Source organism: Methylobacterium sp. Leaf104 (assembly GCF_001422885.1).
GTDB lineage: Bacteria > Pseudomonadota > Alphaproteobacteria > Rhizobiales > Beijerinckiaceae > Methylobacterium.
The window spans coordinates 1-49,393 of sequence record NZ_LMMZ01000010.1 but is presented as its reverse complement, the minus strand read 5'-3'; the positions used below and the strand labels follow the sequence as shown (position 1 = coordinate 49,393).

Annotated in this window: 52 protein-coding genes and 1 tRNA gene; 30 read left to right on the top strand and 23 right to left on the bottom strand. The window is 71.9% G+C overall.

Annotated elements, in window-relative coordinates; all coding sequences use genetic code 11:
• Nucleotides 1–8: 8 nt before the first annotated feature.
• Nucleotides 9–85, top strand: a tRNA-Met gene (locus ASF49_RS09215).
• A gap of 58 nt (nt 86–143) precedes the next feature.
• Here ASF49_RS09215 and ASF49_RS09210 read toward each other — a convergent pair.
• Nucleotides 144–923 (bottom strand): SCO family protein, encoded by a 780-nt coding sequence (locus ASF49_RS09210; protein WP_056471122.1) that lies wholly within the window; start codon nt 921–923, stop codon nt 144–146.
• A 373-nt stretch (nt 924–1,296) separates the two neighbouring features.
• Between ASF49_RS09210 and ASF49_RS09205 the strand changes: the two genes are divergently transcribed.
• The 10 genes from ASF49_RS09205 (at nt 1,297) to ASF49_RS09160 (ending at nt 12,701) form a co-directional block, all read left to right on the top strand.
• A complete protein-coding gene (locus ASF49_RS09205; protein ID WP_056471099.1) occupies nt 1,297–1,956 on the top strand; it encodes a cytochrome c3 family protein in 660 nt (219 codons plus the stop codon).
• Nucleotides 1,956–4,955: a TAT-variant-translocated molybdopterin oxidoreductase gene (locus tag ASF49_RS09200; protein WP_056471096.1), complete on the top strand. Its 3,000-nt coding sequence runs from the start codon at nt 1,956–1,958 to the stop codon at nt 4,953–4,955. Before ASF49_RS09205 ends, ASF49_RS09200 begins: the two co-directional genes overlap by 1 nt.
• Before the next feature lie 6 nt (nt 4,956–4,961).
• Entirely contained in the window at nt 4,962–6,980 is a 2,019-nt protein-coding gene (locus ASF49_RS09195; protein WP_056471093.1) for a quinol:electron acceptor oxidoreductase subunit ActD, read from the top strand.
• Entirely contained in the window at nt 6,977–7,546 is a 570-nt protein-coding gene (locus tag ASF49_RS09190; RefSeq protein ID WP_056471089.1) for a c-type cytochrome, read from the top strand. The genes ASF49_RS09195 and ASF49_RS09190 overlap by 4 nt, the downstream gene beginning before the upstream one ends.
• A complete protein-coding gene (locus ASF49_RS09185; RefSeq protein ID WP_056471086.1) occupies nt 7,543–8,547 on the top strand; it encodes a hypothetical protein in 1,005 nt (334 codons plus the stop codon). Before ASF49_RS09190 ends, ASF49_RS09185 begins: the two co-directional genes overlap by 4 nt.
• An 11-nt stretch (nt 8,548–8,558) precedes the next feature.
• Complete coding sequence (locus ASF49_RS09180) at nt 8,559–9,074, top strand: hypothetical protein (protein ID WP_056471120.1); 516 nt, start codon at nt 8,559–8,561, stop codon at nt 9,072–9,074.
• Nucleotides 9,071–10,033 carry a cytochrome c oxidase subunit II gene (gene coxB / locus ASF49_RS09175; RefSeq protein WP_056471083.1) on the top strand — a complete coding sequence of 321 codons (963 nt, stop codon included), beginning with the start codon at nt 9,071–9,073 and terminating at the stop codon, nt 10,031–10,033. The genes ASF49_RS09180 and coxB overlap by 4 nt, the downstream gene beginning before the upstream one ends.
• A complete protein-coding gene (locus tag ASF49_RS09170; protein ID WP_056471080.1) occupies nt 10,030–11,709 on the top strand; it encodes a cytochrome c oxidase subunit I in 1,680 nt (559 codons plus the stop codon). Before coxB ends, ASF49_RS09170 begins: the two co-directional genes overlap by 4 nt.
• A complete protein-coding gene (locus ASF49_RS09165; protein ID WP_243214895.1) occupies nt 11,706–12,380 on the top strand; it encodes a cytochrome c oxidase subunit 3 in 675 nt (224 codons plus the stop codon). Before ASF49_RS09170 ends, ASF49_RS09165 begins: the two co-directional genes overlap by 4 nt.
• 78 nt (nt 12,381–12,458) lie before the next feature.
• Complete coding sequence (locus ASF49_RS09160; protein WP_243214893.1) at nt 12,459–12,701, top strand: oxidase; 243 nt, start codon at nt 12,459–12,461, stop codon at nt 12,699–12,701.
• 87 nt (nt 12,702–12,788) lie between these two features.
• Here the strand turns inward: ASF49_RS09160 and ASF49_RS09155 are convergent, their stop codons facing one another.
• The 4 genes from ASF49_RS09155 to madL form a co-directional block, all read right to left on the bottom strand.
• Entirely contained in the window at nt 12,789–13,055 is a 267-nt protein-coding gene (locus tag ASF49_RS09155) for a hypothetical protein (protein ID WP_056471075.1), read from the bottom strand.
• 198 nt (nt 13,056–13,253) lie between these two features.
• Nucleotides 13,254–13,937, bottom strand: coding sequence for a GntR family transcriptional regulator (locus ASF49_RS09150; protein ID WP_056471073.1), 684 nt, complete (start codon nt 13,935–13,937; stop codon nt 13,254–13,256).
• A gap of 38 nt (nt 13,938–13,975) precedes the next feature.
• Nucleotides 13,976–14,740, bottom strand: coding sequence for a malonate transporter subunit MadM (gene madM, locus ASF49_RS09145; protein ID WP_056471069.1), 765 nt, complete (start codon nt 14,738–14,740; stop codon nt 13,976–13,978).
• A gap of 4 nt (nt 14,741–14,744) precedes the next feature.
• The gene (gene madL / locus ASF49_RS09140) at nt 14,745–15,206 is read right to left on the bottom strand and encodes a malonate transporter subunit MadL (RefSeq protein ID WP_056471066.1); all 462 of its coding nucleotides are present in this window, start codon (nt 15,204–15,206) and stop codon (nt 14,745–14,747) included.
• A gap of 224 nt (nt 15,207–15,430) precedes the next feature.
• Here madL and mdcA point away from each other — a divergent pair, with 224 nt between their 5' ends.
• From mdcA to ASF49_RS09100, 8 genes are read left to right on the top strand one after another with little or no spacing between them, the layout of a single operon-like run.
• Nucleotides 15,431–17,077: a malonate decarboxylase subunit alpha gene (gene mdcA / locus ASF49_RS09135; protein ID WP_056471064.1), complete on the top strand. Its 1,647-nt coding sequence runs from the start codon at nt 15,431–15,433 to the stop codon at nt 17,075–17,077.
• A 14-nt stretch (nt 17,078–17,091) separates the two neighbouring features.
• A complete protein-coding gene (gene mdcC, locus ASF49_RS09130) occupies nt 17,092–17,403 on the top strand; it encodes a malonate decarboxylase acyl carrier protein (protein ID WP_056471061.1) in 312 nt (103 codons plus the stop codon).
• Nucleotides 17,403–18,335 (top strand): biotin-independent malonate decarboxylase subunit beta, encoded by a 933-nt coding sequence (locus ASF49_RS09125; protein ID WP_056471059.1) that lies wholly within the window; start codon nt 17,403–17,405, stop codon nt 18,333–18,335. Before mdcC ends, ASF49_RS09125 begins: the two co-directional genes overlap by 1 nt.
• A gap of 1 nt (nt 18,336) precedes the next feature.
• Nucleotides 18,337–19,053: a biotin-independent malonate decarboxylase subunit gamma gene (mdcE, locus tag ASF49_RS09120; protein ID WP_056471055.1), complete on the top strand. Its 717-nt coding sequence runs from the start codon at nt 18,337–18,339 to the stop codon at nt 19,051–19,053.
• Nucleotides 19,046–19,702, top strand: coding sequence for a malonate decarboxylase holo-[acyl-carrier-protein] synthase (gene mdcG / locus ASF49_RS09115; RefSeq protein ID WP_056471052.1), 657 nt, complete (start codon nt 19,046–19,048; stop codon nt 19,700–19,702). The genes mdcE and mdcG overlap by 8 nt, the downstream gene beginning before the upstream one ends.
• A 9-nt stretch (nt 19,703–19,711) precedes the next feature.
• A complete protein-coding gene (gene mdcB / locus ASF49_RS09110; RefSeq protein ID WP_082511052.1) occupies nt 19,712–20,584 on the top strand; it encodes a triphosphoribosyl-dephospho-CoA synthase MdcB in 873 nt (290 codons plus the stop codon).
• A complete protein-coding gene (locus ASF49_RS09105) occupies nt 20,581–21,504 on the top strand; it encodes an acyltransferase domain-containing protein (RefSeq protein ID WP_056471049.1) in 924 nt (307 codons plus the stop codon). The genes mdcB and ASF49_RS09105 overlap by 4 nt, the downstream gene beginning before the upstream one ends.
• 25 nt (nt 21,505–21,529) lie before the next feature.
• Entirely contained in the window at nt 21,530–22,534 is a 1,005-nt protein-coding gene (locus ASF49_RS09100; RefSeq protein WP_056471046.1) for an aldo/keto reductase, read from the top strand.
• A 146-nt stretch (nt 22,535–22,680) separates the two neighbouring features.
• Here ASF49_RS09100 and denD read toward each other — a convergent pair whose 3' ends face one another.
• The 5 genes from denD to ASF49_RS09075 form a co-directional block, all read right to left on the bottom strand.
• Nucleotides 22,681–23,640, bottom strand: a complete 960-nt coding sequence (gene denD / locus ASF49_RS09095) for a D-erythronate dehydrogenase (RefSeq protein ID WP_056471042.1) — start codon at nt 23,638–23,640, stop codon at nt 22,681–22,683.
• Nucleotides 23,641–23,665: 25 nt separating this feature from the next.
• On the bottom strand, nt 23,666–24,952 hold the full coding sequence (gene otnK, locus ASF49_RS09090) for a 3-oxo-tetronate kinase (RefSeq protein WP_056471039.1): 1,287 nt from the start codon (nt 24,950–24,952) through the stop codon (nt 23,666–23,668).
• Nucleotides 24,949–25,746: a 2-oxo-tetronate isomerase gene (gene otnI / locus ASF49_RS09085; protein ID WP_056471036.1), complete on the bottom strand. Its 798-nt coding sequence runs from the start codon at nt 25,744–25,746 to the stop codon at nt 24,949–24,951. Before otnI ends, otnK begins: the two co-directional genes overlap by 4 nt.
• 11 nt (nt 25,747–25,757) lie before the next feature.
• Nucleotides 25,758–26,675 (bottom strand): L-threonate dehydrogenase, encoded by a 918-nt coding sequence (gene ltnD, locus ASF49_RS09080; RefSeq protein ID WP_056471033.1) that lies wholly within the window; start codon nt 26,673–26,675, stop codon nt 25,758–25,760.
• A gap of 144 nt (nt 26,676–26,819) precedes the next feature.
• Nucleotides 26,820–28,136: an MFS transporter gene (locus ASF49_RS09075; protein ID WP_056471030.1), complete on the bottom strand. Its 1,317-nt coding sequence runs from the start codon at nt 28,134–28,136 to the stop codon at nt 26,820–26,822.
• Between the two features lie 204 nt (nt 28,137–28,340).
• Between ASF49_RS09075 and ASF49_RS09070 the strand changes: the two genes are divergently transcribed.
• On the top strand, nt 28,341–29,369 hold the full coding sequence (locus ASF49_RS09070) for a LacI family DNA-binding transcriptional regulator (protein WP_056471025.1): 1,029 nt from the start codon (nt 28,341–28,343) through the stop codon (nt 29,367–29,369).
• Between the two features lie 50 nt (nt 29,370–29,419).
• Nucleotides 29,420–30,091 (top strand): 3-oxo-tetronate 4-phosphate decarboxylase, encoded by a 672-nt coding sequence (gene otnC / locus ASF49_RS09065; RefSeq protein ID WP_056471109.1) that lies wholly within the window; start codon nt 29,420–29,422, stop codon nt 30,089–30,091.
• A gap of 37 nt (nt 30,092–30,128) precedes the next feature.
• On the opposite strand, the gene ASF49_RS09060 is transcribed toward otnC, so the two are convergent.
• Nucleotides 30,129–31,223 carry a UV damage endonuclease UvsE gene (locus ASF49_RS09060; RefSeq protein WP_056471022.1) on the bottom strand — a complete coding sequence of 365 codons (1,095 nt, stop codon included), beginning with the start codon at nt 31,221–31,223 and terminating at the stop codon, nt 30,129–30,131.
• A gap of 104 nt (nt 31,224–31,327) precedes the next feature.
• Here ASF49_RS09060 and ASF49_RS09055 point away from each other — a divergent pair, with 104 nt between their 5' ends.
• The 4 genes from ASF49_RS09055 (at nt 31,328) to ASF49_RS09045 (ending at nt 33,419) form a co-directional block, all read left to right on the top strand.
• A complete protein-coding gene (locus ASF49_RS09055; protein WP_056471020.1) occupies nt 31,328–31,702 on the top strand; it encodes a hypothetical protein in 375 nt (124 codons plus the stop codon).
• Nucleotides 31,703–31,829: 127 nt separating this feature from the next.
• Nucleotides 31,830–31,961, top strand: a complete 132-nt coding sequence (locus ASF49_RS24715; RefSeq protein ID WP_272481499.1) for a hypothetical protein — start codon at nt 31,830–31,832, stop codon at nt 31,959–31,961.
• The gene (locus tag ASF49_RS09050) at nt 31,961–32,173 is read left to right on the top strand and encodes a hypothetical protein (RefSeq protein WP_056471017.1); all 213 of its coding nucleotides are present in this window, start codon (nt 31,961–31,963) and stop codon (nt 32,171–32,173) included. Before ASF49_RS24715 ends, ASF49_RS09050 begins: the two co-directional genes overlap by 1 nt.
• Nucleotides 32,174–32,225: 52 nt before the next feature.
• Nucleotides 32,226–33,419, top strand: a complete 1,194-nt coding sequence (locus tag ASF49_RS09045; protein ID WP_056471014.1) for an MFS transporter — start codon at nt 32,226–32,228, stop codon at nt 33,417–33,419.
• Nucleotides 33,420–33,426: 7 nt separating this feature from the next.
• Here the strand turns inward: ASF49_RS09045 and ASF49_RS09040 are convergent, their stop codons facing one another.
• On the bottom strand, nt 33,427–34,080 hold the full coding sequence (locus ASF49_RS09040) for a TetR/AcrR family transcriptional regulator (protein ID WP_156652948.1): 654 nt from the start codon (nt 34,078–34,080) through the stop codon (nt 33,427–33,429).
• Between the two features lie 122 nt (nt 34,081–34,202).
• Complete coding sequence (locus ASF49_RS09035; RefSeq protein WP_056471008.1) at nt 34,203–35,432, bottom strand: acyl-CoA dehydrogenase; 1,230 nt, start codon at nt 35,430–35,432, stop codon at nt 34,203–34,205.
• A 185-nt stretch (nt 35,433–35,617) separates the two neighbouring features.
• Between ASF49_RS09035 and ASF49_RS09030 the strand changes: the two genes are divergently transcribed.
• Nucleotides 35,618–36,868, top strand: a complete 1,251-nt coding sequence (locus ASF49_RS09030) for a CaiB/BaiF CoA transferase family protein (RefSeq protein ID WP_056471005.1) — start codon at nt 35,618–35,620, stop codon at nt 36,866–36,868.
• Here ASF49_RS09030 and ASF49_RS09025 read toward each other — a convergent pair.
• Nucleotides 36,849–37,649 carry a fumarylacetoacetate hydrolase family protein gene (locus tag ASF49_RS09025; RefSeq protein ID WP_243214890.1) on the bottom strand — a complete coding sequence of 267 codons (801 nt, stop codon included), beginning with the start codon at nt 37,647–37,649 and terminating at the stop codon, nt 36,849–36,851. The genes ASF49_RS09030 and ASF49_RS09025 overlap by 20 nt on opposite strands.
• A 228-nt stretch (nt 37,650–37,877) precedes the next feature.
• On the opposite strand from ASF49_RS09025, the gene ASF49_RS09020 reads away from it, so the two are divergent.
• The gene (locus ASF49_RS09020) at nt 37,878–38,726 is read left to right on the top strand and encodes a GDSL-type esterase/lipase family protein (RefSeq protein WP_056470997.1); all 849 of its coding nucleotides are present in this window, start codon (nt 37,878–37,880) and stop codon (nt 38,724–38,726) included.
• Between the two features lie 78 nt (nt 38,727–38,804).
• Here ASF49_RS09020 and ASF49_RS09015 read toward each other — a convergent pair whose 3' ends face one another.
• The 4 genes from ASF49_RS09015 to ASF49_RS09000 form a co-directional block, all read right to left on the bottom strand.
• Nucleotides 38,805–40,523, bottom strand: a complete 1,719-nt coding sequence (locus ASF49_RS09015) for an IlvD/Edd family dehydratase (RefSeq protein WP_056470995.1) — start codon at nt 40,521–40,523, stop codon at nt 38,805–38,807.
• A 22-nt stretch (nt 40,524–40,545) separates the two neighbouring features.
• Nucleotides 40,546–41,481 carry a dihydrodipicolinate synthase family protein gene (locus ASF49_RS09010; protein WP_056471107.1) on the bottom strand — a complete coding sequence of 312 codons (936 nt, stop codon included), beginning with the start codon at nt 41,479–41,481 and terminating at the stop codon, nt 40,546–40,548.
• 333 nt (nt 41,482–41,814) lie between these two features.
• Complete coding sequence (locus tag ASF49_RS09005) at nt 41,815–42,810, bottom strand: NAD(P)-dependent oxidoreductase (protein ID WP_056470991.1); 996 nt, start codon at nt 42,808–42,810, stop codon at nt 41,815–41,817.
• Nucleotides 42,811–42,872: 62 nt separating this feature from the next.
• Nucleotides 42,873–43,811 (bottom strand): 3-hydroxyacyl-CoA dehydrogenase NAD-binding domain-containing protein, encoded by a 939-nt coding sequence (locus ASF49_RS09000; RefSeq protein WP_243214888.1) that lies wholly within the window; start codon nt 43,809–43,811, stop codon nt 42,873–42,875.
• Nucleotides 43,812–43,925: 114 nt separating this feature from the next.
• Here ASF49_RS09000 and ASF49_RS08995 point away from each other — a divergent pair, with 114 nt between their 5' ends.
• Genes ASF49_RS08995 through ASF49_RS08985 form a run of 3 tightly spaced genes read left to right on the top strand, consistent with a single transcriptional unit; the run spans nt 43,926 to nt 46,541 of the window.
• The gene (locus tag ASF49_RS08995) at nt 43,926–44,918 is read left to right on the top strand and encodes an ABC transporter substrate-binding protein (RefSeq protein ID WP_082511050.1); all 993 of its coding nucleotides are present in this window, start codon (nt 43,926–43,928) and stop codon (nt 44,916–44,918) included.
• An 8-nt stretch (nt 44,919–44,926) separates the two neighbouring features.
• Entirely contained in the window at nt 44,927–45,730 is an 804-nt protein-coding gene (locus tag ASF49_RS08990) for an ABC transporter permease (protein WP_056470988.1), read from the top strand.
• Between the two features lie 16 nt (nt 45,731–45,746).
• On the top strand, nt 45,747–46,541 hold the full coding sequence (locus ASF49_RS08985) for an ABC transporter ATP-binding protein (protein WP_056470985.1): 795 nt from the start codon (nt 45,747–45,749) through the stop codon (nt 46,539–46,541).
• Nucleotides 46,542–46,769: 228 nt separating this feature from the next.
• Here ASF49_RS08985 and ASF49_RS08980 read toward each other — a convergent pair whose 3' ends face one another.
• The 5 genes from ASF49_RS08980 to ASF49_RS08960 all read right to left on the bottom strand — a co-directional run bounded on the left by ASF49_RS08980 (nt 46,770) and on the right by ASF49_RS08960 (nt 49,139).
• Nucleotides 46,770–47,054 carry a hypothetical protein gene (locus ASF49_RS08980; RefSeq protein WP_056470982.1) on the bottom strand — a complete coding sequence of 95 codons (285 nt, stop codon included), beginning with the start codon at nt 47,052–47,054 and terminating at the stop codon, nt 46,770–46,772.
• Nucleotides 47,055–47,132: 78 nt separating this feature from the next.
• Nucleotides 47,133–47,366, bottom strand: coding sequence for a DUF2171 domain-containing protein (locus tag ASF49_RS08975; RefSeq protein ID WP_056470978.1), 234 nt, complete (start codon nt 47,364–47,366; stop codon nt 47,133–47,135).
• Between the two features lie 70 nt (nt 47,367–47,436).
• Nucleotides 47,437–47,706, bottom strand: a complete 270-nt coding sequence (locus ASF49_RS08970) for a hypothetical protein (RefSeq protein WP_056470975.1) — start codon at nt 47,704–47,706, stop codon at nt 47,437–47,439.
• Nucleotides 47,707–47,808: 102 nt separating this feature from the next.
• The gene (locus ASF49_RS08965) at nt 47,809–48,051 is read right to left on the bottom strand and encodes a helix-turn-helix domain-containing protein (RefSeq protein ID WP_162240964.1); all 243 of its coding nucleotides are present in this window, start codon (nt 48,049–48,051) and stop codon (nt 47,809–47,811) included.
• A 791-nt stretch (nt 48,052–48,842) separates the two neighbouring features.
• On the bottom strand, nt 48,843–49,139 hold the full coding sequence (locus tag ASF49_RS08960; protein ID WP_056470968.1) for a hypothetical protein: 297 nt from the start codon (nt 49,137–49,139) through the stop codon (nt 48,843–48,845).
• Nucleotides 49,140–49,393: the final 254 nt, after the last annotated feature.

The following is a 49,393-nucleotide window of genomic DNA, read 5'->3' as shown; positions in this document are numbered from 1 at the left end:
ACAGGTGGCGCGGGGTGGAGCAGCCCGGTAGCTCGTCAGGCTCATAACCTGAAGGTCACAGGTTCAAATCCTGTCCCCGCAACCAATACACAAAGCCCGTCACGCCCAAACGCGTGACGGGCTTTGGCCGTTCAGGATCCGACTCAGGTCCGGCTGCGTCGGTGCAGCACCAACATGCCGAGGCCGATCGCCAGCACCGTCGCGGCTCCGGCGAGGCTGAGAATGCGCTCGATCAGGGGCGTGTAGACGCCCCGCACGGCGTCGTAGCCGTAGCAGAGCAGGGTGAGCCGATCGGCGAGCGTGCTGCCCCGGCCCTCCCCCGCCTCGATCAGAGCTAGGCGCAGGTCGCGGCCGTTGAGCGCCAGGGGCGACAGGATGCGGGCGACGCGGCCCTCGGGTGTGAGTAGGATCGCGGCGGCCGGATGCGCGATGCTGCCGGTGCCGCCGTCGACCACGAAGCGGTAGCCCAGCGCCGCGGTGAGGTCGGTGATGGCCGGTGCCGTGCCGACGAGCGCCCGTGCCGCGGAGGCTCCGCCGCCTTCCTCCCGCAGCATGCGCCGGGCCGCCGCGACATCGTCTCGCGGATCGAGCCCCACCAGGACGAAGCCGACGTCGCGTCCCGGCACGAGCCCGGTCGCCGCGAGGGCCGCACCCGTCATCGCCAGCATCGGGTCGCAGACATTGGCGCAGGTGTAGTCGACCGGCAGGAGCAGGGCCGCCCGTCCTCCGAGGGCGGCGCCCAGGGTGGTCGGCCCGCTCCCGGCATCGGTGAAGGCGAGACCGAGGGGCACTCGGGCGTCGGGCGCCGGCGTGACGCCGACGCGCGCCAGATCGTTCTGGGCGAGGCGTGCCTGGCCCGGTCCGGGCAGCGTCCCGGATCCCACGAGGACGAGCAGGAGAACCGCCGGCCAACGGGGCCGCATCCGGATCGAGCGCCTGCGGCCGTGATGTCGCATGGACCCCTTCATGCCCGATCCGGAGGGGCGGCACAGCCCGGCGTGGCGCCGCACGGCCCTCGGCTTCCATCGCGAAACCTGCGGTCGCGAGATCTTGCGTCGCGCCGCTCCCGCTCCTGGGGCAACGCTCCTCGGAGAGGCCGGTGTTCCGCCGGATCGGCGCGCGGCCGGTCCGGATCGCGTAAAGTTTCGCGGGATGAAATCGCGCACTGAACCGTAGCCGTCAGGTCGCGGTTATCCAGGCGGACCGGGAGGCGTGAGAGCGGATGAGACGACCCCGTGACATCCGGCATCCGGCCTTGCCGCGCCCGGCCCTGCGTTCCGGCGGGCGCCGCGCCTGATGGCGCAGCTGTTCGCGCCCGGGGCCGACGCGCTCCTGCGCTTGGCCATCCTGTCCGGTGCGGCCCTGATCGCCGGGGGCGCCGTGGTGGTGGCCGGGATCGCGCGTTCGGATTACGTCACCGGCGTGGGCATCGCCCCGGCCCAGCCGGTGCCCTTCAGCCACAAGCACCATTCGGGCGAACTCGGCATCGATTGCCGCTACTGCCACACCACGGTGGAGACGCAGGCGACGGCCGGGCTGCCCCCGACCCAGACCTGCATGACCTGCCATTCGCAGATCTGGACCGGCTCGGACATGCTCAAGCCCGTGCGCGACAGCTACGCCAGCGGCGAGCCCGTGCGCTGGGTTCGCCTGAACAAGCTGCCGCAATACGTCTCCTACAACCATTCCGTCCACGTGACGAAGGGGATCGGCTGCTCCACCTGCCACGGGGACGTCACCACCATGCAGATGACGTTCCGGGCCAACGCCTTCGAGATGCAGTTCTGCCTGGACTGCCACCGGGCGCCGGAACGCTGGGTGCGCATGCCCGACCAGGTCTGGAACATGAACTGGACCCCGCCCGCCGACCAGGCGACCCTCGGGCCGCAGCTCGTGGCGAAGAACCATATCCACGGAGGCGACCGGCTCCTCGAATGCGGGATCTGTCACCGCTGATGGATCAGGACCTCGATCTCCCGCAACTGCGCCAGCGCCTCGCCTCCGGCGACGGCCCCGCCTTCTGGCGCAGCCTCGACGGGCTGGCCGGGACGGAGGCGTTCCAGGCTTACCTGCGAACCGAGTTCCCCGGCGCTCTGCCCCTGGCGCAGGGGCCGGAGCGGCGCGGCTTCCTCAAGCTGATGGCGGCCTCCTTCGCGCTCGCCGGGCTCTCGGCCTGCGACGCCTTCGACGGGCGCGGGCGCGAGGTCCCGTACGTGGTGCAGCCCGAGCGGATCGTCCCCGGCGCTCCCCTCGCCTACGCCACCTCGGCCCTGTTCGACGGCTTTGCCAACGGCATCCTCGTCACCACGCGCAACGGCCGCCCCCTGAAGGTCGAGGGCAACCCGGAGCATCCCTGGAGCCGGGGCGGCACCGACGTCCTGGCCCAGGCCTCGGTGCTCGGGCTCTACGACCCCTTCCGCAGCCAGGCGGTGCAGCATCTCGGGCGGCCCGCCGCCTGGTCGGCCTTCCGCGGCGCCCTGCTGGCGCGGCTCGCGGCCCTGCGCGACACGGGCGGCGCGGGCTTCCATCTGCTCACCGGGCCGGTCACGTCGCCCTCGCTGGCCGCCGAGATCGACCGATTGCGGTCGGCCTATCCGGGCCTGCGCTGGCACGTCTCGCAGACGGTGCCGCGGGACGGGCTCTATGACGGCGCGCGGCAGGCCTATGGCCGGCCCCTGGAAACCCAGTTCCGGTTCGAGGCCGCCCGCACCCTCGTCAGCCTCGACGGGGACTTCCTCGATGTCGGGCCGGGCCAGGTCGGCCTGTCCCGCCGCTGGATCGACGCGCGCCGGGCCGGGCAGGCGCAAGGCCGCCTCCTCACCCTGCACGCGGCGGCACCGACCCCGGGGCTGACCAGCGTCAAGGCCGAGCACACCCTGGCGGCCGGCTCGGACGATCTGGCGCGCCTCGCCGCGGACCTCCTGCGAATGGCCGAGGGCGGTCGGCCCGACACCGCCGACGGGCCGAGGGCGGCGTGGCTCCGTCGGGCCGGGGCGGCGCTGCTGGCCGACCGGGGCCGGAGCCTCGTCACCGCCGGCATCGGCCAGCCGGCCGCGGTGCACGCCCTCGTCCACCGCATCAACGGCGCCCTGGGCAACACCGGCACCACGGTGGTGCACACCGCGCCGGTTCCGGCCTCCGGGGCCGAGGGCCTGTCCGACCTCACCGAGGCGATGGCGCGGGGTGCCGTCGGCACCCTGCTGACGCTCGGCGTCAACCCGGTCTACGAAGGGCCGGGCGATCTCGCTTTCGCCGAGCACCTGGCACGGGTGCCGTTCAAGATCCATGCGGGGACGTATTTCGACGAGACCGCCGCCCATGCCGACTGGCACCTGCCGCTGGCGCATCCCCTCGAGAGCTGGGGCGATGCCCGCTCCCTCGACGGCACCGTGGGGTTGATCCAGCCGACCATCGCGCCGCTCTATGGCGGGCGCTCGGCCCACCAGATCCTGGCCCTGTTCGGGGCCGAGGCTCCCGCACGGGAAGGCCCCGAGCAGGGGCTCGATCTCCTGAAGCGCCGGTGGCGCCGCCCCGGCGAGGCGGACGCCGCCTTCGAGGCCCGGTTCGCGGAGGCCCTGCGCCTCGGCTTCCTGCCCGACACCGCCCTGCCCGTGGAGACCGTGGCCCTGACCGGGCGCGTCGCGGACCCTGCGCCGGCTCCCGCGACGGAGGACCGGATCGAGGCGGTCTTCCGGCCCGACCCCTGCGTCTGGGACGGAGCCTTCGCCGATCTCGGCTGGCTGCAGGAACTGCCCAAGCCCCTGACCAAGGTGGTCTGGGAGAACGTCGTCGCGATCAGCCCGCGTCTGGCCGAGCGCCTGCACCTCGCCACCGGCGACGTCGTGGCGGTGGAGGCGAACGGCCGCCGCCTCGAGGGCGCGGCCTGGATCCTGCCCGGCCAAGCCGAGCGCACCGTGACCCTCACCCTCGGCTACGGCCGCCGGGTGCCGGACCACCTCGCGCAGGGCCTCGGCTACGACGCCCAGGCCCTGCGCCCCGCCGCCACGCCCTATCGCCTTCCCGACGTCACCCTGACGCGGACCGGCCGTCGTGCCAGACCGGCGACGACGCAGGATCTCGGCACGATGCAGGGACACGACTTCGTGCGTGTCCAGGCGCTGGGCGCCCCGAGCGTCGGCGACCCGCCGGGCGCGGCGGTGCCGTCCTTCTATCCCGAGCCGCCCGCGGCGGGGCGCGGCGAGGGATCCGCGGACGCGGGCGCCGGCGCCGGCGCCGGGCGGGCCTGGGGCATGGTCATCGACCTCGATGCCTGCATCGGCTGCAATGCCTGCCTCACGGCCTGCCAGTCCGAGAACAACATCCCGGTGGTGGGCCGCGAGGAGGTCGCGCGTGGGCGCTGGATGAACTGGCTGCGGGTGGACCGCTACTATTCCGGCGACCTCGACGCGCCGGCGACGCATTTTCAGCCGGTGCCCTGCATGCATTGCGAGGCGGCCCCCTGCGAGCTCGGCTGCCCCGTGGAGGCGACGGTGCACGACAGCGAGGGCCTGAACCTGCAGGTCTACAACCGCTGCATCGGCACCCGCACCTGCCAGAGCTACTGTCCCTACAAGGTCCGGCGCTTCAACTACCTCGACTATACCGGCGGCATGGCGCCCGTGGCGCAGCAGCAGCGCAACCCCGAGGTCACCGTGCGGGCGCGCGGCGTGATGGAGAAGTGCACCTACTGCCTCCAGCGCATCGCGGGCGCGCGCATCGAGTCCGCCAAGGATGCGCACGCGCCGATTCCCGACGGGGCGGTGGAGACCGCCTGCCAGGGCGCCTGCCCGACCCGTGCCATCGTGTTCGGCGACCTCTCGGACGCGGGCAGCAAGGTCGCGGCGGCGCGCCGCGACCCGCGCAACTACGCGCTGCTCGGCGAACTCAACACCCGGCCGCGCACCACCTACCTCGCGCGCCTGGCGCCCGGCGCCGAGCCGGGCCAGGAGGGCTGACGCGCCATGGCCGGAGCCGTGCTCACGCCCGACACCCCGACCCGCCCCGGCGGGACGGCCCGCGCCGTCTCCGACGCCGCCCTGCACGACCCCCTCGGACGGCGCTGGTGGATCGCCTTCGCGGCGGCCTCCGGCCTTTTGGCCCTGTTCTTCGGGGTGATCCTGTACCTGCTCTTCACGGGCGTCGGCATCTGGAACAACAACAACGCCGTCGTCTGGGCACTCGACATCGCCTCCTACGATTGGTGGATCGGCATCGCCTGCGGCAGCCTCACGCTCGCCGGCATCCTGCGCCTCGCAGGGGGAACGGAGGGGAGCGTGCTCGGGCGCGGGGCGATCAGCCGCCTCGCCGAGGCCAACGCCCTCCTGTGCACGATCGCGGCCGGGCTCTACCCGATCATCCATCTCGGGCGGCCGTGGTTCTTCTACTGGAACCTGCCCTACCCCAACACGCTCGGCCTGTGGCCGCAATTCCGCTCGCCCCTGGTCTGGGACGCCATCGACATCGTCAGCTTCCTCGTGGTCACCGTGAGCCTCTGGTACATCGGGCTGCTGCCGGACCTCGCGACCCTGCGCGACCGGGCCTTCGCGGAGGCGCAGTCCGAGCGCGCCGGGCGCCCGCGGCGCTGGCCGATGCTGAAGGCGCAGGCCTACGGGGTCGCGGCCGCCGGCTGGCGCGGCTCCGCCTCGCACTGGCAGGTCTGGGCGCAGGCCTACCGCATCGTCGCGCTGCTCGGCATCCTGCTCGTGGTCTCGCTCCAGACCGGAGCCTCGGTGATGCTGGCGGGCTCCGTGCTGCCGGGCTGGCACGACACGATCCTGCCCGTCACGTTCCTGGTCAACGCGGTGTTCTCCGGGGTCGCCGTCACCGCCGCCCTGACGATGCTGGTCCGTGCGCTCTATCGCCTCGATGCGGTCGTCACCCTGCGCCACGCCGAGATCCTGGCCCGGATCCTCCTCGGCCTCGGCCTCGCCAGCCTCTACGGCCACACGGCCGAGCTCGTCTCGGGCTTCCTGCACGGCGACGCCTACGCGCGCGCGACCCTGGTGCGCCGGTTCGCCGGTCCGCAGGCCTGGGCGGCCTGGACCGTGCTGACCTGCGCGCTGCTGCCCGTCCACCTGTTCTGGTGGGCGCGCCTCCGGCGCTCGCCCGGGGCGCTCGCCCTCGTCGGCTGCCTCGTGGCGGTCGGCGCCTATGCCGACCACGTCATGGTGCTGGTGGTGACGCTGTCCCACGACTTCCTGCCCGCCGCCGCCCTCGACTACCGGGTCGGACTCTGGGGCATCGCCACCTTCGCCGGGTCGGTGGGGATGTTCCTCGTGCTGCTGCTCCTGTTCCTGCGCGCCCTGCCGGTGGCCTCGATCACCGACCTGCGCCGGCAGGCGGGCCTGGGCGACGGCTCCGCCCGCGCCGGGGCCGAGGCGGACGCACCCGAGCCCGGGGCGGGAACGCCGCTCTGGGGCGTCAGCGCCGAATTCGCGACGCAGGCGGACCTCGCCGCCGCCCTGCGGGCACTGGCCCGGCGCCATCCCCAACACGACGACCAGCCCCGGCGCGGCAACACCATCCGCCTCGACGCCTTCGGCCCGGTGCCGATGCCCGACGCCCTGAAGGGGCTCGGCCGCCACAACCGCTCGATCCTGCCCTACGCCCTCGGCGCGGCGCTCGCTGGCGGCGCCGCCTTCTACGGGATGTGCGTCTACGCCACGGCCTACGGCTACGTCCTCGACGTCGGCGGGCGCCCGCGCTTCTCCTGGCCCTCCTTCGTGGTGCCGAGCGTCTCCTTCGCGATGATGAGCGGGACGCTCGCCGTGCATGCGGTGTTCCTGTTCGTGAACCGCCTGCCGCGCCTCAACCATCCGGCCTTCAACATCCCGGGTTTCGGGCGGGCGATGCAGGACCGCTACTTCCTGGCGGCGGAGGCGCGCGGTCCGGATTTCGATGCCGCGCGCATCGCGCGCCAGCTCGCCGCCCTGCCCGAGGGCGCCGGGCGGCCGCTCGCCATCGCGCGGGTGCCGCGATGAGGCGCCGGTTCGCACTCCGGCCCGGCCTGGGGCTGCTCCTGCCCGCCCTGGTCCTGGCCCTCGCCGGCTGCGGCGAGGCGAACATGCGCGACCAGCCCAAGGCCAAGACCTGGGACGTCAACCGCTTCTTCCCGCAGGGCATGACCATGCGCCCGCCCGTGGCCGGCACCGTGCCCCGCACCGACCCGGCGCGCTTCGTGCCGCGCCCGGCCGTCATCGACGCGGCCCTGCTGGACCGGGGCCGGGAGCGCTACGGCATCGCCTGCACGCCCTGTCACGGCGCCAGCGGCGACGGACGGGGCATGATCGTGGCGCGCGGCTTCCCCGCCGCCCCGCCCTTCGCGGGCGAACACCTGAGGGCGGCGAGTTCCGACCGGCTCTACGCGGCGATCACGCAAGGGCACGGGGCGATGTTGCCCATGGGCGCGCAGGTGGCGCCGGCCGACCGCTGGGCCATCGTCGCCTATCTGCGCGCCCTGCAGCTGAGCCAGGGGGCCGCGGTGGCGAGCCTGCCGGCGGAGGACCGCGCCAAGCTGCAGGACAGCCCGATGGGGGCCGCCCGATGAACGCCGGCCGTCCCCTGCTTCTCCTCTGCGCCGGCCTCGCCGCCCTCGGCCTCGCCGTCCGCCTCGGCGACTGGCGGGCCGGCTACCTGGCGGCCTGGCTCGCCCTCCTGGGCCTTCCCCTCGGCGCCCTCCCCCTGGTCGCCGGCCTCGACGCCCTGGCGCCGGAGCGGTTCGCGTCCCTGCGCCCCGCGCTCGTCGGGTGCCTGCACCTGATGCCGGTGGCGGCCCTCCTCGCCCTGCCCCTGGCGGCGGTGGTGCCGGCGCTCTACCCCTTCGCGACCGGGACGCCCGCCGCGACCCCGCTGGCCGGGATCTGGCTGACGCTGCCGTTCCTCGCCGCGCGGCTCGTGGCGGCGCTCGCCCTCTGGCTCTGGCTCTGCCGCCGGGTCGCGGCGGGCCGGGGACCCGTCGCCCTCGCCCTCGGACTCCACGCCGTGCTGGCGACGCTCGTGAGCTTCGACCTGATCACCGCCCTCGACCCGCGCCTCGGCTCCAGCCTGATCGGGCTCCTGACGATGGCGGCCTGGAGCGGCGCGGCGCTCGCCGCCGCCCTCCTCGTCACGCCCTCCGTGCACCGGTCCGAGACCGGGCTGCTGCCGCTCGCCCTGCTGACGGCCGCCTGGGCCTTCCTGCACTTCGTGCAGTTCCTCGTGGTCTGGTCGGCCAACCTGCCCGCCGAGGTGTCGTGGTACCTCGCCCGCGGCGGCCCCCTCGGGCGGGGCTTGAGCCTCGCGGGCGGGGCCGCCGCCCTCCTCGCCGCCGCCCTCACCCTGCGCCCCGGCCCGTGGACGACGCGGGCGCTGGCGGCTTCGATCCTCGCGGTCCACGTCGTGGAGATGGCCTGGCTCGTGACGCCGGCCGGGCGCGGCGCCTTCGTGGTCACGGGGCCGGACGTCCTGGCCGGGCTCGCCATCGCCGCCCTCGCGGCCGGCCTCGTGCGCCTGCTGGCGCCGCTCCGGGCGCGGCGCGCCCCGATCCCGGACGCCAAGGTCGCCGCATGATGGATCGCCGCATGAGCCCGCCCGATGCCCCCCGCCGCGCCAGCCTCGCCCTCGTCCCGGCGATCCTGGCCGGCCTGATCCTGCGCCGCACCGGCGCGGTGCCGCCCGCCCCCGGGACCCCCGCCGAGGCTTCCCGCGCGGAGGACTGGGATTACGAGCGCACCGACGCCGAGGCCGGTAAGACCGCCTGGGTGATGCTCGGCCTCGCCGGCGCGGTGCTCGCGACGATCGGGGCGGTGCTCGCCCTCAACCACGTGGTGCTCGGGCGCCAGCGGGCCGCCCTGCCGCCCCTCACCGCCCAGCAGACGGCCGCGATCCGGCCGCCGCCGCCGAACCTGCAGCCGGACCCCTACGCGGAGATCGACGCCCGGCACGCCGAGGCGGCCGGCCGCCTCTCCGGCTACGCCTTCCTCGACGCGGACCGCACCCGCGCCCGCATCCCCATCGACCGCGCCATGGCGCTCATGGCCGGCCGGCCCTTCGATGTGGAGACGGCCGCGGAACCCCGGGAGGCGGCCTCCCCATGAAGGCCGAGTCCGCCCTCGCCCTGTGGCCGCCCGCGGCCTCCGCCGCGGCCGTCGAGACCGACCACATCATCCTCGGCTTCACGGTGCTGACCCTGCTGCTCACGGTGCCGGTCTTCCTCGCGATCACCTACTTCGCCCTGCGCTACCGGCAGGGCGAGGAGGCCGACCGCAGCACCGACGAGCGCCGCAGCGTCCTCATCGAGATCAGCTGGATGTTGATTCCCTACGTGCTGACGCTGTTCTTCTTCGGCTGGGGCGCCAAGCTCTTCATCGCCTCCCGTCATCCGCCGCCGGACGCCATGGTGGTGGAGGCCGTGGGCCGGCAGTGGATGTGGAAGTTCCAGCACCCCACCGGGCAGTCGGAGATCAACGACCTGCACCTGCCCATCGACCAGCCGGTCCGCATCCGCATCACCAGCCAGGACGTGATCCACGCCCTCTACCTGCCGGCCCTGCGCCTGCAGATCGCCGCCCTGCCCGACCGGACGACGGAGATCTGGTTCAAGGCCGACCGCACCGGGACCTACCGGCTCTACTGCTCGGAATATTGCGGCACCGACCACTCGGTCATGGACGGCAACCTCACCCTGATGACCCAGGCCGAGTACCAGGACTGGCTGACCCACGGGCACGCGCAGCAATCGAACGTGGCGGCGGGCCGCGCCCTCTACGAGTCCTACGGCTGCGCCGGCTGCCACGACGGCGCGGTGGCGGGCGTGAAGGCGCCCGGCCTCGCCGGCCTCTACGGCCGCGCGGTCCACCTCGCCGACGGCCGCACCATCACGGCGGATGCGGACTACATCCGCGCCAAGATCCTGAACCCCAACGAGAACCGGCTCGCCGGCGGCGGCAAGCAGGTGATGCCGAGCTTCCGCGGGGTGATCCGGCCCGACGACCTCGACCGCCTCGTCGGCTACCTGAAGGCCACCGACCGCGTCGCAGAGGGAGCCCAACGATGAGCAGCGCCGGCACCCTGCACGGCGACGCCGCCGCGCGCGATCCCCACATCCCGCCCCCGACCCTCGACCGGCCGGACGACTACCTCCACGCCCAGTCGACCCTGCGCTCGTGGTTCCTCACCACCGACCACAAGCGCATCGCGCTCCTGTACCTCGCCAGCATCACCGCGTTCTTCGTCATCGGCGCGGTGGCCGCCGGCTTCGTGCGCCTCGCCCTCGTCGTGCCCGACGGCGCGATCATGACCAACGACACCTACAACAAGGCCTTCACCATCCACGGCGTGGTGATGGTGTGGTTCTTCCTGATCCCGTCGATCCCGGCGACCTTCGGCAACTTCCTGATCCCGCTGATGATCGGGGCCAAGGACCTCGCCTTCCCCAAGCTCAACCTGACGAGCTGGTACGTCTTCATGACGGGGGCGCTGTTCACCCTGGTGGCGGTGGTGCTGGGCGGCGTCGATACCGGCTGGACCTTCTACGCGCCGCTCTCCACCGCCTTCTCGAACACCTGGGTGCTGCCGGCGCTGATCGGCGTCACCATCGTGGGCTTCTCCTCGATCCTGACGGGGCTGAACTTCGTCGTCACCATCCACACGATGCGGGCGCCCGGCATGACCTGGTTCCGGCTGCCGATCTTCGTCTGGACGCACTACGCCACGAGCCTGATCTTCCTGCTCGCGACCCCCGTCATCACCCTGGCGCTGATCCTGCTCATCGCCGAGCGCGCCTTCCATGTCGGCGTGTTCGACCCGGCCTATGGCGGCGACCCGGTGCTGTTCCAGCACCTGTTCTGGTTCTACTCGCACCCGGCGGTCTACATCATGGTGCTGCCGGGCATGGGCGTGATCTCCGAGATCGTGCCGGCCTTCGCCCAGAAGAAGCTCTTCGGCTACCGCTTCGTCGCCTACGCGGCCATCGGCCTGGCCTCCGTGACGTTCTTCGTCTGGGGCCACCACATGTTCGTCAACGGGCAGAGCGACCTCGCCTCCCTCGCCTTCTCCGCCCTCTCCTTCGCGGTGGCGGTGCCCTCGGCGGTGAAGGTCTACAACTGGACCGCCACCATCCATAAGGGCAGCCTGCGCCTCGACACCCCGATGCTGTACGCCATGGGGTACATCGGCCTGTTCGTGCTCGGCGGGCTGACGGGGCTCTACCTCGCCACGCTGGCCATCAACCAGCACATCCATGCCACCTACTTCGTGGTGGCGCATTTCCACTACATCATGGTCGGCGGCACGGTGCTGGCCTTCCTCGGCGGGCTGCACTTCTGGTGGCCGAAGATCACCGGGCGGATGTACAGCGAGCCCTGGGGCCGGATCTCGGCGCTGTTCATCTTCATCGGCTTCAACGTCACCTTCTTCCCGCAATTCATCCTCGGCTACCTCGGGATGCCGCGGCGCTACGCGACCTACCCGCCGGAATTCCAGCTCCTCAACGTGCTCTCCTCGGCTGGCTCGACGATCCTGGCGGCCGGCTACCTCTTCCCGATGGTCTACCTCGTCCATTCCCTCTGGTTCGGGCGCCGCGCCCCCGGAAACCCCTGGGACGCCAAGGGCCTGGAATGGGAGACCGCCTCCCCGCCCCCGCCGCACAACTTCGCGGGCGTGCCACGGGTGCCGAAGGTGCCCTACGACTACCCGATCCAGGCGCAGGAGACCGGGAGGCAGCACACGTGAGCGCCGAATTCATCGGTGCGAACCCCGCCGAACCCGTCGGCGTGACGCGCGCCGGGCACTTCGCCACGGACGCCCAGCAGCGCCACGCGGCGACGTTCGGCATGTGGGCCTGGCTGCTCACCGAGCTGCTGCTCTTTGCCGGGCTGTTCCTCACCGCGCTGATCCTGCGCCTGCTCCACCCGGAGGCGGTGCAGGCGGCGGCCGGCCATCTCAAGTTCTGGATCGGGGCCGCCAACACCGTGGTGCTGCTCTGCTCCAGCCTGACCATGTCGGCGGCCATCGAGCTCTCGCGGCTGGGCTGGCAGCGGATGATGGTCGGCTGCCTGCTCGCCACCGCGAGCCTCGGGGCGCTGTTCCTGATGCTGAAGGGCTACGAGTACCACGCCGACTACGAGGAGCAGATGATGCCCTTCCTCGCCCGCCGGCCCTACGCGCTCGCCGAGCAGCCGGCGACGCGGCTCTTCGTCAACCTCTACTACGTGGCGACCGCACTCCACGCCCTGCACCTCTTCACCGGCATCGCGATCCTGCTCGGGCTCACCTGGAAGGCGTCGCGCCCGGGCTTCCTGCAGCGGCACCAGAACTGGATCGAGGTCTACGGCCTGTACTGGCACTTCATCGACCTGATCTGGATCATCGCCTTCCCGGTCCTCTACGTGGTCAACCGGTAGGAGGCGGCGCTGCGCAATCCCCTCCACGCCCTCGGCCCCGAGGACCGCGCCCTCCTCCGGCGCCGCCTGCGCAACCCGGTGCGCACCTTCCTGGCGCTCCTGGCGCTCCTGGCCGTGAACGTGGCGCTCGGGGCGACGCGGCCCTTCGAGCAGGTCTGGCTCGTCGAGCTCGGGGTGGTCGCCGTCATGGCGGCGATCATCGTCCTGGTATCGATGGAGGTCCGCCGGGAGCCGCCCCTGGTGCGGCTGTTCGCCGGCGTCGGGTTCTTCTGGGCCGCGATCCTGTTCGGGATGACCCTGACCGACTATCTCGCCCGCTGAACCCCCCTGACACGCGAAGACGGCGGGGCTCGCGCCCCGCCGTCTTCGGTTCGGATGGTTCTCGGCGCGGTCCGGCGAGGCGTGACCTCAGTAGGCCGGGCCGCCCGACGTGGTGCCGTAATTGGCGGTGGGCTTATTGTTCTGCTCGGCGTTGCCGGCCTTGGCCGAGTCGTCCGCGCGGCGGGTGATCGAGCCGGTGGTCACGTCGTCGAAGGCGCCGACGACTCGGCTGCCGGGCGCCGTGGCGGCGGGGATGCCGGCCGGGGCGTTGTAGCTCTGCGCGAGGGCGGACGAGACGGGCGCGCTGAGGGTCAGGACCAGGGCAGCGGCGGCGGAAGCAAGACGAGTCTTCATGGTCGTGGTATCCAGATGTACAGGTCCGGTCTCCGTCAAACATTCGAGGATCGGGTCCAGGATGTCCGGGGGCCGTTCTTCTTGGTACGATCTCGATATAGGACCGGGTTTTCCGGCACGGCGTGCGCTGGAGCACCCGGTGCATGTGTTCGACGCATTTCCAGCGCCGTCCGGGCACTTCTTTATGCGCGTGCTGCATCACACGTCGGAATGGGCCTCGATGTAGTGGCGCAGGGCGCTGGCCGCATTGAGCATGTGGGCGCGCATGCGCCGGGCGGCCGCCTCGCCGTCGCCCTCGGCGATCGCCGCCAGGATGGCTCCGTGCTCCTCGCGCGAGCCGTGGATCCGCTCCCCGTGGCGCAGCTGCGTCCGTCGGAAGCCCGAGAGGCGGGTGCGCAGCGCCAGCGCCTGCTCCTTGAGGAAGCCGTTATGCGTGGCCCCGTAGAGGGCCTCGTGGAAGCTGCGGTTCAGGGTGTCGTAGGCGTCGACGTCGCCGGCCGCGACCATGTCGCCGGAGCGGGCGTGCAGGTCCATGAGGTGGTTGCGCTCCAGGGGCGTCATCCGGTAGGTGGCGAGCCGCACGCACATCGCCTCGAACTCGGCGGTGGTCTCGAACATGTCCATGATCCGCTCGGGGGTCATCCGCGTGACCACGACGCCCCGGCGCGGGCGCAACTCCACCAGCCCGTTGAAGGCGAGCTGGCGCAGCGCCTCCCGCACGGGGGTGCGCGAGGCACCGAAGCGGTCGGCGAGGTCCTGCTCGTCGAGGGCGGTCCCGGCGGCGAGGCGGCCGGCCGCGATCTCGTCGGTGAGCGCGTTGCGGATCTGGTCCGACAGGAGCCCACGCTCCGTCCCCTGCTCGTCCATGCCGCCCTCGTCCATCCCTCGCTCCCTCCACAGGACGCGCGACGCCCCGTCCGTCATCCCACGATCGCCCGGACCGTGAGGTAGAACAGCGAGGGACCGACGAGGCAGCCGATGCCGGTGTGGAAGGTCGCCGTCAGCGCACCGTAGGGCACCAGCTTCGGGTCCGTGGCGGCGAGGCCCCCGGCGACCCCGCTCACCGTGCCCATCAGGCCGCCGAAGGCCATGGCCGAGCGCGGATTGTCCAGGCCGATGAGCTTGGCGACGAGCGGCGTCCCGACCATGACCATCACGGCCTTGGTGACGCCGGTGGCGATGGAGAGCGCCATCACGGCCGAGTCCGCGCCGAGCGCCGCCCCGGTCACCGGCCCGACGATGTAGGTCACGGCGCCCGCGCCGATCGTCGTGATGCTGACGGCGTCGGTGTAGCCGAAGGCCACCGCCGTCAGGGCGCCGACGATGAAGGGGATCACGGTGCCGAGCGCCAGGGCCAGGACGCCGAGGAAGCCGGCGCGGCGCGCCTCCACCACTTCGACCTCGAAGGCGGTGGCCACGATGGCGAAGTCGCGCAGCATCGCCCCGCCCATGAGGCCGATCCCGGCGAAGACCGGCAGGTCGGCGACCCCCTTCTTGCCGCCCGTATAGAGGCCGGCGATGTAGGCGAGCACCAGCCCGAGCACGATGGCGATGGCCGAGCCGTGGACCCGGCCGCCGGTGAGGCGCCTGCCGGCGAAGTTCGAGATCAGCATCAGCCCGCCGACGACCGCGAAGGCGGCCACCAGGCTCTGCTCGACGAAGACGTGTTCGATCATGTGCAGCATGGGGTCACGCCTTCCTGACGGCGTGGGGCGGCGCGACGGGCGCCGCGTCGTCGTCGAGGTCACCGCCGATGACCGCGCCCCCGTGTCGGATCTGGGCGTCCTCCGCCCGCTCGCGCCGCCCGAAGTGGCCGAGCAGGGCGACACAGGCGAAGCACAGCAGCAGCGAGACCGTGGCGGCGATGAGCACGATGGGGCCGCCGCGCACGGCCGCCACCACGTTCTGCTGCGCGGCCATCGCCACCACGATGGGGATGTACATGGTCGACCAGAACTCGACCCCGAGCTTGATCCCGCCGCCGAGCTTGCCCCGCGCGAGGAGCCAGGCGCGGGCGGCGATGAGCAGGATCATGGCGAGGCCGACGCCGCCGACATTCGCCTTCACCCCGAGGGCGACGCCCAGAAGGTCGCCGAGGAACACGCCGATCAGCGTGCAGAGCGCGAGGAGCGCGACGCCGAAGATGGTCATCGGGCGTTCTCCCGCGTTGTCGGAAGCGATGGGCGAAATGCACGCGGCATGGGGCGTCCCTCCTGGGTATGCGGTGATTCGTTTTTTGCTTGGGTTCAGTATACAGTTGATTGACAAAAACGCAATTTGGAATACTGATCGATGTCGATAGAGAAGTCCGGCATGTCGTGAGGCGCCATTTGCGCCGGGCCGTATACGTGGGGTGGGGCGGAGGAGCGGACGGGATGATGGATTGGCGCCAGGAACGCACCGCCCGCGAGGCACGCCTCGAACGGGCGCGGCGCTGCGCGGACGGCAAGGTCGTGCCGGCCGCGCGGGTCGTCGACCTCCTCGAGGCGATCCTCCAGCCGGGCGACCGGGTCTGCCTGGAGGGCGACAACCAGAAGCAGGCCGATTGCCTGGCGCGGGGCCTCTCCGCCTGCGACCCGGCCCGTGTCCACGACCTGCACATGGTGCAGTCGGGCATCGTCCTGCCCGAGCACCTCGACATCTTCGAGCAGGGCATCGCGAAGCGGCTCGACTACTCGTATTCCGGGCCCCAGGGCGGGCGCATCGCCAGGATGCTCTACGGCGGCCAGATCGAGCTCGGGGCGGTGCACACCTACCTCGAACTCTTCGCGCGCTACTTCATCGACCTGACGCCGAACGTGGCCCTGATCGCCGGCGTCTCGGCCGACCGGGACGGCAACCTCTATACGGGGCCCAACACCGAGGACACGCCCACCGTGGTGGAGGCGACCGCCTTCAAGAACGGCGTGGTGGTGGCGCAGGTCAATGCGATCGTCGACCGGGTGCCCCGGGTCGACATCCCCGGTGACCGGGTCGATTTCGTGGTGGAGGCCGACAAACCGTTCTACGTCGAACCGCTCTTCACCCGCGACCCCGGCGCCGTGACCGAGACGCAGATCCTGATGGCCATGATGGCGATCAAGGGCATCTACGCCGAGTACGGCATCCGCCGCCTCAACCACGGCATCGGCTTCGGCACGGCGGCGATCGAGCTGCTGCTCCCGACCTATGCCGAGCGGCTGGGCCTGAAGGGCCGGATCGCGACCCACTGGGCGCTCAACCCGCATCCGAGCCTGATCCCGGCCATCGAATCCGGCTGGGTGAAGCAGATCCACTGCTTCGGTTCGGAAGTGGGCATGGACAAGTACATCCGTGCCCGGCCGGACGTGTTCTTCACGGGCTCCGACGGGTCCCTGCGCTCGAACCGGGCCTTCTGCCAGACGGCGGGCCTCTACGCCTGCGACCTGTTCATCGGCTCGACCCTGCAGATCGACCTCCAGGGGCATTCCTCCACCGTCACCACCAACCGCGTCGCGGGCTTCGGCGGCGCGCCGAACATGGGCTCGGACCCGCATGGGCGGCGCCATCCCTCCGACACCTGGATGAAGGCGGGCCAGGAGGCCGGCGGCACGGGCGATCCGGCCCTGCGGCGCGGGCGCAAGCTCGTGGTGCAGCTCGTCGAAACCTTCGGCGACAAGCTGGTGCCGGCCTTCGTCGAGCGGCTCGACGCCCTCGAACTCGCCAAGAAACTCGACCTCGAGCTCGCCCCCGTGATGGTCTACGCCGACGACGTGACCCACATCGTCACCGAGGAGGGCATCGCCAACCTGCTGCTGTGCCGGACGCTCGATGAGCGCGAGCAGGCGATCCGGGGTGTTGCGGGCTACACCGATGTGGGCCGTGGCCGCGACCACGCCGAGGTCGAGCGTCTGAGGGCGCGGGGCATCATCCGGCGCCCCGAGGATCTCGGCATCGAGCCCCTCGACGCCGACCGCTCGCTGCTGGCGGCGCGCTCGATCAAGGACCTCGTGCACTGGTCGGGCGGCCTCTACGAGCCGCCGGCCAAGTTCCGGAACTGGTGAGGGATCTTTTCGCCATGGAGACGCTTCGCTTCCGCCACGCCACCACGCGCCCGCTTCCCGGCACCCGCCCGAGCGCGATCACCGGAGTCGTGGCCTCCGGCAATCTCGAAGTCCTGCTGGAGCGCAACCTTCCCCCCGACGCCTGCCACGTGGAGATCGACACCGCGATCAACGGATACGCCGAGGTCTGGGCCGCGGTGGTGGCCGATTTCGTGGCCCGTCGGCAGCCGGGCGGGTTGACCATCACTATCAACGACGGGGGTGCCCGCCCCGACACCGTGTCCCTGCGCCTCGCCCAGGGCGCCCGCCTGATGGAGCTGCCGTGATGGATTGGAAGCCGGTCGCCCTCTCGGCATCGCCCCTCGCCCAGAGCTGGTACGAGGCGAGCGCCCGCGCCCGCCTCGCCGGACTCCTCGACACGGACACCTTCGAGGAATTCATCGGTCCCGAGCAGCGGATGATGAGCCCGCACCTGCCGCTCTTCGCCCTGCCCCGCGCCTTCGACGACGGCATGATCGTCGGGCGCGGGCGCCTCGACGGCCGGGACGTTCTGGCCGCCGCCCAGGAGGGCCGCTTCATGGGCGGGGCCTTCGGCGAGATCCACGGCGCCAAGCTCGTCGGCCTGCTGCGGGCCGCGCTGGCCGTGAAGCCCGCCGCCGTGCTGATCCTGTTCGACACCGGGGGCGTGCGCCTGCAGGAGGCCAATGCCGGCGAGACCGCCATCGCCGAGATCATGCGGGCGATCACCCAGGTCCGGGCCGCCGGCATCCCCGTCATCGGCCTCATCGGCGGCCGGGCCGGCTGCTACGGCGGGGGCGGCCTCATCGCCGGCACCTGCGTGCGCCTCGTCATCTCCGAGGGGGGGCGCCTCAGCGTCTCCGGCCCCGAGGTGATCGAGACCAACAAGGGCGCCGAGGAATTCGATTCCCGTGACCGGGCCCTCGTCTGGCGTACCATGGGCGGCAAGCACCGGCGGCTGCTGGGCGCGGCCGACGCCTTCGCGGACGACACGATCGGGGCGTTTCGCGCGGCGGCCTCGGCCGCGATCCCGGCGGCCCCGGCCTTCGACCTGGAGACCCTGGAGGCGGAGCAGGCCCGGCTCGCGGCGCGCATCGCGCGCTTCGGCGACGCCCGGGACGCCACCGAGATCTGGAGCCGCCTCGGCGTCAACGACCCCGACGCCGTGCCGGGCCTGACCACCGAGGGCTTCGACGCCCTGCTCGACAGCCTGCCGGAGGGCTCCCACGATGCCCGATAAGATGCCCCTCGACACCCTCCTTGCCTCCCTCTTCCCGGCGGGGCACGCCGTCACGGTGGCGGACGGCCTGATCACCGGCGAGGGACCCTTGAACGACGGCCGCCTCGCCGTGATCGGCATCGACGGCGACACCGCCCTCGGGATCGAGGGGGCCTGTCTCCTGGCCGGGCGCGTCCTCGACGTGGTGCGGGCCGGCGGCTCCACGCCGATCCTCGTCCTCGTCGATTCCGACAGCCAGCGCATGAGCCGGCGCGACGAACTCCTCGGCCTCAACGAATACCTCGCGCATCTCGCCAAGGCGCTGCTGCTGGCCGACGCGCAGGGCCACCCGACCATCGGCCTGCTCTACGGCCACAGCGCGGCCGGTGCCTTCATCGCCACGGCCCTGGCCACCCGCGTCCTCGCGGCCCTGCCCGGCGCCCATCCGAGCGTGATGGATCTTCCCTCCGTCGCCCGCGTGACCAAGTTGCCCCTGGAGATCCTGCAGGACATGGCCCGCACGACCTCGGTCTTCGCGCCCGGCCTCGACAACATGGTCCAGACCGGCGCCGTGCAGGCGACCCTCGACCCCGACAGGCCCCTCGGTCCCCAGATCGCCGCCCTGATCGCGGACAGCCCGGCGGCCGATACCCGCGACGCCCTGGGCCGCGAACGCGGCGGGCGTCCGCTGGCCCACGCCATCGCCGCGCGCGTCGTTCGTGAGGCGCAGGGTGCGTGAGGTCGCGCGCCACGACCTGCTCACGGTGGCGCCCGCCGCCTGGGGGCCGCTGCTGGCGCAGCGGCCGGACCTCGACGGGATCCCACACCTCGCGGATTGGGCCGCGCGCGGCTGGCCCGTGATCGTGCGCCGCCGCGTGCCCGGCGAGGATGGCGCCCTGGTTCCGGCCGGGCTGCCGCTGCCGCCCTCACTCGGCAAGCGCCGCATCGGCCTCGCGCTCCCGCCCGAGGCGGTGCGACCGCGCCGGGGCGTGACCCTGGCCGAGGCCCGCGCGACCGCGCCCGCCGCCTGGCACCCGGTGCTGGACGCGCTCTTGGCCCACGGGGCCATCCATGGCCGCGCGCCGCGCGTGTTCGGCGGACTGCTCTGGCAGGCCCTGACGGGCCTTTCCTACCTCTCGGCCACCTCCGACCTCGACCTGCTCTGGCCCGGCCCGGTCGACGAGGCCTTCCTCGACGGCCTCGCCGGCATCGCGGCGCGGGCGCCGATGCGCCTCGACGGCGAGATCGGCCTCGCCGACGGCTTCGCGGTGAACTGGCGCGAGCTGCACGCCGCCGGACCCGGCGACTCGGTCCTGGCCAAGGGCCTGGAGCGGCTGGAGCTCCGGCCAGTCCCGGCCCTCCTGACCGCCCTGCCGCCGGCGGCTTGAGCCATGCCGATGACCGCCCTCTCGCCGATGCCCGCTCGCCCGTCGGAGACCCGGTTCCCCGCTCCGGATTCCGGCTGCCCGGATCGGATCGCCCGCCTCGCCACGCAATGCCTGCGCCTGGAGCTCGCCACCTATCCCAAGCCCGGCCTCGTCAGCCACGTGGATTGCGGCAGCCATTCGGACATGGATGCGGACACCTTCCGGGCGAGTGCCTCCGCCCTGGAGCCTTACTTCGCGGACCTTGCCGTGGCGGGATCCGCCGGGGCCGCCATGGCCGAGCTGCGCCGCATCGGCCTCGCGGCGGAGGCGGCGATGCGGGCGGCGACGGGCGGCGTGAACACCCACCGCGGCGCCATCTTCGGCCTCGGCCTCCTCAGCGCCGCGGCCGGTGCCCTGGGTCCGCACCCCGTCGCCGGGGCTCTCGGCGCCCACGTCCGGGCACGCTACGCCGCGGCCATCCTGGACGGCCCCGAACTGCTGCATGCGCCGGGTGCGCGGGCGCGCCGGTGCCACGGCGTCGGCGGCGCGCCGGCCGAGGCCGCTTCCGGGTTTCCGACCCTCTACGAGATCGGCCTGCCGGCCCTGCGCCGCGCCCGTGCCCGGCGCCCCGAGGCGCCCGAGGCGGCGCGGGTGGAGGCCTGCCTCGCCCTCATCGCGCGCCTGGAGGACACCAATCTCCTGCATCGCGGCGGCCCGGAGGGCTCTGCCTTCGCGCGGGCGCGGGCCGCCCGGTTCCTCGCCGAGGGCGGCATCGCGCGGGACGACTGGTTCGCGCGGGGGGAAGCCCTGCACCGGGCCTTCGTCGCCCGCCGCCTCAGCCCCGGCGGGGCGGCCGACCTCCTCGCCATGACGCTGTTCGTCGATGCCTGGGAGCGGCCATGACCCTCGCGGTCCTGCTCTCCGGCCAGGGCGGCCAGCATCCCGGGATGTTCGACCTCACGGCCGACCTGCCCGAGGCTCAGGGCCTCTTCGCGGCCGCGACTCCCTTGCTCGGGCGGGATCCGCGCGACCTCGTGCGCTCGGGAGAGGACCTGCACGCCAACCGCACCGGGCAGATCCTGTGCTGCGTCGCCGGTCTGGCCGCCTGGACCCTGGTTCGGGCGGCGCAGCCCGCGCGCGCCGTGGTGGTGGGTTACAGCATCGGCGATCTCGCGGCCTTCGGCTGCGCCGGCCTGTTCGCGCCCGAGACGGTGCTGCAGCTCGCCGCCGCCCGCGCCGAGGCGATGGATGCGGCGGCCGGTCCCGGCTACGGCCTCGCCGGCCTGCGCGGCCTGCCCGCCGCGCGGGTCTTCGCGATGGCGGAGGGGCATGCGTGCCATCCGGCGATCCGCAACGCCGCCGACAGCGTGGTGGTGGGCGGTCCCGTCGCGGCGCTGGACGCCCTCTGCGCGCAGGCCCTGGCGGCGGGCGCGGCCCGGGCCGTTCGCCTGCCCGTGCACATCCCCTCGCACACGCCGCTGCTCGCGCAGGCCGCCGACGCCTTCCGCGAGCGCCTTCGGGCGGCCCCCCTGGCGGCCCCGCCGCGTCCGGCTCCGCGCCTCCTCAGCGGCCTCGACGGGGCGGCGGTGTTCCGGCCGGAGGCGGGGCTGGCCAAGCTCGCCGCGCAGGTCGCGCAGACCCTGGACTGGGCCGCCTGCCTGGAGGGCGTCGGCGAATTCGGGGCCGGCAAGGTGCTCGAGCTCGGCCCGGGCCACGCCCTCGCCACCATGGCCCGCACGGCCTTGCCCGAGGCGCAGGTTCATGCGCTGGAGGATTTTCGCCGGTCCGACGGTGTGATCCAATGGATCAAGGACGGGGCCTGACCCCCAACGGAGTGAGACGCACACGATGCAGTATCGCAATCTCGGCCGCTCGGGCCTCAAGGTCTCGCCGCTCTGTCTCGGCACCATGATGTTCGGCGGCCCCACCGACGAGGCCACCGCCGGCCGCATCATCGACAGCGCCCGGGGCGCCGGCGTCAACTTCCTCGACACCGCCGACGTCTACAACGAGGGCCGGTCCGAGGAGGTGGTGGGCCGGGCGATCGCTCGGGACCGCGAGGCCTGGGTGCTCGCCACCAAGGTCGCCAACCCGATGGGTCCGGGCGTCAACGACCGCGGCCTGTCGCGCGCCCACGTGCTGCGCGCCGCCGAGGCCAGCCTCCGGCGGCTCGGCACCGACGTCATCGACATCTACTACCTCCACAAGGAGGACCACACGACGCCGCTGGCCGAGACCATCGGCGCCATCGCGCTCCTCGTGCGGCAGGGCAAGATCCGCTACTTCGGCGTCTCGAACTACCGGGCCTGGCGCGTCGCCGAGATCTGCCGGCTGTGCGACGATCTCGGCATCGACCGGCCCGTGGTGAGCCAGCCCTACTACAACGCCCTCAACCGGATGCCCGAGACCGAGCACCTGCCGGCCTGCGCCCATTACGGCCTCGGCGTGGTGCCCTACTCCCCCCTCGCCCGCGGCGTTCTCACCGCCAAGTACGACCCCGCCGCCCCGCCGCCCGAGGGCACCCGCGCCGGCCGCCAGGACACCCGCATGATGCAGACGGAATGGCGCCCGGAATCCCTGGTGATCGCCCGGACCTTCCAGGCCCACGCGGCCGAGCGCGGCCTGACGGCGGGGCAGTTCGCGGTGAACTGGGTCCTGGCCAACCGCACCGTCACCTCGGTCATCGCCGGGCCGCGCACGGAGGCGCAGTGGGACGAGTATCTGGGCGCATTGGGCTACACCTTCACGGACGCGGACGAGGCCCTGGTCGACGCCCACGTGGTCACCGGCCACCCCTCGACGCCGGGCTACAACGACCCGGCCTACCCGATCGAGGGCCGCGTGCGGGGGTAGAGCCCCGTCTTCGGGAGCGATGCCGGGCGGCAGGCTCGCATCCTGCGCTCCACCGCGTGGAGTGGGACCGCGGGTGAGGGCCACCCGACCACCCCGATTCCCGACCCCTCCCCGCGAGGGGGAGGGGAACGTGCCGGCGCCCGCGCTCAGACCTGCGTCTCGGCCAGATGCAACTCCACCAGCGCATCGAAGCTGGCGTCGCCCTCGAACCCCAGATCGAGGGCGCGGCGCGTATCGAAGGCCTCCGGCCAAGTCTCGACGATGGCCTGGATCGCCGGGTTCGGCTCGCGTCGGATCAGCGCCACCGCCGCGTCGCCGGCGACCCGGCGCAGGGCCTCGATCTCGTCGGCCACCGTCGCCGAGAGACCCGGCATGGTGAGGCTGCGGCGCAGGCCCAGGGGCGCGAGGTCGATGCGGGCGGCGTGCAGGAGGTACTCGGTCGCCGAGCGCGGGCTGGCGAACCAGTGGCGCACGGTGTCGGGCACCGGCAGGATCGCCTCCTGGCCGGCCAGCGGCTCGCGGATGATGCCCGAGAAGAACCCGGAGGCCGCCTTGTTGGGCTTGCCCGGGCGCACGCAGATGGTGGGCAGGCGCAGGCCGATGCCGTCGAGGAAGCCGCGTCGGCTGTAATCGGCCAGCAGCAGTTCGCCCATCGCCTTCTGGGTGCCGTAGGAGGTGGCCGGCGTCAGGATCATGTCGTCGGGGATCACGCCCGGAAGCGGCGGCCCGAACACCGCCAGCGACGAGGTGAAGACCACGCGCGGCCGGTAGCCCTCGGCGGTGTGGGCCTGCCGGATCGCGTCGAGGAGCAGGCGGGTGGCGTCGAGATTGACCCGGTAGCCCTTCTCCAGGTCGGCCTCGGCCTCGCCGGAGACGATCGCCGCGAGGTGGAAGATCACGTCCGGCCGGCCGATCAGCGCGGCCTCCGCCGCGCCCGGGCTCGAGAGGTCGGCGGCGGCGGTGACCACGGAGCCGGCGAAGCCCGCGGGCGCCGTCGGCTCCACCACGTCCACCAGGGTGAGGGCGCGGGCGTCGCCCTGCGCAGCGAGGGCGTCGGTGAGGCGCCGGCCGATCATGCCGGCGGCGCCGAGGATGAGTGCGTGCATGGGTGGTCCGTCTCCGGAAGTCGGGTCAGCGCATCAGGTCGAGGGCGCGGGGGAAGAAGTCGCGGCCGCCGAAATTGCCGGATTTCAGGGCGAGCAGCATGTCGTCGCCCTGCCCCAGCGTGCGGAGCACCGGCACCCCGGCGGCGATCTCGGGTCCGAGCCGGAAGGCCTTCAGCCCGAGCCGGTCGACGACCGCTCCCGACGTCTCGCCGCCCGCGACCACGAGGCGGCGCACGCCCCGCGCCACCAGGGCTTCCGCGATGCGGGCCAGTGCGCCCTCGATGGCGTGGCCGACCCGGTCGCCGCCGTGGCGGGCCTGGAGCGACCGCACCGTCGCGGGCTCGGCGCTGCTGGCGACGAGGACGGGACCGGTGCCGATATGCGCGCCGGCCCAGGCCAGGACGGCCTCGATCTCGGCTTCGGTCTCGGACTCGCCGGCGAGCAGCCGCTCGGGGTCCAGGCGGCGCACCGGCATCAGGGCCTCGGCCGCCGCGATCTGGCCCAGCGTCGCCTGCGAGCAGCTGCCGGCGAGGCAGGCGGCCAGGCCGCCCACCGGCGCGCCGAGATCCGCTGCGCGGCCCGGTGCGGAGGCGCGCCCGGCCGCGACCAGGGCACGGGCGAGGCCGAGGCCGAGGCCCGAGGCGCCCACCGAGACGCGGTGGCCGAGCGCAGCCGTGCCCAGGGTCTCGAGGTCGGCCTCGACGACGGCGTCCGCGATGGCCGCGCCCACGCCCTCGGCAGCGAGGGCATCGAGGCGCGCGGCCACGGCCTCGGGACCCCGCGCCACGGTGGCGAAATCCACGAGGCCCACGGGCGCGGCGCTCTGCCGGGCCAGCACGCGCACCAGGTTGGCGTCCCGCATCGGGTTGAGGGGATGGTCCTTGAGGGGGCTCTCGTCCAGCGGCACCGCGCCGACGAAGAGGTTGCCCTGGTAGACGGTGCGCCCCGTCTCCGGGAAGGCGGGGGTGACGAGGGCGATGGCCGCGTTCGCCTCGGCCCGCAGGGCGTCCATCACGGGGCCGATATTGCCCGCGTCGGTGGAATCGAAGGTCGAGCAGATCTTGAACAGGACGTGGGCCGCGCCCCGCCCGCGCAGCCAGGCCTCGGCCGCGCGGGAGCGCGCCACGGCCTCCGCGGCCGGGATGGAGCGGCTCTTCAGGGCCACCACCACGGCGTCGACGCCGGCCAGATCCAGGTCGTCGGCGGGGATGCCGATGGTCTGCACCGTGCGCAGGCCCCCCTTGGTGAGCGTGTTGGCGAGGTCCGAGGCGCCGGTATAGTCGTCGGCCACCGATCCGAGGGCGAGGCTCATCGGCCGGCCTCCCGGGCCTGGGAGGCACGATAGGGCGCGAACCAGCCCAGGCCCGCCTCCGTGCCGCCGGCCGGGTTGTACTCGCAGCCGACGAAGCCCGCGTAGCCGAGCCGGTCGAGCTCGGCGAACAGGAAGGCGTCGTTCATCTCGCCGGTGCCGGGCTCGTGCCGGGCCGGGACGCTCGCGGTCTGCACGTGCCCGACCATCGGCATCAGGTCGCGCAGGCGCGTGGTCACGTCCCCGTGCAGGATCTGACAGTGGTAGAGGTCGAACTGGAGCTTGAGGTTCGGCAGGGCCAGATCCCGGATCAGGCGGGCGGCCGCGTCGAAATCGTCGAGGAAGTAGCCCGGCATGTTGCGGGCGTTGATCGGCTCCAGCACGAGGTCGAGCCCTTCGCGCGCCACGCGCTCGGCGGTCCAGGCCACGGCCCGGCGATAGGCGTCCTGCGCCCCGCGATCGTTCGCGTCGGCCATACCGGCCATGAGGTGGAGCCGGTCGACGCCGGTGGCCTTCGCGTAGTTCAGGCCGGTCTCGACGCCCGCCTGCAGCTCCGCGAACCGGTCGGGCAGGGCCGCGAGGCCGCGCTCGCCGGCCGCCCAGTCGCCGGGCGGCAGGTTGAACAGGGCCTGGGTCAGGCCGAACCGCGCCAGGCGCTCGGCGATGGCGTCCGCCGGATGGTCGTAGGGGAACAGGAACTCGACCGCGGTGAAGCCGGCTTCCGCGGCGGCGGCGAAGCGGTCGAGGAAGGCGTGTTCCGTGAACATCAGGGTGAGGTTGGCGGCAAAGCGCGGCATCGGTTCCTCCCTCAGGCCTTGGGCGACGGCAGGGTGACGCCGGCCACCTGCGCGTAGAGGCGGGCCACCGAGGCGTCGTCGTCCCGGCCCATGCCGGAGCCCGAGGCCATCAGGAACATCTGGAGCGCGGCGGCGGCCACTGGGACGGGGTACGTCTCCGCGCGGGCCATGTCCTGCACGATGCCGAGATCTTTGACGAAGATGTCGACCGCGCTCTTGGGGCTGTAATCGCCCTCCAGCACGTGCGGCATGCGATTCTCGAACATCCAGGAATTGCCGGCCGAGGCCGTGATCACCTCGTAGACCTTGCGCAGATCCAGGCCCTGCTTGGCGGCAAAGCTCATCGCCTCGCTGGCGGCGGCGATGTGCACGCCGGCGAGCAGCTGGTTGATCATCTTGAAGGCGGCGCCCTGCCCGGCCGCGTCGCCGAGTTCGTAGAGCTTGCCCGCCATGGCGTCGAGCGCCGGGCGGGCCGCCGCGAAGGCGGCCTTCGTGCCGGAGGCCAGGAAGGTGAGTTCGCCGTCGGCCGCACGCACGGCGCCCCCGCTCATCGGCGCGTCGAGGTAGTGGCGCCCGGTCTCCTCGAGCCGGGCCGCGAGGCGCCGGGCGATGGCCGGGTCCATGGTGGCGGAGGAGACGAACACCGCGCCCCCGGCCATGGTCTCGGCGGCGCCGCCGGGCCCGAACAGCACCGCCTCGGTCTGGGCGGCGTTGACGACGACGCAGATCACCACGTCGGCGCCCTCCGCCGCCGCCGCCGGGTTCGCCGCCGCCCGCCCCCCGCTGGCGGCAAAGCGCGACACGGCCTCCGCGTTCACGTCGCAGGCCGCGACGTCGAAGCCGGCCCGGAGGAGCGATCCGGCCATGCCGGCGCCCATGGAGCCGAGGCCGATCACGGCGGCCCGCTGGTTCTGGGTGGTGATGCTCATGGGGACCTGTTCACTGGATGTCGGGATCGGAGGCGGGGATATCGAGACGACGGCGCCGGGACCCAGCCCGTCATCCCGGGCTCGCCTGCGGCGCTCCGGAATTCCGGTGCGGGATTCGGAGCGCCGGCCGTCGGCGCAGCCGTTTCAGCGGTTGACCACGTGCTTCGGGGTGACGAACACGCAGACCGAGCCGATCACCAGCATCACCGCCAGCGCGTACATGCCGGCGGCGGTGCTGCCGGTGGAGTCGCGCAAGGCCCCGATGACGTAGGGGCTGGCGAAGCCCGCGAGGTTGCCCACCGAGTTGATCAGTGCGATGCCGGCCGCGGCCCCGGCGCCGCTGAGGAAGGCGGTGGGCAGGGACCAGAACAGGGGCGCGCAGGTGAGCACGCCGCCGGCGGCCACGGCCAGCGCCGCGATGGCCACGACGGTGCTGCCCGTGCTGGCGGCGACCACGAAGCCCACCGCGCCGCACAGAGCCGGGACGATGAGGTGCCAGCGGCGCTCGCGCATCCGGTCGGCGCTGCGGCCGAGCAGGATCATCACGAAGACCGCGAACAGGAACGGGATCGCGCTGACGAGGCCGATGTTGAGGTTGCCCTGGATGCCGGAGGCCTTGACGATGGTCGGCATCCAGAAGGTCAGGCCGTACTGGCCCGTGACGAAGGCGAAGTAGATCAGGCTCATGAACCAGATCCGGCCGTTGCGGAACACGGTGGCGATGGAATGCGGGCTCTGCTCCTTGCCGGCGCCGTCGGCGGCGATGTCGCGCTCGATAACCTGCTGCTCCGCCGGATTCAGCCACTTGGCCTCGGAGGGGCGGTTGTCGAGGTAGAAGAACACGGCCAGACCCACCAGCACCGCCGGCACCGCCTCGATCACGAACATCCACTGCCAGCCGGAGAGGCCGTAGGCGCCGTTGAAGGCGTCCATGATCCAGCCGGAGAGCGGGTTGCCGAAGATGCCCGAGACGGGAATCGCCGACATGAACACCGCGATCACGCGGGCACGGCGATGGGCCGGGAACCAGGTGGTCGTGTAGAGGATCACGCCCGGGTAGAAGCCCGCCTCGGCCAGGCCCAGCAGGAAGCGCATGATGTAGAACGAGGTGGCCGAGTTCACGAACATGAACCCGGCGGAGATGATGCCCCAGGTGATCATGATGCGGGCGATCCAGACCCGGGCGCCGACCCGGTGCAGGATGACGTTCGAGGGCACCTCGAACAGGAAGTAGCCGATGAAGAACAGGCCGGCGCCGAGGCCGTAGACGGTCTCGCTGAAGCCCAGCTCCTGGGACATCTGGAGCTTGGCGAAGCCCACGTTCACGCGGTCGAGATAGGCGACCACGTAGCAGAGCATCAGGAACGGCACGAGCCGCCAGAACACTTTGCGGTAGGTCTGTTCGACGAAGTCCCCTGCGGGCGCATCGATGCCCCGCGCGCTGGCGGCCTGCACGCTCATGTTTCCTCCTGCCGGCGCGCTTCGCGCGTCGCTGTTCTGGCGTTGCATCATCTTATCGCGGCGCTACTCTCTTTGGCAGCGCTTGCATCTTGCCTAACAGACATTGGCAGCGCTGCCAATCTGATTGTTGTCGTCGCCTAACCTTGCTATGGGCTTTTCCGCTCCCGTCTTCGACGAGCCCGGAAATACAGGACGAATCCGCCGATGAACGTCCGTGAGCCGCCGCCCGAACCCGAACGCCGCCTCGTGACCCTCTCCGACGTCGCCCGCGAGGCCGGCGTCGGCGAGAGCACGGTCTCGCGGGTCCTGCGCAACCAGGGCTCGTTCTCGAAGCGCACCCAGGACCGGGTGGCGGAGGCGGTGGCCCGCCTCGGCTACGTGCCGAACCGGCTGGCCGGCATGCTGGCGGGCTCGGGCACGACGGCGGGCGCCAAGCTCGTGGGCATCATCATCCCGTCGCTGAACAACATCGTGTTTCCGGACCTCCTGCGCGGCGCCAACGCGGCCCTCGACCGGGACGGCTTCCAGAGCGTGATCGGGGTCTCGGACTACGACCCCGAGCGCGAGGAGGCCCTGATCGGCGCCCTCCTCTCCTGGCGCCCCGCCGGCCTCATCGTCACCGGCCTGGAGCACAGTGCGGGCGCCGTCGCGCGCCTGCGGGCGAGCGGCATCCGGATCGTCGAGATGATCGACACCGATGGAGCCGGCCTCGACATCGTGGTGGGCTTCTCGAACCGGGCGGTGGGCTGCGACAGCGCCCGGCACCTGCTCGCGCGGGGCTACCGCCGGATCGGCTATGTCGGCCACGACATCGCGCGGGACCTGCGCGCGGCCAAGCGCCTCGCCGGCTTCCGCGAGACGCTGGCCCTCGCCGGGCACCCGCTGGCGGAGACCGAGATCGCGCCGGGTCCCTCCTCGGCGGCGGCCGGGCGCGCGGCCCTGGCGCGCCTGCTCGTCCGCCGGCCCGACCTCGACGCCATCTACTTCTCCAACGACGACATGGCGCTCGGCGGCTACTTCCACTGCCTCGCGGAGGGGATCGCGGTGCCGGGGCGCCTCGCCCTGTTCGGCTTCAACGCCCTCGACATCGCCGCCGCGATGCCGCAGCCGCTGACCACCATCCGCACGCCGCGCCTGGAGATCGGGACCGCCGCCGCCGAGCGCCTCGCCGCCGACGGTCCGGCCGAGACCGTCGACCTCGGCTACGAACTGATCGCGGGCGCCACCGCCTGAGACCGCCCCTTCCTCCGGTGACCTGAAGGACCGCCATGAGCGAGACCCAGCTGAGCGAGACCCGGCTTCGCGAACAGATCTGCCGGTTCGGCCGCTCGCTGTTCGAGCGCGGCCTGACGCCGGGCTCGTCGGGCAACATCTCCCTGCGCCTCGACGACGGCGGCTGGCTGGTGACGCCGACCAACGCCTCGCTCGGCTTCCTCGACCCGGCCACGATCTCGCGCCTCGACGCGACCGGCACCCTGGTCTCGGGCCACGCGCCCACCAAGGAAATCCCGCTCCACGCGGCCCTCTACGACAGCCGCACCGAGGCCCGCGCCATCGTCCACCTGCACTCGACCCACGCGGTGGCGGTGTCGATGCTGCCCGAGATCGACCCGAAGGCGGTGCTGCCGCCGCTCACGCCGTATTATCTCATGCGGGCCGGGGCCACGGCCCTGGTGCCCTATTACCGGCCGGGCGACCCGGCGGTGGCGGACGCGATCCGGGGCCTTGCCGGCCGCTACGCCTCGGTGCTGCTGGCCAATCACGGCCCGGTGGTGGCCGGCTCCACTCTGGAGAACGCGGTCTTCGCCACCGAGGAACTGGAGGAGACGGCCAAGCTCTATCTCCTCCTGCGCAACCTCAATCCGCGCCATCTCAGCCCGGGCCAGGTGCAGGACCTCGTCAGCCATTTCGGCCTGACCCTGCCGGAGCCCGACGGGCACGACCACGACCACTGAGCGTCGCGCTCGAAATCCTGCGCCGCCGCGCACCGCTTCAGGCCGCGACCTCGATCTGCGCGGTCGGGAGCGCAGTGGCGATCTCGGCGGCGATGCCGGCCGAGGCGATGTTCTTGGATTTGGCCTCGATCTCGAAATCCGCCCAGGCCATGTGGCGGGCCACCAGGGCGTTGACGGCGCGGTTCCACATCATGTCGGAATGGGCGGCCAGATCCCGCCAGTTGTGGCCGGCCTCGGACAGGGCGGCGAAGTCCGGCAGGGCGTCGGGGTCGTGGCCCTCCAGCAGCCCCTCCCGCGAGACGCTGATATGGGCGACCGGGCGGACGCCGCGCCAGGATTCGCGCACCCGGGCGACGCGGGGATCGTCCGGCGCGATGTATTCGCCCCGGCTCTCGACCCAGTGGTGGTGCAGGTCGAGCACCACCGGTACGGCGTCGGCCAGACCCAGCACCGTGTCCAATCCGAAGAAATTCTCGTCGTTCTCCACGGTGAGGAGGTCGCGGGCGGTCTGGGAGAGCCTGGGCAGGCTGGCGCGGAACCCTTCGAGGCCGGGATCGCGGGCTCCGACATGGATGTTGATGTGCGCCCCGTGCGGGTGCCAGCCGCTTCCGTAGCCGAGCATCGCCATGAGCTCGGCATGGTGCTCCAGCTCCTCGATGCCGTTGCGCTGGGCGGCCGGGTTCTGCGAGGCGATGACGCAGAACGGTCCGGGATGGAAGCTGAGCCGCACCGCACCGGCCCGGGCGATGTCGCCGATCCGGGCGAGGCCGTCCTCCACGAGGCGGCGCATCTCGGGCTCGGCGTAGACGTCCTGCGCCACCGCATGGGTGTAGCCGGGCAGGACGTTGCTGGCGATCCGCAGCAGGCGCTCGATCGGCGGGCGTGCGGCGACCCAGGTCACCTGGCGCTCCAGCGCACCGAGGTTGTGACGCACGAGGCCCTCGATCTTCGCCCGGCGCGCGGCCGGCGCCAGGGTCTTCAGGTGCGCCATGGTGGCGTGGGTGAGGTTCATCTGCAGGGTCGCCTCGCGGGCGGCCTTCAGGGTCTTGAAGGGCTCGGGCGGCGGCTCGAGGATGAACTTGCAGCAGAAGCCGAGGCGGGGTGTCGTATCGGTCGGGACTGGATCGGTCATGAACCGACAACGCGGCGGAGCGCCTTTGGTGCAGGGCCGGAACCGGCGACCGGAGGCGGTGCGTTGCTCCCGCGCCGTCGGCCCCGTCGGCGCCGGAGACTTCCATGGACGCCAAGCTCGCAGACCAGGTCCGCCGCGCGGCCGACCTCGCCCGCCGCCTGACCCTGGCCTATCCCCGCGGATCCCGCCGCGACGACTTCCCCTTCGCGGTGGTGGCGGCCTTCGATGCCGAGATCCGGGGCCGCGTCGAGCGCGACCGCCGGATCGAGGACGAGCGCGACCGGGTGCTCATCGCCGCCGTCAACTTCGCCGAGACGCCGCCCGAGGACGAACCGGAGGCCGTGGAGCCGGCCCGGCGCGCCCTCCTCGCGGCGATCGACTATCTCGAGGAGGCGACCCTGCGCTTCGGGATCGTCAACCGCGAGGGCGCCCGTCTCGGCTACGGCGAGGCCGGGCAGCGGGTCACGACCCCGTCCTGACGGAGCCTTCGGGGCGTGCCGCCGAATTTGTGAGGCTCCGCCCTGCGACCACGCGCCCGTCCCGCGCGTTACCCGCATCCGCCGGCGCGGTCCCGGCGATCCGTCCTGCCAGCGTGGTTCCCTTCCGATGCGTCGCCTGTTCCCCGTCTTCATCGCCGCCGTCGCTCTCCTGGCGGGGCTGATCCTGTTCACCTTCGTCAAGCACGGCGACACGGCCCACACCCAGCCGGTGCCGGAAGCCGGCGCGAGCGCCCGCTGATGCCGCGCTGGCTGCCGCTGGCGGGCGCCGCCCTCCTCGCCATCCTGGTGGTGATCGGCCTCGGCCTGTGGAAGTACGACCGCCTGCAGGAGGCGCGCATCGAGAACGGCGGGCGCCCGGCCATTCTCGCCTGCGCGCCCAACCGCGTCGGCGAGACGGGGCTGGCCGCCAATTGTCCCGGCACCGCCTTCCCGCCCGCGAAGGCCCCCTGAAGGACCGGACCCGGCATCCGAGGACCGCAGCGGAGAGAGGGAGCCTGGACCGATGCGTGGTCTCCCTGCCCGATCCGGGCTCGGCTCCTTCCCGGCCTTCGTGTTCCTGCAGGGCAGCCTCTATGCCGCCTACGGGATGGTCTCGCCGTTCCTGCCGAGCTTCCTCGGCGAGCGCGGGCTCGACGCCTCCGAGATCGGGATCGTGCTCGCCGCCGGCACGCTGATGCGCCTCGTGGCCGGGCCGGTGGCGGGGCGGATCGCGGATCGCCTCGACGCCACGCGGACCGTGGTGGCCGCCGGCGCGGCCGCCGCCGGGCTCCTGGCCTTCGCCACGCTCCTCGGGCACGGCTTCCCCGCGCTGCTCGTCCTCGGCCTCGCACAGGCCATCGCCCTCGCGGGCCTCGCGCCCCTGGCCGATGCCCTCACCCTCGCGGCGGTGGAGCGGGAGCGGACCTTCGCCTATGGCTGGGTCCGGGGTGCGGGATCCGCCGCCTTCATCCTGGCGACCCTGGCATCCGGCCAGGCGGTCGCCTGGGCCGGCCTGTCCAGCGTCCTCGTCTCGAGCGGCCTGCTGTTCCTGCTCACCGCCCTGGCGGCGCGCCAGGTGCCCGCAGCCCCGCGTGTCGCCGAACCGGACGTGCCGGCCCCGCAGGACTCGTCTCGCCACGCCCTGCGCGCGCTCCTGGCCGCGCCGCTCTTCCGGCGGGTGCTCCTCGTGGCGGCCCTCGTGATCGGCAGCCATGCCCTGCACGAGGCCTTCGCGGTGATCCGCTGGCGCGCGGCGGGTCTCGGCCCCGGCACCGTCAGCCTGCTCTGGTCGCTGGCGGTGCTCTCGGAGGTCGCGGTGTTCGTCCTGGGCGGCGCCTGGCTGCTGGAGCGCCTCGGCACCGCCGGGACGGCGATGCTGGCCGCCGGCGCCGGAATCCTGCGCTGGGCGATCATGGCGACCACGGTGGCGGTACCGATGCTGGCGATCGGCCAGGCCCTGCACGGCCTCACCTTCGCCTTGCTGCACCTGGCCAACATGCGGCTCCTCGCCGACCTCGTGCCCGCCCGCGACGGCGCCACCGCGCAGACGCTCTACGCGACCCTCGGCCTCGGGCTCGCCAACACCGTCCTGACCGGGCTCTCCGGATGGCTCTACGGACGGTTCGGGGCGGACGCGTTCTGGAGCATGGCGGCGCTCTGTGCCGTCGCCCTACCCCTGGCGGCCGGCCTCCGGCGCCCGCCTTCACGCCCCGCCTGAGGCGTGATCAGGGCCGGCATGCCCGCAGGAAGAAATCGAGCGACCGCTTCAGCGTCTCGCGCTTGACGTGGGTCATGCCCGGCCGCTCCAGGCCGAGCTCCGTCCGGTCGACGAAGCCCCGGATGGTCAGGCCCAGGAAGGCATCGGCCGCGTGCCGGACATCGTCCACCGCGAGGGCGCCCGAGCGCACGCCGTCCTCCAGGCAGCCCTCCACCAGGGGCACCACCCGCGCCAGTCCGAAATCGTGGAGAGCCCGGGCGAATTCCGGGAAGCGGCCGGCCTCGGCCACCATGACCCGCCGGAACGCGATGCAGTCCGGCGTCACCACGGTCTCGAGGATCGCCAGGGCGATGCGGTGCAGGCGCTCCTCCACGGAGCCGGCCTCCGCCGCCACCTTCTCGATGGAGGGTACGTTCTCCTCGATGAAGCGCACGCACACCGCCTCGAAGAGATCCACCTTGGAGGCGAAGCGCGTGTAGATCGTCTTCTTCGAGAGGCCGGCGGAGCTCGCGATCGCGTCGATGCTCGCCGCCTCGAAGCCCTCGGTGAGGAACACGGCCTTGGCGGCGGCGAGGACGCGCAGCAGCACGTCGCCCTCGGTCCCGCGGGGCGGGCGACCGAGGCGCCGGGATGGCGACGGCATCACGTCCCTCTGAGCCACGGCGCGGTGTCCTCCCCTCGGAAAACGATGCCAGTCCTCTCCGGAGAAGGCCAGGGAGGCGGGGCCTTCGCCGTGTGGACCGAGGGCCGGGGACGGGGGGCGTCCCCCGCCCCCGCTCTCCGTCAGAAGAACGCCTGCAGCCCCGTCTGCGCCCGGCCGAGGATCAGCGCATGGACGTCGTGCGTGCCCTCGTAGGTGTTCACCGTCTCGAGGTTCTGGGCGTGGCGCATCACGTGGTACTCGCCCATGATGCCGTTGCCGCCGTGCATGTCGCGGGCGACGCGGGCGATGTCGAGGGCCTTGCCGCAATTGTTGCGCTTGATCAGCGAGATCATCTCGGGCGCCATCCGGCCTTCGTCGAACAGGCGGCCGACCCGGAGCGCCGCCTGGAGCCCCAGGGCGATCTCGGTCTGCATGTCGGCGAGCTTCTTCTGCACGAGCTGGGTCTGGGCCAGCGGCCGGCCGAACTGCTTGCGCTCCAGGGTGTAGGAGCGGGCCCGATGCCAGCAATCCTCCGCCGCGCCCATGGCGCCCCAGGCGATGCCGTAGCGCGCCCGGTTGAGGCAGCCGAACGGTCCCTTCAGGCCGGAGACGTTGGGCAGGAGCGCGTCCTCGCCCACCTCGACGTCCTCCATCACGATCTCTCCCGTGGTGGAGGCGCGCAGGGAGAGCTTGCCCTTCAGGGTCGGGGCCGAGAGCCCCTTCATGCCCTTCTCCAGGACGAAGCCCCGGATCGCGCCCTCGTGCGCCTCGGACTTGGCCCAGACCACGAAGACGTCGGCGAAGGGCGCGTTCGAGATCCACATCTTGGCCCCCGACAGGCGATAGCCTCCCTCGGTCCTCACCGCCTTCGTCTTCATCCCGGCCGGGTCGGAACCGGCATCGGGCTCGGTCAGGCCGAAGCAGCCGATCCACGCGCCGGAGGCGAGCTTGGGCAGGAACTTCCGGCGCTGCGCCTCCGAGCCGTAGGCGTGGATCGGGTACATCACCAGGGAGGATTGCACGCTCATCATCGAGCGGTAGCCGGAATCCACCGCCTCGACCGCGCGGGCCACGAGGCCGTAGGCGACGTAGGTCGCATCGGCACCGCCGTATGCCTCGGGCAGGGTGACGCCGAGGAGCCCGCGCTCGCCCATCTTCCGAAACAGGTCCGGATTGCTGGTCTCGTGCGCGTAGGCCTCGACGATGCCCGGCAGGAGTTCCTCCTGCGCGAAGGCCCGGGCGGCCTCGTGGATGGCGCGCTCGTCCTCGCTGAGCTGGTCGTCGAGGCGGAAGGGGTCGTCCCAGGCAAAGCTCGCCGAGGCGGGGGCGGTGGGCGCGGCGGAGCCGGGCGGGCGCGTCGGGGCGTTCATGGGCGGTTCCTCGGGGCTTCTTCGTGTTCCCCTGATCCTAGCAGGCCGCGCCGCGGAGGCCACCTGTGCGACCCGGACTCCGCTGCGGGCTCGGGGCGGGCCGAAATCCTGATAGACAGGCGCGGCTCGAAGCACCGTCGCGGATGCCGGACCCGGTGCCGCCTACACGAGAGGGAGACCCCACCATGGCCGAGACGACGGCGCGCGAGGACGGCCCCCGTACACTCCCGCGGCCCCTGCCGCTCGACGGCATCCGCGTGCTCGACCTCTCGCGCGTGCTCGCCGGACCCTGGAGCGCCATGTGCCTCGGCGATCTCGGCGCCGAGGTGATCAAGGTCGAGCACCCCGAGCGCGGCGACGACACCCGCGACTGGGGCCTGCGCACGGGGGCGACCAACACCTCGTACTTCGACGCCGCCAACCGCAACAAGCGTTCGATCACCCTCGACCTCGCCTCCCCGGAGGGCCTGGCCGTGGCGCGCGATCTCGCCCGCACCTGCGACGTGGTGGTGCAGAACTTCAAGACCGGGGGCGCGGATCGCCTCGGCCTGGGCTACGCGGCCCTCAGCACCGAGAATCCGCGCCTGATCTACTGCTCGATCTCCGGCTACGCCTCGGACGGCCCGGAGGCGACCCGCCCGGGCTACGACATCGTGGTCCAGGGCGAGGCCGGCCTGATGGCGCTCAACGGCGAGGCCGAGCGGCCGCCCCTCAAGTTCGGCGTCGCGGCGGTCGACCTCTTCACCGGGCAATACGCGGCGCAGGGGGTGCTCGCCGCCCTGTTCGAGCGCGAGCGCACCGGGCGCGGCCGCCACATCGAGCTCGCCCTGTTCGATTGCGGCCTGGCGCTCACGGCCTATTGCGGCCTGGAGGCGATGGTGCGCGGGCACGACCCCGTCCGCGCCGGCAACGCCCATCCGTCGATCGCGCCCTACGGCGTGTTCCAGGCCGGGGACGGGCCCATCGTGCTGGCGGTGGGCAACAACGGCCAGTACCGCCGCCTCTGCGACGAGGTGCTGGCGCGCCCGGACCTCGCCAGCGATCCGCGCTTCTCCACGAACCTGGAGCGCTCGCGTAACCGGGCGCAGTTCCTGCCGGCGATCGAGGCGGAGCTCGCCCGCTGGACCCGGGCCGACCTCCTCGCCCGGCTCGATGCGGCCGGCATCCCTTGCGGAGAGGTGCTGGGCCTGCACGAGGCCCTGACCTCCGACCGGGCCCGCGCCGGCGACCTCGTTCTGCCCCAGGGCGGCGACGCCTCGCCCGCCGCCCACGTCCTTGCCCCGCCCTACCGCCTCGACGGAGAGCGCCTGCCCGTGCGCCGCATGCCGCCCGCCCTCGGGGCATCGAGCGCCGAGATCCGGGCGGAATGCGAGGCGCGGCGGGCGGCGGAAGCGGAGCGCCCCATGGGCGGCCCGCTCAGACCGGCAGGAGCGTGAACCCGAGGCTCTGGCCCAGGAACCGGGCTGTGATCCGGCCCGGTCCCGTCAGGTCGAAGGGCACCGAGAGCGTGCCGGTGGAGGCGATGCTGCCGGCGGGGATCGTCAGGCCGCGCTCGCGCGCCACGGCCATCAGGTCGGTGAGGGCGGCCAGCGGATCGGTCTCGTCCTCCCCCGTCACGGCACGGACCCGCTCCACGCCGTCGACCTCGACCACGAGGCTGCGCCCCACCTCGGCGAGGTCTCCCGTCGCGAAGACGGGACCGAGAACCAGGGCCTGGAAGGCGGAATTGTCGGCCGCGAAGCTCGGCCAGCCGACGGCACGCCGATCGAAGTAGCGGGACAGAACGAGTTCGAATGCCGCCCGGGTCTCGCCGACGACCTCGGCGGCCGGGACCGCGGGGGCGTCGGGGGCGATGTCGCGGGCGATCACGTAGGCGATCTCGAACTCGATCGTCACCGCCCCGGCATGCGGCATCCGGAGTTCGGCCCCCTCGCCGTGGAGCCGGTTCCGCAGCACCCGCCCGGCGATGGAGCGGCCGACCCCCGAGCCGCGCTTGCCCCTGTGGCTGCCGATGGCGAGCTTCCAGCCGGCGGTCTCGGCGCCCAGCGCCGCCACCAGCCGGTCCTGGACGTCGTAGCCCTCGGCCATCGTCCGCGGACGCACGGCCTCGGGCAGTTCCGCGAACTGCCGCCCCTCGCCATAGGCGGCCAGCAGGATGTCCGCGGCGGGCTGGGGATCGAAGGCTTCGGGGATCGCTTCGGACATGACTTCGGGCATGGCGGGCCTCTTTGCGGAGTCGGGAAGGCCCAGGCTCTAGCGGATTTTTCGTCCTCGCGGAGGCAAGAATCGTCCGTCTTGGTGCCATTCCGATTGCGAAACCGCTCAGGAGCCTGGCACGCCGTCCGCAGAGCCGATTGAACCGTACGTCCATTCATGAGGACCGGTATCGAGGCAAACCTGCTTTTCGATTGTCAAATGATGGCTTGGATATAGTGAGATGGATCCTTGATTTTGTTCCTGGCAGACCTGATGGTGATTCTAGGGACTCGTGAGCGCAAGGAAATGTCCTTGGAAATGCTTGTCTCTGATCAACCTTTGGGCATCAGGGCCTGTAATATGTCAGTCATCAGTTTTGTCAAAGACAAGCCGCGGATCTTGCTCGTGCTTGTCGCCGTTCAGGCTATGTCCCTGGCTTTTCTGATCGCCGCCACCCTATTCGTGGTCAACAAGCTTGGCGGACCATCGTATCTTCTCTTCAAAATCAGGTATGGCAGCGACGTATCGGGATGGAGCCAGGGACGGAGGGAGATGCTGGAAGCCGTCGACGTCCACGATCCGGAGGCCATCATCTTCATCGGCGATTCCATCACGCATCAGGCGGAGTGGAGCGAGTTGCTGCACGATCCCCACATCAAGAACCGGGGTGTCGACGGCGAAACGACCGACCAAGTGCTGAGCCGACTGGATGGCCTCAAGAAGATCCAGCCGCGGACGGTGATGCTCATGATTGGGATCAACGATCTGGCGTCGCGAAAGCCGGAGCAGGTCTTTGCCAATATCGCGTTGATCGTGAAACGGATCCTGTCAGACAGTCCTTCCAGCAAAATCGTTATCCAATCGGTCCTGCCAGTCAACAATCAGGTCAAGTTTCAGTATCGCAGCAACGATGATGTCAGAAAACTGAACTTCTTGCTGATCGATTACAGCAGGCAGAATAAATTCCAGTTTATCGACGTCCATCGTGTTCTGGTAGATCAGGATGGGGATCTAGACAGGGCCTATACATTCGACGGCATTCATCTCAACGGCGCGGGGTATCAGCTCTGGGTGGATCTGCTGCGAAGCATCCGATAGGCCTTCCCGCATCGCGTCGACCGGAGAGGCTGTGCCGGCCGGGATGAGCCTGGCAGCTCCGATTGCGCTGAGACCGGATCAGGGCGCGTTGTCCCGCGCCGGCGCGGCGCGCAGGAAACCGAAGTCGCAGCCCTCGTCCGCCTGCAGCACCGTGTCGTAGAACAGGTGCGCGTAGCCGCGCCGCGCCCAGTCCGGTCTCCGGGCCGGGCCGAGGGCGGCGCGGCGGGCTTCGAGCTCCGCGTCGTCCACGAGCACGTCGATGCGCCGGCCGGCGGTGTCGAGGCGGATGCGGTCGCCGGTGCGGACGAGGCCGAGGGGGCCGCCGACCGCCGATTCCGGCGTGATGTGGAGGACGATGGTGCCGAAGGCCGTCCCGCTCATGCGGGCGTCGGAGATGCGCACCATGTCCTTGATGCCGCACGCCAGAATCTTCTTCGGGATCGGCAGGTAGCCCGCCTCCGGCATGCCGGGCGCGCCCTTCGGCCCGCCGTTCTGGAGGACGAGGACGTCGTCCGGCCCGACGTCGAGGTCGGGGTCGTCGATCCGGGTGGTCATGTCGGCGATGGAGCTGAACACCACCGCCCGGCCGGTATGCTGGAGCAGGTCCGGACTCGCGGCGCTGTGCTTGATCAGGGCGCCCCGCGGGGCGAGATTGCCGCGCAGGACCGCCATGGCGCCCACGGGCTTGATCGGATCACCGGCGGCGCGGATCACCGTCTGGCCCGGTACCGCCTCGGCCGCCGCCACCACGTCGCGCAGGGTCCCGCCCGCGACCGTGCCGGCCTCGAGGTCGATCAGCGATCCCAGGTTCCGGAGGAGGACCGGCATGCCGCCGGCATGGTGGAAGTGTTCCATGTAGTGCTGGCCCGAGGGCTTCAGGTCGACGAGCACCGGCACCGCGCGCCCGAGAGCGTCGAAGGCGTCGAGGTCGATGCCGTGCGGCGTCCGGTTGGCGATGGCGGTGAGGTGGATCAGGCCGTTGGTGGAGCCGCCGATCGCCTGGAGCACCACCTGCGCGTTGCGAAAAGCGGCGGGCGTCAGGAGTTCGCTCGGCCGGGGCCCGCCCGACACCGCCATCTCGGCGGCGCGGCGCCCGCTGAGTTCCGCGATGCGGATGCGCTCGGCATGCGGCGCCGGCACGGTGGCGCTCAGGGGCAGGGCGAGGCCCAGCGCTTCCGTCACGCAGGCCATGGTGCTCGCCGTGCCCATCACCATGCAGGTGCCGACGGACGGGGCGAGCCGGCTGTTGACGGCCTCGATCTCGGCCTCATCGATCGCGCCGGCCCGGTGCGCGCTCCAGAGGCGGCGGCAATCCGTGCAGGCGCCGAGCACTTCGCCCTTGTGGTGGCCCACCACCATGGGGCCGACGGCGACGACCACGGTGGGCAGGTCGACGCTCGCCGCGGCCATGATCTGCGCCGGCAGGGTCTTGTCGCAGCCACCGATGACGATGACGGCGTCCATCGGCTGGGCCCGCAGCATCTCCTCGGTGTCCATCGCCATGAGGTTGCGCAGGAACATCGAGGTCGGGTGGGCGAAGCTCTCGTGGATCGAGATCGTCGGGAACACCATGGGCAGGCCGCCGGCCAGCATCACCCCGCGCTTGGCCGCCTCGATCAGGGCCGGAGCGTTGCCGTGGCAGGGATTGTAGTCGCTCGCCGTGTTGGTGATGCCCACGATGGGCCGGTCGAGGGCGTCGTCCGAGTAGCCCGCGGCCTTGATGAAGGCCTTGCGCAGGAACAGGGAGAAGCCCGCGTCGCCGTAGCTGGTGAGGCCCTTGCGCAGACTCTTGGTCATGATGCTCGTCCCGTTCCGGGTGTCAGGGAGCCACGCGGGCGCGCGGATCGACGCGGGCGATGCGCGACAGCAGGTAGTCGACCTCCGCCCGGCCCTGGGCCGACAGGCTCGCGGCCGGCTTGCGCTGGGCGTCCGAGGCGAAGATCCCGCGCTTCTGGAAGACGTACTTGCGCACCGCCAGACCCAGGGGGCCCTGCTGCTGCTCGTATCGCAGATACGGCAGGTGCGCGTCGAAGAGGTCGTGCGCCGCGTCGCGCTCCCCGGCCCGCGACAGGCGCACGACCTCGACGAGCATCTCCGGGAATGCATAACCCGTGTTGGCCCCGTCCGCGCCGCGCTCCATCTCGAAGTCGAGGAACAGCCCGCCATTGCCGGTGAGGATCGCGATGTGGCGCATCGAGCCGTCCTGCTCGAAGCCGCGCAGGGCGGTGATCTTGTCGAGGCCCGGCCAGTCCTCGTGCTTGAGCATGACGCAGGACGGGTTCTCGGTGACGATCCGGCGGATGACGGCGGGCGTCATCACCACCGAGAAGGTCAGCGGATAGTCCTGGATCACGAAGGGGACGTCGGGGCCGATCGCCTCGGCGGCGTTGCGGTAATAGGCCACCACCTGGTCGTCGGTGCGCAGGGTGTTGGGCGGCCCGATCATGACGCCGGCCGCACCCAGCTCCATCACCTCGCGGGCGAGCGAGCGCATGGCGGCGAAGCCTGGGGCCGAGACGCCGACGAGGACCGGCACGTCCACGCGCCCGATGACCCGGCGGGCGATGGCGACCGCCTCCGCAGGGTCGAGCTTCGGGGCCTCGCCGAGCTGGCCCAGGATGGTGAGGCCGTCGATGCCCGCGCCGAGGAAGAACTCGGACATCCGGTCGAGGGAGGTGTCGTCGACCCGGCCGTCGGGGTGGAACGGCGTCGGGGCGATCGGGATCACCCCCTTGATCGCGCTGGTGAGAGCCATGGTGTCCTCCATCGAAAGGCCTGTTCGCCCCCGCGCGGCCGCGCCGGGGCCTCGCGCGTCAGACGCTCGGGATCATCCCGCCATCGACCCGGGCGCCCGCGGCCGCCAGGGCCGTGGCGGTGGCGCGCAATCCGGGATCCATCGGCCATGTCCTCCGCGTCGATCGCTCCCGACGGACGGTCGAGGCGTGGTCCGGGGGCGGTCGGTTCCTCCCTCCGGCGGAAGGCCGTTCTACAGGCTTGCGGAGGCGACGATAAGCGGGGGCCGGCGACGTTCTGCCGGCCCGGGCGAACGGACCGTCGGCGGCCCGGCTGCGCGAGCGAGCGGCCGTGATCAGTCCCTCCGCCGAAGGGCCTCCGGATTGACGAGGTTCGGCGGCTCGGCGCCGCGCAGGATGCACAGCATCGCCTCGGCGGCCCCGAGGCCCATCACCCGCAGGCTCTCGGCGCTGGTGCCGGCGACGTGCGGGGTCAGGAGCAGGTTCGGGCAGGCGAAGTAGGGATGGTCCGCGGGCAGCGGCTGGGTCGCGAACACGTCGAGGGCCGCACCCCCGATCGCTCCGGCCCGCAGGGCCGCCGCGAGGGCCTCGTCCCGCACGATGGGGCCGCGCGCCACGTTGATCAGCACGGCGTCGGGCCGCATCCGGCCGATCAGCCCGGCATCGACGAGGCCGCGGGTCTCGGGCGTCAGCGGGCAGGCGACGACGACGGCGTCGCTTCCGGAAAACAGGGTCTCGCGGTCCACCGGCTCGATCAGGCCGCCGGCGGTGCCGCCGCTGCGGGAATGGCCGAGCACCCGCATGCCGAAGCCGTGCCGGGCGATGGCGGCGACGCGGCGGCCGATCCCGCCGGTGCCGAGGATGCCGATCGTCGTCGCGCCGATCTCGCCGAGATCGCTCGCCAGGGATTTCGCCGGGAGCCAGCCGCTCTCGCGCAGGGTCCGGTCCAGGGGGCCGAGCCGCCGGCGCAGGTGGAGCAGGGCCGCGAAGACGTACTCGGCCACCGCCCGGGTGTTGCTGCCCGGCAGGTTGGCCACCGGGATGCCGCGGGCGGTCGCCGCCTCCAGGGGCACGAAGTCGAGCCCGACGCCGTGGCGGACGATGCCGCGCAGGTGCGGCGCATGGTCGAGGATGTCGTCGGGCAGCTGCGCCCGCACGATCAGGCCCGCCGCCTCGGCCGCCAGGACCCGCAGGGTCTCGGGCCGGGTGTCCGCGGCGGTGACCACCCGGGCCGCGCCCGAGAGCAGGGCGACGGCGTCCGGGTGGATGGGATTGGTGAGGACCACCAGGGGGCTGAGGCCGGGCGATCGGTCGGGCCGGGATGCGCTCACGCTCTGGCTGCCTTCGGGGATGGGGGTGGATCGGGGATCGCTCGTCGTGCGCCGGCGCCGGCTCAGGGGTCGTGCCCGGCCACCTCCGTGCGGGCCTTGAGGATCTCGATGAGGGCGCGGTCGCGGCGCTCCGCCAGGACCGCGAGCGAGCGGCCGGCGGCCTCCGCCTCGATCCCGGCCACGATCCGGTCCTTCACGGCCTCGGTCAGTTCCGGCGTCCCGAGGCTGGCCCAGCGCCGGACCTGGCTGGGGCCGAGATGGTCGAGATAGTGCCGGATGCCGCCCTCCCCGCCGCCGAGATGATAGGTCATGTGCGGCCCCATCGCGGCCCAGCGCAGGCCGGGGCCGTTGCACAGGGCGGCGTCGATGTCGGCCACGCTCGCCACTCCTTCGGCCACGAGGTTGACGGCCTCCCGGTAGAGGGCCGAGGCGAGGCGGTTGGCGATGTGGCCCGGCATCTCGCGGGTGAGCACCACCGGCCGGCGCCCGAGCCGGGCGTAGAAGGCGGCCGCCCGCGCCGCCACCGCGGCCTCGCCGGCCACAATCTCCACCAGGGGTACGAGGTGGGGCGGGTGGAACGGGTGCGCCACCAGGATCCGCTCGGGCCGGGCGCAATCCGCCACGAGGGCGCTGCGCAGCATCGCCGAGGTGCTCGACGCGACGAGGATCGCGGGAGGCAGCAGGCGATCGACCTCGGCCAGCAGCGCGCGCTTGACCGCCTCGTTCTCCGGCGCGTTCTCCTGCACGAAGCCGGTGCCGGCGAGTGCGTCCTCCAGGCGGTCGTGGAAGCGGAGGGACCCCTGCCCGCTCAGGCCGAGCTCGGCCAGCTGCGCCCGCGCCGCCTCGATCGCGCGGGCGGCGCCCGCCTCGAACCCGGGTGCCGGATCGCAGGCCGCCACGTCGAGCCCGTGGGCGAGGAACAGGGCCGCCCAGCTGGCGCCCAGGGTGCCGCAGCCCAGCACGGTGACCCGCTGAATTTCATCCGTTTCAATGGCTGTCAAAACTCTCTCCCCGGCGGGTTTACTTTCGAATCCAGAATACGCTTATTCAACCGCGTACCGACCGTTTTCCCGTCGGACGAAGTGGGCGACACGACCCGCGACCGGAGGACACCGATGTTCAAGCGCCACGCGACCACGCGCGCCGCCCTGCTCGTTCTCGCGACCCTGGGAGCCCTCGGCAGCGCCCGGGCCGAGGACGTGGTGCGCCTCGGCAACCTGAAATTCGCCCATTACGGCGCCATCTCCTACATGAAGGAGATCGCCCCGAAATTCGGCCTGAAGATCGACGAGAAGGTCTTCGCCAAGGGCGCCGACATCTACCCCGCCATGGCGGTGGACCAGATCGACATCTCCGCCTCCGGCGCCGACGGCGCGGTGGCCGCGCGCGGCAACGGCGTGAAGCTCTACGTGGTGGCAGGCTTCGCCAATGGCGGCGTGCGCATCCTGCGCCGGCCCGACCTCGACAGCGTCAAGACCCTGAAGGACGTGAAGGGCCTCAAGGTCGCCACGGTCCGCGGCGGCACCCAGGACCTGATGCTGCTGGCCGAACTCGACAAGCACGGGATGACCTGGTCCGAGCGGGCCGGCAAGGACGTGCAACTGATCTACTTCAACAACTACGCCGACCTGAACCAGGCCCTGTCGCAGAAATACGTCGACGTGATCTGCCAGAGCGAGCCGCAATCGACCCAGGCCATCAGCGCCGGCTACGCCACCGAGGTGGTCAAGCCCTACGACACCCCCATCGGGGTGCCGGTGCGCCCCCTGGTGATGACCGAGAAGATGTACAACGAGCGTCCCGAGGTCGCCGCCAAGGTGCTCAAGCTGTTCGTGGCCGCCACCAAGGCCTTCATCGACGACCCGGCGCTGGCCGAGAAGTACGTCCGCGAGACCGTGTTCAAGGGCCAGCTCTCGAGCCAGGATTTTCGCGACGGCATGGCCAACGCCAAGTATACCTACGACGTGCCGGCCGGGCACATGCAGACCACGACCGACTACATGATGAAATACGGGCTGGGTAAGATGGTCAACCCGCCGAAATCCGACGCCGAATGGGTGAAGACGGACCTGCTCGAAAAGGCCAAGGCCGAACTCAAGACGAACTGAGCGCCAGCATGAACCGGCTTCGCGGCGCCATCGTCCCCCTGGTCCTACTCGTGCTGTGGGAGATCCTCAGCCGGGTGGGGGTGTTCTCCCCCGTCGTGCTGCCGCCGCCGAGTGCGGTGGCGATGAAGTGGTATTCCGGACTTCTGCCCGGCCTGCCCTACGATCCGGCCACCGAGAGCTACTGGCACTGGATGTTCTCCGGAGAGATGCCGCACGACGCCGTGGCGAGCCTCACCCGCGTGATCATGGGCTTCTGCGTCGGCGCCGGCCTCGCGGTGCCGGTGGGCCTCCTCCTCGGCACCAGCGACCGGCTCTATGCGCTGTTCAACCCCCTGCTCCAGATCCTGCGGCCGATCCCGCCCATCGCCTACATCCCGCTCGCCATCGTCTGGTTCGGACTCGGCAACCCGCCGGCCCTGTTCCTGATCGCGCTGGGCACCTTCTTCCCGGTCCTGGTCAACACCATCGCGGGGGTGCGGCAGGTGGATTCGATCTACATCCGGGCGGCCCGCAACCTCGGGGCCAATTCCTGGACCATGTTCCGCCGGGTGATCCTGCCGGCGGCGAGCCCCTTCGTGCTCGCCGGCATGCGGATCGGCATCGGCACCGCCTTCATCGTGGTGATCGTGGCCGAGATGATCGCGGTCTCGGACGGGCTCGGCTACCGCATTCTGGAGGCCCGCGAATACATGTGGTCCGACAAGATCATCGGCGGCATGCTCACCATCGGCATCCTCGGCCTCATCATCGACGGGGCGATGTCGCGCCTCAACGACCACCTCCTGCGCTGGCATCGCGGCCTTGAACGCTGAACCGGGACGCCTCACCATGTCGGCGCAGATCGAGATCGCCCGGGCCAGCAAGGTCTTCGGGACGGGAGCCGGCGCCGTGCCGGCGCTGGACGACATCTCCGCGACGGTGCCGGAGGGGCAGTTCCTCTGCCTGCTCGGGCCGTCCGGCTGCGGCAAGTCCACCCTGCTCAACGCCATCGCGGGCTTCACGCCGCTGAGCGAAGGGCGGATTACCATGGGCGGGCGCCCCGTCACCGAGCCGGGGCCGGACCGGGGCATGGTCTTCCAGGAATATGCCCTGTTCCCCTGGATGAACGTGGAGGACAACGTCCGCTTCGGCCTCGACATCCGGGGCGTGCCCCGCGCCGACGCCACGGTCACGGTGGACCGCATCGTGGCGACCCTGGGCCTGTCGGATTTCCGCAAGCGCTATCCGAAGGACCTCTCCGGCGGCATGCGCCAGCGCGTGGCCATCGCCCGCATCCTGGCCCTCGACCCGCCGGTGATGCTGATGGACGAGCCCTTCGGAGCCCTCGACGCCCTGACCCGGCGCACCCTGCAGGACGAGCTCCTCCGGATCTGGGCCGAGTACCGCAAGACGGTGATCTTCGTCACCCACTCCATCGAGGAGGCGATCTACCTCGCCGACCGCATCCTGGTGATGACCTACCGGCCGGGGCGCATCAAGCGCGACATCACGGTGGAGATCCCGCGGCCGCGCGACACCGCTTCGGGCGAGTTCAACGCCCTGAAGCGGGAACTCGCCGGGCTGGTGATGGCCGAGCAGCAGCGCTTCACCAGCGCGGAGCTGCACGGCACGGCGGTGGACTGAGGGAGCGTCGCCGTCGGAAAGTCGGGGTCCGGCCCCGGACGTTCCGGGCCATGGATCTGCCCTCCGGCGATTCGCCATCCGGAGACAAGAACGCCCGCAGGCCGGTGGGCCGCGGGCGCCGAAGGTTGTTGCAAATCACCCGAGGACCAGCACGGGCAGCGCGAAGATGAAAGCCGTTCTCGCGGTGGCTGGCAAGAAGAAAAACGGAGCCTGATCGGCGAACCCTGTTCAGTACCGGTCTGGTCGCAGCCCCTCGGACAACCGAAGCGCTTCGAGGACGGCCTTGCCGATGCGGTCCGCCTCGTCCTCGCCCGCGGCGTTGGCCAGCACGACGGCCACGGGCCGCGGAACCGACAAGGCCTGCGCACCGACCGTGATCTGAAGCTCGTCGCCGTGCGGCGCCTCGATGCGGCGCAGGCCGACGCGCAGGCCGGCGGCATCTCCGAAGACGCGCTCCAGGCCCGCCAGGGCCTCCCGGCTCGTGCCGAAATCACCCGTGATGACGTCAGCCATGCGTTCTCCTCCTTCGGGTCGGCGCCACGGATGCGCGGGCCCGGTCGCCCGCGGACTCGGCGAAGCGGCGTAGGGCGATCAGGAGGTCGACCATTCCCGCTTGACCTCCTCGGCCGAGCGGTCGAGCCGCACGGTGTCGCCCTCGACGGACTGGACGAAATCCACCGGGATAAAGTGGTGGAGGCCGCCCGCCTCCGGGTCCTTCTTCGTCAGCTTGATCTCGCCCTTGTCGACGTGATCGACCGTGCCGACATGCGCACCGTCCGAACCGACGACGTCGGCATGTTCCTTGATCTGCGAGACATCGACCATCGGCATCACTCCCTGTTGCGAGGTCAACGGGAGCGGCGTGGCGGTGTTCCAGCCGCCGGACGGGGCTGCGTCAGGGATCGGCGCCGGTCGGGTCCGCACCGTCGCGCCGCGCTGCGCGGGCCATGTTGATGAGTTCGCGGGCCGTGAGCCCGCGCGCCGGGACTTCGGACGCCTCCGGCCCCGCCATGGCCGGCCGGATCGTGGCTAGAACCGGCCGGCCGAGGGCGAGCCCGCTGGACCGCAGCGTGGCGTCCTGGCTCCGCCAGAGCCGGCGCAGGCGCATCGCCCGCGAGTCGCTCGCCCGGATGCCGCTCACCCGCCTGTCGATCTCTGCCGCCATTCGTCCTCGTCCCGTCCTCGTCTGGGGCGAATAGCAAAGCTTGATCGCAGGCGACATTCTTGAAGTGGCCGGCCGCCGCTCTACGGAGCCTGATGGCCGGGCCTATCCGCCCGGCGGTGCGATCAGGTCGTCGGGCGTGACGCCGAGCGCCCAGGCCAGCCGGCCGAGGGCCGCGAGGTCGACGGCGTCGCCCTCGCCCCGCTCCACGGCCTGGATCGTCGAGATCTCGACCTCCGCGAGGTAGGCGAGGTCTTCGAGGGGCAGGCCGAGGCGCAGCCGGGCGGCGCGCAGGTTCCGGGCGAGGTTCATCAGGAGGGTGCGCGTTTCGGCGGCCCGATCGGACATGCCCACCATATGGCGTGCGGCATCGACCGGCTGTCAGGCTCTGCGGCGTTTGGCGCGTGGCCGGGCGTTCGGTCCTCCCGCGCCGTCATCGATCCTTAACCATGATGCGTCAGGGTCCGATCAAGCCGGTGGCGGCCTCGCGGCGCCTGACCGGCGACGGCCATGCCGCCGGATCGGGTGACGCCGGATGTACGCGCACCCGGTCCCGGCGGCATGCCCGTCGGCCCTCCGCGCCGAGGCCGGGGCGTGCGCGAAACCCTCTCCCCCGGTCCGGCGTTGACGCTGATCCCTGGGCAGGATCCGGCCTCTGGCTCGTCGCCCGGACCCGAGCAGCCTGCCTCGAACCGACGCATCGGACGGTCCCGCATGTCTCTCTTCTTCGCCCTCGCCCTCATCGGCATCCCCATGGCTCTCGCGGCGATGGAACTGGTCCGCATGCGCGCCTCCCGCCCTCTCTGAGACGGGCAAGCCGGGATCGATCCGCCGGCGGCTGGCCTCACTCGCGGTCGATTGGTAGAACGCGGAGCGGGGCCTCGACTTTCGGCGGGCGAATGGCCAGCCGTCGCGCCCGCATCCGGCGCCGGGATCATCGGTGCCGCCGCGGCGGGCGGCGTCGCCCGCCGGGCATTGCGGGTTGGCAGTGCGTTCGGGCGCGCGCAACAGGGCCACCTGATCGTCGGCCGATCAACCCTGCTTCGCGCCTTCGAGGTCGACGTTCTGAGTGGTGGCGGGATGGGCAACCTGGCCGCTCCGCCCTCCTCCTTTTCCGACGAGCGTTCCGCGCGAGCGGATCAGCGCATCAGGCGTTCCTGGATGAAGCGGTCCCGGCGACGCTTGGAGACGTAGGAGCGGGCCGCGTAGCCCAGCGCGTAGCCCAGCGCGATCATCACCAGGACGGCGAGAAACTGGAGCAGGAACGAGATCAGGACCCCGAGCGCGACGCCCACGGCGAGGAGCGCGTAGCCGGTGCCGCGCGTGCGCGGCTTGCTCATCTCCACGGCGGCGGCCAGACGGACGACCTGAACGTTCCGCCGGATCGCCCCGCGGAGGGACTCGAACTTGGCGCCGAAGGCGTGGGAGGCGTGCATCGAGGGCGCTCTGCGTGAAGGCGGGTCGTGAGTCGGCTGCAGGCCAGCATATCGTGATCGCGCCGGCTTGGTGAAGTCCGGCTTCGGAGACGTCCGGCCGGTCGCGTCGGCGCGCGGCCGGGATGTCGGGCGATGCTCGGGCCGGGCGTGAGGATCCGCTCAGAACGCGTTGGTTCGGCGCGTGATTTCGGCCAGGACGGTGCGCACGAGGATCTGGATGTCGAGGCGCAGGCTCTGGTTCTCGATGTACCAGA

What these genes read in the sequence shown, in the direction of transcription:
- ASF49_RS09210 (WP_056471122.1), bottom strand. Translation starts at nt 923, where the DNA reads ATGCGGCCCCGTTGGCCGGCGGTTCTCCTGCTCGTCCTCGTGGGATCC.
- ASF49_RS09205 (WP_056471099.1), top strand. Translation starts at nt 1,297, where the DNA reads ATGGCGCAGCTGTTCGCGCCCGGGGCCGACGCGCTCCTGCGCTTGGCC.
- ASF49_RS09200 (WP_056471096.1), top strand. Translation starts at nt 1,956, where the DNA reads ATGGATCAGGACCTCGATCTCCCGCAACTGCGCCAGCGCCTCGCCTCC.
- ASF49_RS09195 (WP_056471093.1), top strand. Translation starts at nt 4,962, where the DNA reads ATGGCCGGAGCCGTGCTCACGCCCGACACCCCGACCCGCCCCGGCGGG.
- ASF49_RS09190 (WP_056471089.1), top strand. Translation starts at nt 6,977, where the DNA reads ATGAGGCGCCGGTTCGCACTCCGGCCCGGCCTGGGGCTGCTCCTGCCC.
- ASF49_RS09185 (WP_056471086.1), top strand. Translation starts at nt 7,543, where the DNA reads ATGAACGCCGGCCGTCCCCTGCTTCTCCTCTGCGCCGGCCTCGCCGCC.
- ASF49_RS09180 (WP_056471120.1), top strand. Translation starts at nt 8,559, where the DNA reads ATGAGCCCGCCCGATGCCCCCCGCCGCGCCAGCCTCGCCCTCGTCCCG.
- coxB (WP_056471083.1), top strand. Translation starts at nt 9,071, where the DNA reads ATGAAGGCCGAGTCCGCCCTCGCCCTGTGGCCGCCCGCGGCCTCCGCC.
- ASF49_RS09170 (WP_056471080.1), top strand. Translation starts at nt 10,030, where the DNA reads ATGAGCAGCGCCGGCACCCTGCACGGCGACGCCGCCGCGCGCGATCCC.
- ASF49_RS09155 (WP_056471075.1), bottom strand. Translation starts at nt 13,055, where the DNA reads ATGAAGACTCGTCTTGCTTCCGCCGCCGCTGCCCTGGTCCTGACCCTC.
- ASF49_RS09150 (WP_056471073.1), bottom strand. Translation starts at nt 13,937, where the DNA reads ATGGACGAGGGCGGCATGGACGAGCAGGGGACGGAGCGTGGGCTCCTG.
- madM (WP_056471069.1), bottom strand. Translation starts at nt 14,740, where the DNA reads ATGCTGCACATGATCGAACACGTCTTCGTCGAGCAGAGCCTGGTGGCC.
- madL (WP_056471066.1), bottom strand. Translation starts at nt 15,206, where the DNA reads ATGACCATCTTCGGCGTCGCGCTCCTCGCGCTCTGCACGCTGATCGGC.
- mdcA (WP_056471064.1), top strand. Translation starts at nt 15,431, where the DNA reads ATGATGGATTGGCGCCAGGAACGCACCGCCCGCGAGGCACGCCTCGAA.
- mdcC (WP_056471061.1), top strand. Translation starts at nt 17,092, where the DNA reads ATGGAGACGCTTCGCTTCCGCCACGCCACCACGCGCCCGCTTCCCGGC.
- ASF49_RS09125 (WP_056471059.1), top strand. Translation starts at nt 17,403, where the DNA reads ATGGATTGGAAGCCGGTCGCCCTCTCGGCATCGCCCCTCGCCCAGAGC.
- mdcE (WP_056471055.1), top strand. Translation starts at nt 18,337, where the DNA reads ATGCCCCTCGACACCCTCCTTGCCTCCCTCTTCCCGGCGGGGCACGCC.
- mdcB (WP_082511052.1), top strand. Translation starts at nt 19,712, where the DNA reads ATGACCGCCCTCTCGCCGATGCCCGCTCGCCCGTCGGAGACCCGGTTC.
- ASF49_RS09105 (WP_056471049.1), top strand. Translation starts at nt 20,581, where the DNA reads ATGACCCTCGCGGTCCTGCTCTCCGGCCAGGGCGGCCAGCATCCCGGG.
- ASF49_RS09100 (WP_056471046.1), top strand. Translation starts at nt 21,530, where the DNA reads ATGCAGTATCGCAATCTCGGCCGCTCGGGCCTCAAGGTCTCGCCGCTC.
- denD (WP_056471042.1), bottom strand. Translation starts at nt 23,640, where the DNA reads ATGCACGCACTCATCCTCGGCGCCGCCGGCATGATCGGCCGGCGCCTC.
- otnK (WP_056471039.1), bottom strand. Translation starts at nt 24,952, where the DNA reads ATGAGCCTCGCCCTCGGATCGGTGGCCGACGACTATACCGGCGCCTCG.
- otnI (WP_056471036.1), bottom strand. Translation starts at nt 25,746, where the DNA reads ATGCCGCGCTTTGCCGCCAACCTCACCCTGATGTTCACGGAACACGCC.
- ltnD (WP_056471033.1), bottom strand. Translation starts at nt 26,675, where the DNA reads ATGAGCATCACCACCCAGAACCAGCGGGCCGCCGTGATCGGCCTCGGC.
- ASF49_RS09075 (WP_056471030.1), bottom strand. Translation starts at nt 28,136, where the DNA reads ATGAGCGTGCAGGCCGCCAGCGCGCGGGGCATCGATGCGCCCGCAGGG.
- ASF49_RS09070 (WP_056471025.1), top strand. Translation starts at nt 28,341, where the DNA reads ATGAACGTCCGTGAGCCGCCGCCCGAACCCGAACGCCGCCTCGTGACC.
- ASF49_RS09060 (WP_056471022.1), bottom strand. Translation starts at nt 31,223, where the DNA reads ATGACCGATCCAGTCCCGACCGATACGACACCCCGCCTCGGCTTCTGC.
- ASF49_RS09055 (WP_056471020.1), top strand. Translation starts at nt 31,328, where the DNA reads ATGGACGCCAAGCTCGCAGACCAGGTCCGCCGCGCGGCCGACCTCGCC.
- ASF49_RS24715 (WP_272481499.1), top strand. Translation starts at nt 31,830, where the DNA reads ATGCGTCGCCTGTTCCCCGTCTTCATCGCCGCCGTCGCTCTCCTGGCG.
- ASF49_RS09050 (WP_056471017.1), top strand. Translation starts at nt 31,961, where the DNA reads ATGCCGCGCTGGCTGCCGCTGGCGGGCGCCGCCCTCCTCGCCATCCTG.
- ASF49_RS09045 (WP_056471014.1), top strand. Translation starts at nt 32,226, where the DNA reads ATGCGTGGTCTCCCTGCCCGATCCGGGCTCGGCTCCTTCCCGGCCTTC.
- ASF49_RS09035 (WP_056471008.1), bottom strand. Translation starts at nt 35,432, where the DNA reads ATGAACGCCCCGACGCGCCCGCCCGGCTCCGCCGCGCCCACCGCCCCC.
- ASF49_RS09030 (WP_056471005.1), top strand. Translation starts at nt 35,618, where the DNA reads ATGGCCGAGACGACGGCGCGCGAGGACGGCCCCCGTACACTCCCGCGG.
- ASF49_RS09025 (WP_243214890.1), bottom strand. Translation starts at nt 37,649, where the DNA reads ATGCCCGAAGTCATGTCCGAAGCGATCCCCGAAGCCTTCGATCCCCAG.
- ASF49_RS09015 (WP_056470995.1), bottom strand. Translation starts at nt 40,523, where the DNA reads ATGACCAAGAGTCTGCGCAAGGGCCTCACCAGCTACGGCGACGCGGGC.
- ASF49_RS09010 (WP_056471107.1), bottom strand. Translation starts at nt 41,481, where the DNA reads ATGGCTCTCACCAGCGCGATCAAGGGGGTGATCCCGATCGCCCCGACG.
- ASF49_RS08995 (WP_082511050.1), top strand. Translation starts at nt 43,926, where the DNA reads ATGTTCAAGCGCCACGCGACCACGCGCGCCGCCCTGCTCGTTCTCGCG.
- ASF49_RS08990 (WP_056470988.1), top strand. Translation starts at nt 44,927, where the DNA reads ATGAACCGGCTTCGCGGCGCCATCGTCCCCCTGGTCCTACTCGTGCTG.
- ASF49_RS08985 (WP_056470985.1), top strand. Translation starts at nt 45,747, where the DNA reads ATGTCGGCGCAGATCGAGATCGCCCGGGCCAGCAAGGTCTTCGGGACG.
- ASF49_RS08980 (WP_056470982.1), bottom strand. Translation starts at nt 47,054, where the DNA reads ATGGCTGACGTCATCACGGGTGATTTCGGCACGAGCCGGGAGGCCCTG.
- ASF49_RS08975 (WP_056470978.1), bottom strand. Translation starts at nt 47,366, where the DNA reads ATGGTCGATGTCTCGCAGATCAAGGAACATGCCGACGTCGTCGGTTCG.
- ASF49_RS08970 (WP_056470975.1), bottom strand. Translation starts at nt 47,706, where the DNA reads ATGGCGGCAGAGATCGACAGGCGGGTGAGCGGCATCCGGGCGAGCGAC.
- ASF49_RS08965 (WP_162240964.1), bottom strand. Translation starts at nt 48,051, where the DNA reads ATGTCCGATCGGGCCGCCGAAACGCGCACCCTCCTGATGAACCTCGCC.
- ASF49_RS08960 (WP_056470968.1), bottom strand. Translation starts at nt 49,139, where the DNA reads ATGCACGCCTCCCACGCCTTCGGCGCCAAGTTCGAGTCCCTCCGCGGG.